Origin of the sequence: Salinisphaera sp. G21_0 (assembly GCF_017744115.1) — a bacterium.
GTDB lineage: Bacteria > Pseudomonadota > Gammaproteobacteria > Pseudomonadales > Endozoicomonadaceae > Endozoicomonas.
Window position 1 is genome coordinate 1 of the sequence record NZ_JAGHQW010000031.1, and the last position, 57,671, is coordinate 57,671.

Genomic DNA, 57,671 nt, shown 5'->3' on the forward strand with positions numbered 1-57,671 from the left:
ACATCACAGAATACACTGGTCATAGACATGGGAGCCTCCGGTTAGCTATCTGTTGATCGGTGATTGCAACCGAAAGATAGTTAAACAACCGGGGTTCCCTTGTCTTTTCTTGCATCGAACTCACGTTAGTTAAACAACCGGGGTTCCCTTGTCTTTTCTTGCATCGAACTCACGTTTTTTAAAAGAAAAACTCCGTGTCTCCGTGTCTCCGTGGCAAAAAAATCACCAGCCAAAGACTCAATCTCCCGCAACCCGGTCTCGCCAGAAATCGGCTTGCTCGACTCCCGAACCAGCTTCATCCCGTTATAGTCTTTCGGATTATGGCTGGCGGTCACCATAATGCCCCATCCGCCTTCAAGTACGAAGTAGCAAAATAAACCTCTTCAGTGCCACAAAGGCCAATATCAATCACCTCCACACCACCGGCCCTCAACCCATCACTCAGAGCGGTTTTCAGTTCAGGAGTAGAAAGACATCATCTTGGGCTTAAGGTATTCAGCAGTCGCCCGGCCAATCCGCCAGGCAATATCTTCATTCAATTCATCGGGCATACGGCCACGGATATCATAGGCCTTAAAACAATTAAGAGTGCTCATCCAAGACACCTGGAGTGAAAAAAGGTATATATTGGCCTATATTTAAGGTGGCCTGTAGATATATATTGGATACCAAAACAATCATGTTTGAGTATGATCCGGCAAAAAGTTTTAGCAATCTGGAAAAACATGGCATCGATTTCGATCAGGCTCAGAGCCTCTGGCTGGATGAAAACCGAGTGGTCATCAAGACCTTGATTTCTGACGAACCTCGTTTCCTGCTGATTGCCAAATACGCCGGAAAACACTGGACTGCCGTATTTACGCCACGTAATGATAAAGCCCGAATTATTTCGGTACGTCGCTCAAGACCCAAAGAGATAGCCGCCTATGAAAGCCAAAGAATTTGACCAGGCCTTTGATGAAGGCCACGACAGCATTGATGAACATATTGACTGGTCCAGCGCTCAACGCCCCGGCCTGGAAACCCGTCGAATCAATATCGACTTTCCTGAGTGGATGATCACCGCCCTTGATCGCGAGGCCGCCAGGCTTGGTATTGCCCGGCAAGCGGTGGTTAAAACCTGGCTGGCCGAAAGGCTGGATCAGGGAAGGCGGAGTTAGCAACACTGTCCTGAAATAACTGACACATTGCTGATGTTATCCAGTAAAGAAAATACTTGCCACGGAGGCACAGGTGTGACACGAGAGCAGAGTCGGTCTGCTCGCAACTGCAATTGAGATGGAGGTAGGCCCTCCGGTGGCGGCTTCTGGATGCAGCCACCAAACCACCGTAAGCTGCGCCGGTAAAGAGCCGACGTGGTGAGCGTTACGGAAAAGGCGCAGCTTGACTGCGTCAGGTGTGAGATCAGGAGATGAACGCAAGTGAACCACTGATGACGTCTAGAAACGTGTTCTGATGACATCAAAAATGGAGAGCTGTGTTGCTCCATCATGAGCTCAGGGGATAGCCAGTTACTGCCTGATCGGTGTCCGGGATATAGGTGGCATGAACTGATTTCAGGCTCTTTTGTGGAACGTGGGAATCTGTCGTTCTGGTGTTAAGGGAGCCAGCCAGGCAGCTGAACTGCACAGGCTGTGAGTACCGATACAGAGCGCAGAGGAGGACCAGTCCGGTTCTGTGAGCGCCTGAGGGGGAGGTTCCCTTGGGCGACTCGACAGGAAAAGCTTTTTTGTCTTTTCTCTGTGTCTCCGTGGCAAAGTGCTGTACTTGACCGGATCTCATCGGAAATGCGGGCCTGATTGCTGACGGTGCGCGATTATTAATCATAGGCACTTTGCAAATATTGATACGTGTCAATACTTATCATCATCCCAAACGCTTAGGCAAGGCCAATGCCAGTTTTCCCGCATTGGAGGATGGGATACGGATTCTTAACTTAGTACTATTGTCTTCTATTCAATCGTCTGCTGCGTTCCGGTTCAGCAGAAGCGATATCAAGGGAGACGTTGCTATGGATCGTATTCATCTGGAACAGGCACCCCGAAACAACCAGGGAAAGATCAGTTATTCCTCTATTCCTTCCATGGTGGTGATGGTGGCGGAGGAAGAGCTGTCGGTTCTGCAGCGGCGGGTGAAACGGAACTATGATGTTCGGGACCGGTTGCATATTTCCGAAGAGGAGCTGGTGGGGCTGGAGGGGCATATTGCGGATTTGGAAGAGAAACTGGCAGAGTGGCGGGCTTTGGTGGAGTAGTCATGAGCCCATATTTGCCTTACCTTTTTAGTTCCCAAAAAACAGGCTGAAATAACAAGAAGAAATCAATGCTTTCTTCCGTTTTACCCAAAAAATAACTTGCTAAACTGTTGGAAAACAAGAGTGCCAAGCGTTTTTGAGGGGGCAGTACCTGTATGGGCGTACGAGTTCGAGTCTCGCCTTCGGCACCAATAATATTTTGGTTCATGACTATTGTTTGGCAATAGTCACATAAAAAAGGCCTGAGATGGCTTTTTTTTTGTATCTTCGTTTTCTTCTTCTCGTTCCTTATGTTTCACTTTTTAAAAAAATCTACTATCTAAAAAAATGTAAGGCAATGAATATCTCAACAGCAACTGTCACCGGCAATCCGCTCGGTAATATCCTGAGATAGGTATTAGAAACAGTGGAAATAAGTAAGTTCTTCCGGGACAAACCCTCTCAGCCTGTTTAAACGCTATCCTTATACAAAAATAGCGACAAGAGACAGGATAAGTGCCCGTGAATATTGACGATGTTATCAACCGGTTATCAAACCATGTGATGGGTGAGCTGCCCAGGGAAACCCTGCTGGCGGCCAGTGAGCAGCGGACGGAATTGATTCCGCGCCTGCTTGACTATCTGGAAGGCGTTGCCGGGCAGGGGGATGAGATACCCGAAAGCCAGCGTGTGGATCTGGTCTTTTTTGCCTTTTATCTGCTGGCTCAGTTTCGGGAATCAAAGGCATTGCCGGTGATGCTTCGGATAGTGTCTGCCAAACCCCGGACGGTCAATCGACTGCTTGGTTATGTGGTCAGTGAGAGCCTGGCGCGAATACTGGCATCGGTGATGGCCGGTGAAGAAAATGGCGAAAGTGACACCGTTAACGGATGTAACGTGGAGCCACTGAAGCAGTTGATTGAAAACACAGCGGTCCATCCTTGCGTTCGATCTTCCTGTTTGACCTGCCTGACGATTCTGGTTTCCCATGGGTTTCTGCCCCGTGAAGTGCTGGTCAGCTACTTCCAACAGCTGTTTAGTGGTGGGCTTGAGCAGGAGCGGAGTCCGGTCTGGGACGGGTTGGTCTCTAACTGCATCATTGCCGGAGCCGCCGAGCTGGAAACTTCTGTTCTGGGCGTGTTTGACCGGGGACTGCTGACCGATTCATTTATGGGCAGGGAGCGGTTAAGTACGATGTTACAGGAGCATTCCGGCGAGGTAAGCTTTCCATCCTATGAAAGCTCTGCCCTGATTGATGATTGTGTGGCTGAGTTGCAAGGTTGGGCCAGCTTTAACAGTACGCGGCCGCAGGAGAAGCCCGCTGAAAGAGCACCTGTCGGAAGCAACGCGGAGCCAGAGGGCGCTCAGCGTGTGATGCGGCCCTGGCCAGCCAGAAAGCCCAAGCCACCAGTTCGCACGCGAGCCGGGGCTCAGCGGTTGCCGGGTCAGCAACGGCCCTTTCCATCTTCCTCTCCCGGGAAGCCTGCACAGCCGCTGGTCAGACAACACCCGAAGGTGGGAAGAAATGACCCCTGTCCCTGTGGTAGCGGGCGCAAGTATAAGAAGTGTTGCGGCTGATGGGTGAGAAAAGGTCGTTTCCCACGGGGTGAGAGGGTGTTGGTATAAAGCCTTTGCGACAGTCACGGTGAGCCGTGGGAATTGCAATAGTTAATGCTTTAGAACGGAGTTCAATATTTAGAGGTTGTTATCATCGACATAATGGGGGTTTGGTTTGCCATACCAGCTGCCAAGTCCCCGAAAGGCAGATGCATCATGTACTGGTTTAATATTTGCGTATGAGGGTTGATTGTTGGGTAGTGGAAAGCCTGAATATTCAATAAAGTCTTCTGGTCCTTTATATTGTCTTTGAAGCAATGAAGTTAGTGCGTAAGTACCACCGGCAAAAATTTTCGTGACAACACAATGCCTGGCAGTTAATAGGCCTTGCGGTTTAAGTTCTGCATAACCTTGTCTTTTTCTGATTTTCAAAGCTGGAATTATATGATCTTTTAAATTATCTATCGTGGAGTTTACAGATTCTTCAGATATAGTAGACCTTGCAGTTTTTACAGCAGCCCTGTCAATTTCATATATGGTTTTCAGATGTTCAAGATGTGCTTTGACAAAATATTCTTCCTTACATTGCCATAATCGCATGGCATCATGTAAGGTTAGGGTCTTTTTAAAATCATTTTCATCTGAGGCTTCTATTAATATTCCTTTCAGCTTATTTTCAGTCTTAAGCATATTTTTAATCATGGAAAGTATAATCTGGTTGTTTTTTAGAGAAGCGATGAGGCTATTAGTTGGAATAGAAACAGTGGGGCCATATCCATCAGAGTAATCAAGCGTTTGCATTAGTAGACCATTTTTTCCCTTAAGCGGTATCAGTGGGGGCTGTATTGCGCTTGCCGAAGAGTCGAGCTCCTTTAAAGGTATATTTATATCGCTATGAATCCCACCGTACGTATAGAGGAGTGCCAACCGATAATAATGGCTTCGTAACGCTTGATTTTCCAGTCCTGCGTTGTGTAGTCGCGTACTATTAACAAAGTCTTTATGGAGTTTATCGCAGTCGGGTATCTTTGAATTTTTCAATGCTTTATAAAAGTCTTCATTCAGTTGGTCGACAGTAATGACGTCCACCGCCCCTGATATTCCATCACAACTTGATTCTGCAGCAATAAATTTCATTGGTTTATCAGTCAGAACGTAAACATGAAAATCATTGAACTTTGCAAGGCTCTTGAAATGGTGAACTATTTGCACTTGTCGCTCAGGGAGCGTTTTATTACCAACCCATTCAAAAAAATGATTTCTTGGAATTAATTCTCCATATATCTGACTTTTAAATTCTTGATATGTACTCTTTATTTCAGAATCTTTTTGTATCAACTCCTGGAAAAGATTGTTTGCAGGGAGGGCTCGAGGGGAGATGTGCATAAATGCTCCAATTAATTATCGATATTCAGTGCTATTGAACTGAATCCACCATTCACATGTTACTATCATCGACATAATCAGGATTTGATTGACCATACCAGCTGCGTAGTCCCCGGTGGTTGCGCCCATCGTGTAATGGCTTAATATTTGCGTAAGATGGCTGGTCATCTGGAAATGGAAATCTTAAAGATTTAGTGAAGTCTTCTATTGCAATATATTGTTCTCTAATTAATTGTTCGCTACTTAATTGTTCCCTGATTATAGGAGTTAGTGCGTCAGTACCACCTCCTAGCATTCTTGTGACAATACAATGCCTGGCAGTTACAAGTCCCTGTTGTTTAGCTACTGCATATTCTGTGGATTTCAAAGCTGGAACTAAATTATCTTTTACTTGAGATGCTATAGAGTTTAAATATTCTTCAGATGAATCAGGATATGCATTTCTCATTGCATTTTTAGTAAATTCAATAAATGCTTTGATATAATATTCTTCCTTGCATTGCCATAATCGCATTGCATCGTGTAGGGTCAGGGTCTTTTTAATCTCACTATTATCTGAGTTTTCTATTAGTGTTTCTTTCAGCTTATTCTCTAGATTAAGCATATGTTTAATCATGGAAAGAACAATCTGATTGTTTTTTTGGGAAGCGATGAGGGAGTTATCCCAATGGGGAACTGTCCCGCCAGATCCAGGAACGGGAATATCAATAGTGCGTATTAGTAGACCATTCTTTCCCCTAAGTGGTATTAATGGGTGTTGTAATGCACTTGCCGATGAATCAAGTTCCTTTAAAGGTATATTTATATCACTATGAATGCCACCGTATGTATAGAGGAGCGCCAGCCGATAATAATCACTTCGTAATGCTTGGTTTTCCAGCCCTACGTTGTGTAGTTGCGTACTGTTAACAAAGTCTTTATAGAGCTTATCGCAGTCAGGCTCATTAGAATCTTTTAATGCTTTATAAAAGTCTTCATTCAGTTTGTCGACAGTAATGATTTCCATCGTCCCGGATATGCCATCACACTTGGATTCTGCGGCAATAACTTTCATTGGTTTATCAGTCAGAACGCAAACATGAAAATCATTGAACTTTCCAAGGTTCTTAAAATGGTGAACTATTTGTACCTGCCTCTCAGGGAGAGTTTTCTTACCAACCCATTCAAAAAATTGGTTTCTCGGCATTAATTCTCCATGTGTTTGACCTGTGAATTCTTGATATGCACTCTTTATTTCAGAATCTTTTCGTATTAACTCTTTAAAAAGATTGTTTGTATGTGAAACTTGAGTAGAAGAGATGTTCATAAAAACTTTGTTTAACTATTGATATCCTTTGATCGCAAAGAATTAAATTTGTTAAATTTGATCTGGTCATAAGCTTAAGAGTGTGTAGTAAAGAAAAAGTTCCATAGATTCGAATGAGAAAAGAGCACCACCCGCAATAACTGTTCAGGTTGCACGGGTAGCGTACAGCAGATCACAGGCGATAAAACATCTATCCGGTGGTAACTTCCTCGCTTTGGATGTCCAGCCGGGACTTCACCCGGCGTTCTTCCAGTTCTTTTTCTGCCTGTTCTTGCAGTTTTCCAATGTACTCACAATAGGCCGTCAGGTTTTTCCTGCGGTTCTGGTCGAATTGTTCAAAACGATCTTTAAAGATCAGCTGATCCTTTTTATCCAGGTTCATCCAGCCTGGTCTGAAACCCAGGTCTTCCGGGTTTAACAGGTCGTGCACAGCGACCCATTCCTCGCCTTGGCGAAGTTTCATGCCGGGGTTGATAATGTAATGGCCTCGACGGATGCGCTTGAATAACTTGCGGTTGTAAGGCGCATCCCGATCGACCTCATTGCCGGAGAGAATACTGCTGATGTAGCTCTGCTTTTTCCGGCGTTCCGGTAAGACCTCGTCTGGCAGGGGTTGCACCCATTCGGTAATGTCTTTGGCCGAGAAACCCTCGCCTCTGCCTGCCAGTTCACCCAGTTTGCGATAAAACATGGCAAACATCAGGTTCAGTACAAACAGTCCCATCAGGCGCTTGTCCAGCTTGATCAACCGGCCCTGGGCCTGGATGGACAGGCTGTCCGGTTCCAGATTGTTGTAGACCGGTGCCAGTTTATGGCGGGCATAGCGCTCATCCATCAGTGCCTGTTCCAGTGCCATCTGCAGGGCGTTGAGACCATGGCTGCCAGACAGATCCGGGTTGGCACCGCGCTCCATCAGTTCCCTGACCAGGCCAGCATTGCCAAGACGGGCAGCGACCATCAACGGGGTCAGGTTGAAGATGGTGCGGTGGTCGATGCCGTATTTCTCCGTGTCGCGCAGTACACTGCCGGGATTATTGAGGTCGTAGGTCATGTAGTGCTTTTGATGCAGTTGTTTGACCGCTTTTTCTTCCGTCTGTGTGGCGGGTTTAAAGCCACTGGTGAGCAACTGGTTGAGCATGGGGCGATGCCAGTGGATCAGGGCGTATTCCAGAGCCAGCAGCTGCTTTTTCTTGTTATTGCCGCTTGTGGCTTCTTTCTGCAGTTCCGTGAAGGCGGTGCGATCGAGTACCGGCCAGGGCACCGGCTTTTGCTGCAGTATCCGGCTGCGGATCTCATCAGCCTGTTCCTGTTTGCCCTGCAGTTCCAGCTTGCGGGCCTCTTTCTGCCACTCATCCAGGCTGGAGTCCTGCTTATCCATCTGCAGGTCACCGGTAAATCGTTCCAGGTCCAGTAGCCGCATTAACGGATGCTTCTGGTTGGCTTCGATAATGTAGAGGTTGCTCACCGCCCGGGTAATGGCAACATAGAGGGCGTTGATATAGAACTTGTAGACCTCCAGGGATTTGTCCTGTTTGTTTTTCGCCCTGGCGTATTCCAGCGTCTCTTTTTCCAGCGCGGCCGGGTCTACACCTGCGGCAATATCCCGGAAGCTCTTTTCTTCATCGCTAATAAAGTTGTAAAGAATGATATTGTCGTATTCCAGCCCCTTGGCCTCCTGGATGGAGAAGACCAGCGGCGTATTAAACCACTGACGGGCGGCGGCTTTCTGGTCCGGGTGCATCACCAGCACGGCAAAGCGGGTGGAGCGGGCGGTTTTGCTGTCCAGGTCCTGTTTGACCTTTTGGCTGTTGGCCAGCAACTGCAACTGCCCCCGGTGTTCGCCAATGCTGTCGACCAGGTAGTTGCTCTCTTTGTCGATGGAGCCAAAGCGTGCGTGCTTCAGTTTCAGAATCCGGTTGGCAATATGGGTGATCACCGGTGCATTGCGGTAATTGGACTGGAGTATCCGGATTATCTCACCCTCGCCGGTCAGGCCCTGCTGCTCGAAAAACAGGGTCTTGACCTTGGACCAGGAGAAAAAGTTCGGGTGAACAATCTGGTTGGAGTCACCACAGAGAATAAAGTGGCCCGGATGTCTGAGGGTCTTCAGTACCAGGTAGAGCTGAATGTTGGTAATGTCCTGCACCTCATCCACCACGATAAAGTCGTACTGGGGTTCGGCACTGGCCAGGTAACTGTGACTAATAATGTTAGTGTCGTATAACTGTTCCTTTTCCAGGAACTGCCGGTATTTATCGAACAGATCGTAAACACCCGAACGCTCTTCTTCACTGAAGATGGATTGTTTCACCCCCAGCTTCAGGTACTCAGCACGGGAAAGCCAGGGTGACTCGGTGGAAGGGCCGGTTAGTACGCCCCGGAACTCCTCAAAGAGTTTATGGGGGTCTTTCTGTTTGCTGTTGCCCTTATGGCGCTGGAACCAGCCTTCAAAGTCTTTCAGCGTTACTTCCCGACCGGCGGGTACCCGAATGCTTTCCAGGAACTCCCGAAAGGAGAGAAATTCCACATTCTGTTCTTCATTATCGTAGTGGTGAGCGTAGTAAAGATTACGGGCGCTTTGTACCAGAAAGGGGGAGTGACTGACATAGAGTACGTCGCCCGTCGTTTTTTTCATTTTCTCCAGGGTCAGAGCGGTTTTGCCGCTACCAGCGCTGCCGATAATCACCAGGGGTGGCGGTAGCTGATAAACGGACTGCTGTTCACCGTCGAAGGAGATTATCTTGTCCAGCAGGTTAAAGCGGTCGTGGTCGGTATTGAGATAAGTCAGTTCTGGTGAGGACTCGGTTTCCGAAGCGTCAAACGCCGGAATTTTTTCCTCATCAATGGTCACCCCTCGTTCCAGGAAACGGGACTTTTCATAGGCATGATTGCGGATATACTCCAGAATCAGGCAATAGGACTCGCCATTGTAGCGGTGCAGGGAGAATAACAGCCGGTCGTTGCGGTTCAGCCGTGCGCGGTAAAGGTTATCCCCGATCTTGCGCACATCCGCCTGCTGGAAATTATTGTTCTCAAGAGCTTTGCGAACTTTGGCAAAGCCGGGTATCTGGTCTGCATTGAGATCGTTGTATAAAAGTATATTCATGGGCTAAAAAGTAGAAAACCTGATGGGTTTTTGCGAGCTCCGAATGCTCTGATGAGTAGATACCAGTATTATGAATGGGTGGCCGTTGGCCAGCAAATGTTCAGAGATGTCTAATTCGATTGGTGTTGGTGGTAAATCGGAAATCCTGTCAGGGCTTTATGCGGTTGACGGAATTGACCGTTCAGGGCAGGGGCATTCTTTCGGGTTTCCCGTTATTGGCAAACGGGGTGGCTTTACCGGGTTTACAATTGCGCGTTATAAAGGGCGTGGCCGGTCTCTGGCGTTTCCTGCCGGGCAGGGTGAGCAGGATCACAATAAAGATCTGCTCAGGCAGAATGAGATTGTTCACCGGTCATTAAGGTCTCGTCGTATATATCCTCTGCTGAGTTTTATTCGCCCTTTTTTATTTCATCCTTTTTTATTCGGTCCTCATAAGCTTCGGAGGCGCTACTGGCCCAACAGTTACCCTGCTCATCGACCACCATTCAGCAGCCACTATCCTCAAACGATGGGTGGTCTGGTTGTTTTTGGGCAGACTGGCGGGATCATGCAACGGTTCCTGCCGGTTGCCAGAAAAAGGCAGCCTTGGAAAGCCACAAAAAAAACAGTCAGGAAAGAGAGTGCCTGGCAAGTTGGTCACGGTAAGATTGTCGGTGGTAAAGCCATTTTTCCGGACAGTGATCTGGTCTTTTTTCAGTTGTGTCTTGACTATTATGCCAACTACACCAAAAACGCCAATCACCCAGCCCGGCATGGGGCACATTCCCAATATGATCCGCGACACCGACCATACTGTGATCTGTCCTGTGATGATCCTGCATATGGTCAGGTAATGGACTGCCCTGAGGAATGCTCTGGCCGATGCTTGCCAGAGGGGCCGGGAAGGCAATGCGAGAGCCCGGGGAAGCATCCCTGCTTTTTCAATGGCACTTGCTTTTGTGGCAAAGGCAGTGATTCCGGTGGTGTTATGTTCAGAAAATTCCGGATCGGACTTTGGAGCATCAAGCTGTTAACCGCTTTATTTTTATTCTTTCTTCTTATTACCGTTCTGGAAGCCTTTACAGGTCTTCGTGGCTCAGCCTCTTTCGCCAGCCCTTCGGCTTCGGAACTTTTGTCCGGATTAATCGTTGCCCTGGGGATGATGGCAATGGCTCTATTGGTTTTGTGTGTACTGATAAAGTAATACCAACTCCGCCTTCTGAAGAGCGTTTTGAGCAAGCTGTTTTGGATTGTCGCTATTGGTTTCTGATCATTTGGTCATTTTATATGTTTACCGTCGGGAACTTTATGTAGCAATTGTTGACTAATGCTTTATTCGCTAATTCGAAGATGGCTCCTGTGGACAGGTTATTCGCAGGAATATCTTTGATCTGTCCAACCTCCTCCTTTTGCTGGCAATCACCCGGTTAAAGAAGTTGTTTATATGTGTAGTAGTTAAAACGATGGATTCAGTAAAAGTGTATGCCGGTTTCAATTTGAACGATTTGAATAACCCGGCAAGACCTCAGCGCCCCAATAGTTCTGATGAAAACAACGCCTCTGGCACATTCTCCCGGATGTGCAGGCATGTGGCTTCTGTCCAGTCAGGAGCGGTTGGCCCTGCTGTGCAACCCCGGAATAATGATAGTGAGTCATTTATTCCCAATGTACCAGGCCCTGCTGCTCATCCTTCAGGCTCCGGCACTTTTGATTTTGTTTCTCAAACCAGTCCTTCTTCGGTGGGTAAAGTCACCTCAGAGCGGGATAAGCCGTCAATTGAGGATTACTGGTATCAAAAAGGTAAAATTGAGTATCTTTTAGATAATCTTATGCCAAAAAAATACTGGAGCTACTTATTTCAGGAGGGTGTTATTAAAGAAGATGAAATGAATGAATTAAGAGCATTACGTACACGCAGACCCAGAGCCGAGGAATTAGTTCAGATGATACAAAAAAAATACCAAAATCCTGGTCTTGTTGGTTTGAGTAAGGAGAAAATTTTGGAAACAATTTTTACAGCCCTCGGTGAACACCAGAAATTCTTGCAGAATTGTCTCAACAAGGAATATCTGGAAACCCATCCCGGCAGTCTTAAATCCATTACTTCATCTGGTAATCAACGATCAGTGCCTGAGGACAGGCGTAATGCACAGTATGCAGCCGCAGGACGAGAGTGTGGTGCGTACAGTGGTGAAACAAGACAAGGCTGTGAGCATGATGATCAAGGGTTAATGAAGAAAAGCGGTAAAGGTCCAAAAGATGATACAAACAACAAATTTTCCAATGTGAAAGACAGGTTTCCTGTTCAGGAAAGTTCAGTACTACAACAACCATCATTGCAGGCACCGCTCCGGTTTTACCCATGATCAGTGTAATCTGATGAATCGGTAAAATTCTCCATCCATGGCAGGGAGTGCTCGGGTGAGTTGACAGTACTGGGAAAAGGTAGATAATAGAGCGGTTTTTTATGGTGTAGAGTTTTACCATTACTGTTTTGTAGCTAGCTTTTGTAACGATTAGTGAGTCAAATCCAGAGCTGATTCTTCGCTTCAGGGTCAGTGCATTTGATATTGGGAAGAGGTTGTCAGCTGGCTCTTGCCGAAGTATACTGATGAACAGTTTGATGCGGGGTGGAGCAGCCTGGTAGCTCGTCGGGCTCATAACCCGAAGGTCGTTGGTTCGAATCCAGCCCCCGCTACCAAATCCTGGAAAACCCCCTTTGTGGGGTTTTTTATTAGGTAGCGAGTAATTGATGTGTGATGGCCGTTCTGGTCATTGTGCGAATATATGGGGCTTTATAGCCCTTTTTTTGTTTTTTTGGCAGGTATTCAGTCGTGGCAGGTAAGCAGTCGCAGCTGGAGACACTTATCGAGCCGATCGTGGAGTCGCTTGATTACCGTCTCTGGGGTATTGAGTTTGTTTCCCGTGGGCGGAATTCAGTGCTTCGGGTCTATATCGACGCAGAAGATGGCATCACCCTGGAAGATTGCGAAAAGGTCAGCCGTCAGGTGAGCGCCGTTATGGATGTAGAAGACCCAATTGCGGACGAATATACCCTGGAAGTATCTTCTCCGGGATTAGACAGGCCGCTGTTCCGGCTTGAGCAGTACGAGATGATGACTGGCCATACGGTCAGTATACGCCTGAGGGTGCCTTTTGAAGGGCGCAGAAAGTATCGGGGCATCATCAAGGGAATTGAAGATCAGGATGTCGTTATAGAGGCCGATGGCCATGAGCTTCTGTTGCCAATCGAAAGCATCGATAAGGCGCAGGTGATACCACAGTTCGACTGAATTATCCTTCAGGCCGGGCGGATATCCCGGTTTAGCAGCCAGGGATGTGTTGGCAGGAGCCTGTCGGACTTGGCCGACCGTAGCGAGAAAAGCCTGATTTGAGACATTTTTCATGCTGATTTGAGAAGAATAGCACGGCTATTTGACGAAAAGCAGCATGGATAGTGACCAGATCAGGCTTTTCGCCGCAGGTCAGAAGTGAGTCCGGCAGGCTCCATAGGCATGGACTGGTTCAGCATAGGCGAGGCAGAGCATGAGTAAAGAGATTCTGTTGGTCGTAGAGTCCGTATCCAATGAGAAGGGAGTACCGCCCGAGGTCATCTTTGAGGCGTTGGAAACCGCTCTGGCGACAGCGACCAAAAAACGGTACGAAACCGAAGTGGATATCCGGGTAGCGATCAACCGGGCTAATGGGGAATACGATACATTCCGTCGCTGGACTGTGGTCACTGACGAGGATTTTGAGTTTCCCGGCATGCATCTGACTCTGGATGAAGGCAAGGAGCACGACGAGTCTCTTGAAATTGGTGGTATCTGGGAAGAACCGGTTGAGTCGGTAGGCTTTGGCCGTATTGCCGCTCAGACAGCCAAGCAGGTGATTGTCCAGAAGGTGCGTGAAGCCGAGCGCCTGCAGATGGTTGAGCAGTACCGTGACAAAATGGGCACCCTGATTTCCGGTACCGTCAAGAAGACAACCCGTGACAGCATTATTGTTGATCTTGGCAATAACGCTGAGGCGGTTTTAAAGAAAGATCAGGTATTGCCCCGCGAGAACTTCAGAATGAGTGCCCATGTTCGGGCCCTGCTCCATGAAGTGTCCACCGAGGGGCGTGGTCCTCAGTTGATGCTGTCAAGAACAGCGCCAGCGATGCTGGTTGAGCTGTTCCGTATTGAAGTTCCTGAAATTTCAGAAGAAGTGATTGAGATTAAAGGTGCTGCCAGAGATCCGGGTTCACGGGCCAAGATTGCCGTGAAAACCAATGATGGCCGGATTGATCCGGTCGGTGCCTGTGTTGGTATGCGTGGTGCCCGTGTTCAGGCGGTCTCCGGTGAACTGGGTAATGAGCGTGTTGATATCGTGCTTTACGATGACAACCCGGTGCAGTACGTGATTAATGCCATGCAGCCGGCAGAAGTGGCTTCAATCGTTGTCGATGAAGACAAAGGCACGATGGATATTGCGGTCAGTGAAGATAATCTGGCTCAGGCTATTGGCCGTGGTGGCCAGAATGTCCGCCTTGCCAGTGAACTGACGGGCTGGATCCTGAATGTCATGACCGAAGAGGATGCCGTCGCCAAACAGCAGCAGGAAGCCGGTCGCGTGGTTCAGGCCTTCAGGGAAAAACTGGATGTTGATGATGATCTGGCGGAACTGCTGGTGGCAGAAGGTTTTACCTCCATGGAAGAGATTGCATACGTCCCCCTTGAGGAGATGTTGGCCATTGAAGGCTTTGATGAAGATATCGTTGAACAGTTGCGCTCAAGGGCCAAGGATCAGTTATTGACTCAGGCCATTGCCCAGGAAGAAAAGCTCGATGGTACCCAGCCTGCTGATGACCTTCTGAATATGGAAGGTATGGAGCAGCCACTGGCCTATGAGCTGGCCAGTCGCGGTGTCGTTACGATGGAAGACCTGGCTGAACAATCGATCGATGACCTTCTGGATATTGACGGAATGGATGAAGATCGGGCTGGTGAGCTGATCATGACGGCGCGGAAACCGTGGTTTGAAGAAGCGGGTAACTGAGCGGGCCACTGAGAGGAGAAGTGTGAATGGCAGATGTAACCGTAGAGCAACTCGCAGCAGTGGTCGGCGCTCCAGTGGAGCGGTTGTTGCAGCAGATGAAAGACGCTGGTCTCACCAAAAGCAGCGCCAAAGAGTCTGTGTCCGATGCAGAAAAACAGCAGCTGCTGGCCCACCTGAAGCGAACTCATGGTGATGCCGGTACCGGTTCTGAACCGACCAGGATTACGCTGAAGCGTAAGACGGTCAGCCGCATGAAAGTGTCTGGTGGCAGTTCAGGCAAAAACAAAGTCGTTAACGTGGAAGTGCGTAAAAAGCGCACTTACGTCAAGCGCGAAGCCGCTGAAGAAACACCAAAAGCTGATGAAGCGGCGGCTCGTCCCGAAAAGCAGGAAGAGCGTGGCCAGCGTCGGGATGACCGTGGTCAGCGTAAAGATGATCGCGGCCCACGCCGGGATGATCGTGGCCAGAAAGATGAGCGCGGCGCGCGCAGCGGTGATGACCGTGGCTCCCGTTCCGGTGAACGCGGTGCTCGTCAGGGCGGTGAGCGTTCTGGTGGTGACCGTGGCCCACGTCCGGGTGGTGATCGTGGTCAGCGCACCGGTGGCGCTCCGGCACCTTCGGCAGCACCTTCTTTCGGTGATGCACCGCCGCCGGCAGATGACCGCAAGTCCCGCAACAAGCGTGGCAGCAAGGGCAAAGATCGTCGTAATGACAATGACGATCTGCCACGCCGTGGTAAAGGTGGTCGCAACGAGCGTGATGATCGCCGTGGCGGCAGTCGCAAATTTGCCCGTACCATGGCACCTGAGTCCATGGCCGCTCACGGCTTTACCAAGCCAACAGCGCCGGTTGTTCGTGAAGTTTCCATCCCGGAAACCATCACGGTTGCAGAGCTGGCCAGCAAGATGGCCATCAAAGCGGCGGACGTTATCAAGGCCATGTTCAAAATGGGCTCCATGGTAACCATCAACCAGGTTATCGATCAGGATACTGCCAGTATCGTGGTTGAAGAAATGGGCCACAAATACAAGCTGACCAAGGCGGACGCCATCGAAGATACCCTGGTGGATGATCAGCTGGAAGATGTTGCTTACGAAGCCAAGCCCCGTGCGCCGGTCGTGACCGTCATGGGTCACGTTGACCACGGTAAGACCTCGCTGCTGGACTACATTCGTAAGAGTCGCGTTCAGGCTGGCGAAGCCGGTGGTATTACCCAGCACATTGGTGCCTACCACGTAGAAACGGATCGTGGCATGGTGTCCTTCCTGGATACGCCTGGACACGCGGCGTTTACCGCCATGCGTGCCCGTGGTGCCAAGGCGACGGATATCGTTATTCTGGTTGTTGCAGCAGACGACGGTGTCATGCCGCAGACCGAAGAAGCGGTGCAACACGCGAAAGCGGCTGGCGTACCTATCGTGGTGGCCGTGAACAAGATGGATAAGCCGGAAGCGGATCCGGATCGGGTGAAAAACGAGCTGTCTGCCCGTGATGTTATTCCTGAGGAGTGGGGTGGCGATACGCAGTTTATGCCAGTATCTGCCCTGACCGGTGAAGGTGTTGAAGATCTGCTGGAAGCGGTTATTCTTCAGGCCGAAGTACTTGAGCTGACCGCTCCGGATGAAGGGCCTGCCCGTGGTGTCGTTGTTGAGTCCCGACTGGATAAAGGTCGTGGTCCTGTGGCCACCGTTCTGGTTCAGGGCGGTAAGCTGAATCAGGGTGATAATATCCTGGTAGGACAGCAGTACGGTCGCGTACGTGCGATGCTGGATGAGAACGGTCAGCCCATCAAAGAAGCGGGTCCTTCTATCCCGGTAGAGATTCTGGGTCTGGATGGTACGCCGGATGCCGGTGACGAAATGCTGGTGGTTCGCGATGAGCGTAAAGCCCGTGAAATCGCCCTGTTCCGTCAGGGTAAGTTCCGTGAAGTCAAGCTGGCTCGTCAGCAGGCTTCCAAGCTGGAGAATATGTTCTCCAGAATGGGTACTGAAGATAAGAAGACGCTCAACATCGTCCTCAAGGCGGATGTACGAGGCTCCCTGGAGGCTCTGACTGCTTCTCTGGAAGAGCAGGGTAACGATGAGGTCGAAGTAAGGGTTATCTCTGGTGGTGTTGGTGGTATTACCGAAACCGACGCCAACCTGGCCCTGGCTTCCAACGCGGTTATCGTCGGCTTTAACGTTCGTGCCGATGCCTCTGCCCGTAAAGTGGTAGAGACCGAAGAGCTGGATCTGCGTTACTACAGCGTTATCTACGACATCATTGATGACGTTAAGAAAGCGCTGACCGGTATGCTGGGCTCCGATACCCGTGAACAGATCGTGGGTACCGCCGAAGTTCGTGAAGTATTCCGTTCACCGAAGTTTGGCGCTGTGGCTGGCTGTATGGTTATTGAAGGTACTGTGTACCGCAACGATCGTATCCGCGTGCTGCGTGATAACGTGGTGATCTACGAAGGTGAGCTGGAGTCTCTGCGTCGTTACAAGGATGATGTCAACGAAGTTCGTAACGGTATGGAGTGTGGTATCGCCGTTAAGAGCTACAACGACGTTAAGCCTGGTGACAAGATCGAGGTTTACAAGACGATTGAAGTACAGCGTACGCTTTAATTCGTTATGTGTGTGACGTTATGTATATGAGATAGACGCCAGAGCCTGCGGATTCTTCCGCAGGCTTTTTTTAACCACAAAGGCACAAAGTCACAAAGGGAAGGATTGCTTTGTGTCTCTGTGCCTTTTGTGCCTTTTGGGTATTGTGGTTTACGGAGTGAGTATTCAATGGCTAAAGAGTACAGTCGTACCCAGCGAGTAGCCGACCAGATTCAGAAAGAACTGGCTCAGCTGATTCAGCTGGAAATGAAAGATCCTCGTCTTGGCATGGTCACGGTCAGTGTGGTCGAAGTGAGCCGGGATCTCGCCTTTGCGGATGTTTATGTCTCTTTTCTTGGGGTGGATGACCAGGAAAAAATTGATCAATCCCTGGAGATATTGAGTCAGGCGGCGGGGTTCCTGCGTTCTCAGCTGGCCAGGGCCATCAAGCTGAGGTTTACCCCGCGACTCCGCTTTTACTATGACAACAGTCTGCGGCGCGGGGCTTACCTGTCCTCGCTGATCGATCAGGCGGTTGCCAAAGACGCTAAAGCGGATAAAGGCTCAGAAGAAGGTACCGAGGAGTAAGTCATGGCCAGAAGAGGTCGACGCGCTAATCGTGGCCGTCCGGTGGACGGCATTATTGTGGTTGATAAAGTGTATGGCGCTTCTTCCAACGAGGTGCTCCAGCGGGTTAAGCGGTTGTTTAATGCCGCCAAGGCGGGCCATACCGGCAGTCTTGATCCGCTGGCGACGGGCGTTTTACCCATCTGTCTGGGGGAGGCCACCAAGTTTTCCCAGTATTTGCTGGATTCTGATAAATCCTACCGCACCACCATGAAAATGGGGGTGAGAACCACCACGGGTGATCGTGAGGGGGAGATTGTCGAAGAGCGCCCGGTGACGGTCGCCCGTTCTGATGTGGAGGCCATTCTGCATCAGTTCCGGGGTGATGTTGAGCAGGTGCCCAGCATGTTCTCTGCGCTTAAGCACAACGGCAGGCCGTTGTACGAATATGCCCGGGAAGGGATTGAAATTGAGCGCCCTTCGCGCACCATTACCGTTCATCGTCTGGAGCTGCTGGACTTTGACGGGGATGAGTGTGTGTTCGAGGTGGATTGTACCAAGGGAACCTATATCCGCACGTTGGTTGAAGATATTGGTGAGGCCCTGGGCTGCCTTGGTCATGTTGCTGAGCTGAAGCGCCTCAAGGCAGGCCCTTACACCGAGCATCAGGCGCACTCCCTGGATGAGCTGGCGGCCATGCGGGATGAAGCCCGTGAGTCGGCCCTGGATGTCGACCAGCGTATTGAGTTTGCCGAGCTGTCCGCTCTGGCGGATGTGCTGGGTCGTGACAAGCTGGAACAAGCGCAGTCAGAGCGCCTGAGGGAGTTGTCGAAAATCCGCAATAAGGCCGGTGATTGTGTTATTGATGATCTGTTGTTGCCTCAGGATAGTGCTGTCAGTGACTGGCCGCAGGTCAAACTGGGCGCAACCAGCAGTTATTATGTTTCCCAGGGGAATCCGGTCCAGGTACCTCAGGCACCGACATCCGGCAATGTCCGCATCTATGGCGTTGCTGAAGGTGTTGAAGGCGTGGTGTTCCTGGGTATCGGCGAAATTACCGATGATGGCCTGGTAGCACCCAAGCGTCTGGTCAAAGGCTGATTCAGCCAGAAATATGCGATTCCATTTATGTAGTTTTTTTGGACGCGTTCACAACATAGTGATAGAATTCGTCGCTTGTTTAAATGGCTGGCTGTAAATATGCACGGTCATGCCGGTTATCTGTATTGCATATTATCTGGAGATTGAACAATGGCTTTGACTGCTGAACAGAAAGCTGAAATCCTGAAGAAATTCGCTCGCACTGAAGGCGACACCGGCTCCCCTGAAGTTCAGGTGGCTCTGCTGACCGCTAACATTGAAGGTCTGCAGGGACACTTCAAGGTGAATCACAAGGATCATCACTCTCGTCGTGGTCTGATTCGCATGGTAAACCAGCGTCGTAACCTGCTGGACTACCTGAAGCGTAAGGATGTTGAACGTTACCGCAGCCTGATCCAGCTTCTGGGTCTGCGTCGCTAATCGTTTGATACAGTTATATGGGATGGTGGTGTCTTGATATCACCTCCCACAGTCAAGGCACCGCGAGCTGCACTACATGTGGCTGGCGGTGTTTTGTTATTTGCGGGTTGAGAATGTTGTCAGCCCGGGCATTAACTCTCTGCTGGTTGCGACTACCGGGCTCTGTTTTCTCTGGTAGTCTTGGACAAGAATTACCCATGCCTGCACTCTGTCTGCATGGGGTGCAATTCAGAGACTTCGATGCAGAGGTCTCTGAATTGCATCCATCTCTATGACAGTGTGGATGCAGGTGGGGTGATATCGTTTGGTAATAAAGGAAAATAACGTGAGTATTGCTCCAAAAGCATTGATAAAGACTTTCCGGTTCGGTGAGCACACCGTGACCCTGGAAACTGGACGGATTGCCCGTCAGGCCACCGGTGCCGTGCTGGCAACCATGGGTGAGCTGCAGGTTCTGGCGACGGTAGTGGGCGCTAAAAGTGCCCGTGATGGTCAGGACTTTTTCCCGTTATCCGTTCACTACCAGGAAAAGGTGTACGCGGCGGGTAAAATTCCCGGTGGCTTCCTGAAACGTGAAGGCAAGGCCAGCGAAAAAGAGACGCTGACTTCCCGTCTGATTGACCGTCCTATCCGTCCGCTGTTCCCGAAAGGGTTCATGAACGAAGTTCAGGTCATCATCACAGTGATGTCGGTGGATAAGAAGAACGATCCTGACATTCTGGGCATGATTGCCACTTCTGCGGCCCTGGCTATTTCCGGTATTCCCTTTGCCGGTCCTGTGGGTGCTGCCCGTGTTGGTTTCACTGAAGACGACGGTTACATTCTCAACCCATCTTTCGAGCAGATGAAAAAGTCTGAGCTGGACATGGTGGTTGCCGGTACCAGTGACGCTGTGCTGATGGTTGAGTCTGAAGCGCAGGAACTGACAGAAGATGAAATGCTGGGTGCAGTTCTGTTTGCTCAGCAGGAGTACCAGGCGGTTATTGCTGCCATTAAAGAGTTTGCGGCAGAAGCCGGCAAGCCAACCTGGGACTGGCAGCCAGAGCCAGAAAAAACGGCAGTGAAAGAAGCCGTTGCTGCTGGCTTTGAGCAGAAAATTCGTGAGGCCTATGGCATCACCATCAAGCAGGAGCGCAGCAACAAGCTGGCGGAACTGCGCGCTGAAGCTGAAGCTGAGCTGGTTGGCGAAGACGAAGGCAAGTTCAGTGCGGATGATGTTCAGACCTACTTCAGCAAGCTGGAGAAGTCCGTCGTCCGTGGCAACATCATTAACGGTCAGCCACGTATCGATGGTCGTGATACCAAAACCGTTCGCCCGATCACGGTAGAAGTGGGCGTTCTGAAAAAGACCCACGGTTCTGCCCTGTTCACCCGTGGTGAAACTCAGGCTATCGTTACCACCACGCTGGGTACAGCCCGTGATGCGCAGTTTGTCGATGCCCTGGAAGGTGAAAGCCGTGACCCGTTCATGCTGCATTACAACTTCCCTCCCTACTCTGTAGGCGAGGCTGGTCGTATGGGGCCTCCGGGACGCCGTGAAATCGGCCATGGTCGTCTTGCCCGTCGTGGTATTCAGGCGGTACTGCCCGGTGAAGAAGAGTTCCCTTATACCATCCGTGTGGTGTCTGAAATTACCGAATCCAATGGTTCCAGCTCCATGGCTTCCGTCTGTGGCTCTTCCCTGGCGCTGATGGATGCCGGTGTACCTCTGAAAGCACCGGTTGCCGGTATCGCCATGGGTCTGGTTAAGGAAGGCGAGCAGTTTGCAGTCCTGACCGATATTCTGGGGGATGAAGATCACCTGGGTGATATGGACTTTAAAGTGGCCGGAACTGCCCACGGTGTTACGGCGCTGCAGATGGACATCAAGATTGCCGGTATCACTGAAGAGATCATGGATATCGCCCTTGACCAGGCTCTGCATGCGCGTCTGCATATCCTGGCCGAGATGAATAAAGTCATCGCCCGTTCCCGCAGTGAACTGTCGCCAAACGCACCAATGACCATGACCCTGAAGATTGATCAGGACAAGATTCGTGATGTTATTGGTAAAGGTGGTGCCACTATCCGTTCTATCTGTGAAGATACCGGTGCATCGGTTGATATTGCTGACGACGGCACCGTTAAAATTTATGGTGAGACCCGGGAAGTCTGTCAGGCCGCTTATGACCGTGTCTACGGCGTCACTGCTGAAGCGGAAATCGGCAAGATTTACAACGGTACGGTCACTCGCATTGTTGAGTTTGGTGCTTTTGTTAATATCCTGCCAGGTCAGGATGGTCTGGTGCATATTTCCCAGATTGCTGATCATCGGGTTGAGAACGTTGCTGACTACGTCAAGATGGGACAGACGCTTGAAGTGGTTGTGATGGATCTGGACAACCGTGGTCGTATTAAGCTGAGCATGAAAGAAGTTGCTCGTATTAAAGAGCAGCAGGCTGCAGCGGCTGAGTAATCAGCGTTTCAAAGAGGCTGGCCTCAGTGCCAGTCTCTCTCAATATCTGGTTGTGCATTGGAATTTTCTGCTACTCCCTGATGGAGTTATTCTGTGACCCGCAAGAAAAATGAGAGTCACTTTTTTCACGAATTAAGGTTAGTCTGACTGTGTTTAACCCACATGGCGGTGGAACCTAATAATCTTCTTGAGGTCAAACTTCGATATTTATAGTCCAGGCGTGCAGGGCTTTATTCTGAAGGCATCATCAACCGACTCCCATCCAAAACCAGCTAGAGTTGACCGGAAAGTCAGCTCAAGCGGTATTCCTGACAGCTCCAGAAACAGATTTAACGGCAAAAGAGTCTATCAGACTCATAAAGATACAGCCTCAGCGCTGAATGATGCCAAGGATATTGAGGATGCCTTTTGGCAAAAAAAACTATTGCAAGGACGTCACATCACCCCGGCTGATGTGCTCACAGCTTATAGAAATGATACAACGTCTCTCAGGGGTGGTTTATTCCTTGAAAGGCTTTGCTTAAAGAACCTTCTTTATAACAATCAAAAAGTATTCCCGGATCAGGTCATTCAGGAATTCAACCGGAAGCCAAATCGAAATAAGTACAAATTAGCGATAGCGCGCTTCAAATCGCAATGTTGTATAAGGGGACGGCTTTTGCATGGCCAGCAGGTCACGCCGGATGTGGTGATAAAAGAATATCAGGCAGCCAAAGCATCAATGGAGCTGGCCCGTTTCAAGCAACTCTGTTGTCTGAGGGGGCTGCTATTGAATGGTAACCCGGTCAGACCGGATGCAGTGGTTAAGGATTTTCCGGATAGTCCCGAAGGCAAGATGGGACTGGCGCGCTTTAAAGCGGAATGTTGCCTGAGGGGCCTGTTATTGAATGGCCAGCGAGTCACTCCCGATGCGGTGATTAAGGCTTATCAGGCAGCCAGTGCAACACTTGAGTTGGCGCGCTTTAAGGCGGAATGTTGCTTTAGGGGGCTACCGTTGAATGGCCAGCAAGTCACACCGGATGCAGTGATTAATGCTTTCCCGTGTAGCCCGCAAGGCAAGCTGGGGATGGGGCGCTTTAAGGTGGAATGTTGCCTGAGGGGGTTGCCATTGAATGACCGACCGGTAACACCGGAGGTGGTGGTTAAGGATTATCAGGCAATCAAGGCGACACTGGAGCTGGCCCGCTTTAAATCGGAGTGTTGCCTGAGAGGCTTTCGATTGAATGGCAAGCGGATCTCACCGGATGTGGTGTTTAAGGGTTATCAGGCTGCCAGTGCAACATTGGAACAGGCGCGCTTCAAAGAGGCATGTTGCCTGAAGGGCCTGCTGTTGGAAGGCCAGCAGGTCAAACCTGAGGCGGTCGTTAAGGGTTATCAGGCAGCCAGGGCAGCATTGGATTTGACGCGCTTCAAAGAGCGATGTTGCTTGAACGGCGTGCCGTTAATGGGGCAGCAGGTCACACCCGATGAGGTGGTTAAGGGTTATGAGGAGGCCAAGGCAACACTGGAGCTGCCGCGCTTCAAACAGGAATGTTGTCTGAGAGGGCTGTCGTTGAATGGCCAGCCGGTTACACCGGATACGGTGATTAAGGATTTCCCGGACAATTCGAAAGGCCGGCTGGGGATAGCGCACTTCAAACAGGAATGTTGCCTCAGGGGAGTGGCGTTGAATGGTCGGCTGGTCGAAGCGGATGCAGTGGTTAAGGATTATGAAGGCGGTGGCTGGTTAATGGAAAGGGCTTATTTTTATGTACAGCTGGCATTAACGGCAAGAGAATTGAACGGTGCCTGTCTGGATAACCGGCAAGTGTTAGAAGTATTTAATGAAGTACCCGGCGATCATGCTGTAAAGCAAGCCGGGTATCTGATTCAAAAGTTGCAACAACCCAGGCATTATGATGAAAACAATGCAGCTCAGGAAATACTTCAAGAGGCCTGGCAAATCTTAAACAACGCATCCCATAAAGACGACGAGCAACAACGACTGCAATGTCAATTGCAATTTATGGCTATGCACTATGGGCTGTCCATTGATCATCAGAGAGTGTCAGCAGAGCAGGTATTGCAATCCATCAAAGGACTGAGAAACTCGTTTCAGAGTTCACGTATCCATTTCTTCTTCCTGGCGCATTGCTGTATCACAAGACAGTCGGTTAATGGACGATACGTTCATAAGAATCAGGTTCTGGAGTGTCTTCAACGTTTTTCTGAAGGAAGCAAGATGCGCCATGCTCTGGGCTTCTGGTTTGAACAATGCAGCTGTGCAGCCAATATAATGGATAATATGCTGTTTAAACGAGAAAACGCCGTTGTCCGTGGTAGTGATAGTCATCAAGAGTGCTCAGCCTGTGACTATCAAGCTGAGGCTTCTGTTGCGGTCAGTAGAGAGCACCCCGGATCACCTGAACAGTTTACTGACAACGCCTGGTTTGACTGTTTTTCCACAGATGGAAACGGGTGTTCAGCCCATCTTGACAAAGGAGGCCCACTTCCTTGTCGGGATACTTATTTCAATTCAATAACGCTGAAAACGCTGGAGATTATTCAGGAAATCAATAATTCTTATACTGATCCTCCCATTCTGGTTACCGGTTCATACGCACGCTTTTTACAGAACCTCCACTCATCATTTGATGAGATTGACATTATCTGCACGCAAGAAGCATCTGTCAGAACCCTTTTTGACAAGCTGCAGGCACTGAATACCGACAGTGAGTCAGACATCCCTCAAAGTGTCATCATCTGGCCTGTCCCGGAATGTCAGGCGATGAAATTGCCAAAGGCCTACAGTATTGATCTTAAAGACGGTGATCTGGGAGTAAAGGCAATGGGTTTTCAGGTTTATGTTGACGCCAGAGTAACCGATGGAAAGGCATCACGATTGCCCGTTCTCGTTCCTGGCGTTGAGAAGCCGGTATGGTGTTTGTTATTTGCTGAAGAAACCAGATTGCTGAACGATACGCTGCAATATCTCACGGATAACCTTGATCAGCTGACAGAGCAATTGCACAAAGGCGCAGCATTCGACCTGCCTCGAACCATTCTGTTTCACAACCCCCAAAACACCGGGGAGCGTATTTATGGTTTGCTGATAGGCTGTCTGTTTATCCTGAATAAAGCCAAACAGTTTATCGCCCTGCACTCTGAAGGAAAACCTGGTTGCCGACCTAACCCGCTTCAGGAAGAATATCAACGTCTTCATGCGCTGACTGAGAATCTTCAAATGAAATTGACTCACCATGTTTGCCGCCACGATTTTGAGCACAGAGTTAACGACTGGTTATCAACAACCCGGCATGTGAATGAGTGTGAGGTCAAGAGGAAGGAGGCTGTCGAGGAACTGCTTACGCTGATGAAGCCTGCATAAGATCGGGTAGATTCAACTCATTGAGTATTTGGTTACACTGGATGCAAGCCATAAAAAAAGCACCGTGTGGTGCTTTTTTTATGGTTGATGATTACTCATCAAGGAAGCTGCGGAGGTGATCCGAGCGCGTTGGATGGCGCAGTTTTCTCAGGGCCTTCGCTTCAATCTGACGAATACGCTCACGGGTAACGTCGAACTGCTTGCCCACTTCTTCCAGCGTGTGGTCGGTGTTCATATCGATACCGAAGCGCATTCTCAGTACCTTGGCTTCACGAGCGGTGAGGCCAGCCAGAACCATGCGGGTAGATTCCTTCAGACCTTCACCGGTTGCCCGGTCGATAGGCGACTGCATGGTAGCATCTTCAATAAAGTCACCCAGGTGCGAATCTTCATCATCACCAATGGGTGTCTCCATGGAGATAGGCTCTTTGGAGATCTTCAGTACCTTACGAATCTTGTCTTCTGGCATATCCATGCGCACAGCCAGTTCGTCCGGTGTGGGTTCCCGGCCCATCTCCTGCAACATCTGTCGTGAGATCCGGTTCAGCTTGTTGATGGTTTCAATCATGTGAACCGGAATACGGATGGTGCGAGCCTGGTCTGCGATCGATCGGGTAATCGCCTGGCGAATCCACCAGGTGGCATAGGTCGAAAATTTATAACCACGGCGATATTCGAACTTGTCCACCGCCTTCATCAGACCGATGTTGCCTTCCTGAATCAGGTCAAGGAACTGCAGGCCGCGGTTGGTGTATTTCTTGGCGATAGAAATAACCAGACGAAGGTTGGCCTCAACCATCTCTTTTTTGGCACGGCGGGCACGGGCTTCGCCAAGGGACATTTTACGGTTGATGTCTTTTATCTGGACCAGGGAAAGATCAAACTCTTTCTCGATATTGGCCAGCTTTTTCTGGGCACGAACAATCTCTTCGCGATAGTTCTGCAAAGCTTCTATGTAACCGCCGCTGCCAGCGGCCAGTTCATCGATCCAGCCAAGGTTGGTTTCGTTGCCCGGAAATACCTTAAGGAAGATCTTGCGGGGCATTTTGGATTTGCGAACACACAGCTGCATGACCGCGCGTTCGTTATCACGGATGCGCTCCACGGCATTGCGGATTCGGAACACCAGCATGTCGAAGATGCGTGGAACCAGCTTCAGCGGCATGAAAGCCTCGGCCAGTTCTTCAAGTGCCGCCTGGCTGTTATCACGGCCATGAGTGGCAATAGCCCTGGTGGCTTTTTCCAGGGCATCTCTCAGAAGGGTGAAGCGCTCTCTGGCCTCTTCCGGGTCAAGTCCGCTATCGCCCTCTTCTTCGCTGTCTTCATCATCACCATCGTCGTCATCGTCATCAAGTGAATCGTCGATTTCGATATCGTTATCATCGGTATTGGTGATCTCAGTATCATCGTCGGGATCTATATAGCCACTGATAACGTCAGTGAGGCGACCTTCTTCTTCGGTAAGGCGGTCATACTCGTCGAGGACAATCTGGGCAGAACCGGGGAATTGAGCCAGTGCCGACATGACTTCACGCCAGCCTTCCTCGATGCGCTTGGCAATCTGGATTTCGCCCTCACGGGTTAACAGCTCTACGGTACCCATTTCCCGCATGTACATGCGGACAGGATCAGTGGTTCTTCCTGCTTCCTGTTCGACGGCGGCAAGCGCTGCGGCTGCTTCTTCGGCGGCAGCTTCATCGGTGTCGGCTTCAGCCATGAGCAGGGTATCGGCGTCGGGAGCGGTCTCGTAGACGCTGATACCCATGTCATTGATCATGCGGATAATATCTTCCACCTGATCAGGATCGGAAATATCTTCCGGAAGATGGTCATTAACCTCCGCGTAAGTCAGGTACCCCTGTTCCTTACCACGGGCGATAAGCTCTTTTAATCTGGATTGTTGTTGCGAATTTGCTGACATATCAACCCTTTAACAGCGGATATTGACGAACCGGACAAAAAAACGTAAGCAGGCAATTATAGCTCATAAACTGGGTATAGTACCACAGGGCAGCGGCCCGACTTGGTTGGACGAGGTACCGGAATGCATTCCATGACGCGGGTTACCTTTCCTTGGTGTTTTCAGACCGGGTTTGAATTAGAAATGTGGCCAATAATGCAGTTCCACGGGACACAGTGACATTCAAGTATACCTAATATTTTTTGTTGTGCAGTTATTTTTTTATGCATCGATTCGAAGAATCGGTTGCGTTTGCCTGACACTACCAAAAAAAAGATTAACTTTCTCCTTTTTTTTCGTGGTTTTTGCCGGGTGTTATGTCGGTTGCCTGCTGTTGCGTCATCTGCTCTCTGAGCGCTTCCTGATGTTGGCGGAACTGCTGGCGAAGTTCTTCGTTAATTTGTCCCGGCTTTTTGTTCTGGAAGCTCTGGATAAGTGATTTGTACAGGTTCTTCTGATGGTTTAATCCTGCTTTCCGGCGAATGCTGGCCAGGGTTTCCAGAAACTCATCCCGGTGAGCGGTGGTGCCGTGGTCCAGGGCTGCCAGGGCGTGCAGGCGTTGTCCTTTTTCTGTGCCGTACCATTGGGCAATAAGCGTGCCTGCTTTCAGGGATGGCTCTTTTTTCAGGATGGTTAACAGGTCGATCAGTAATTGACTGTCACTGTCGTTTTCCAGTTTCAGGTGGTCAAATGGCTCGGAAACTTCCCGGGCAAACTCCGGATTACATAATAACTGTCGTATGGCATAACCACAGGTCACCAGTCTGGCTGAGTTGGCCAGATGGCCGGTGGAAGGCCTGCGTGAAATCTCAGGTGTGCTATAGCTCAGGTGTTCTTCTGGTGCGTACTGTCTTTCTTCGTAGTCTGCATCGTAGAAAGGCGCTGGCTCATAATGACCATGATGAACCTGTGCTTCCTGGCTTATGTTGCGGGTTTCCGGCTCTGGCCGGCTTGTGGATAACTCTCTGGTGCGTGCACTTTCCTGAAAGTGAGCTTCCAGATAGTGTGTGTCGAGTCCTGTCCGGTCTGAGAGCTTTTTCACCAGCAACTGACGAAACAAGCCTTCGGGCAGTTTATCAAGATAAGGTTGAGCCAGTTTGGCCAAACGGGCACGACCATCCATGGTGGTCAGATCCAGCTCTGACTCCAGTTCCCGGAACAGTAAGTTGTCCAGGCTGATGGCCTGGCTTTTGATTCGCTCAATAAAGCTTTCGGAGCCTTCCTTGCGAACCATGCTATCCGGGTCTTCGCCCTGTGGCAGAAACAGGAAGCGGGCCTGACGACCATCCTGCATGTTGGACAGTGTCGACTCCAGTGCACGCCATGCCGCCCGTCGGCCGGCATCATCGCCATCGAAGCAGAAAATGACTTCAGGCACCACTTTGAACAGTCGCTGCATATGGTCAGGGGTGGTGGCTGTGCCAAGGGTTGCCACCGCGTTGGTGATTCCCTGTTGAGCCAGTGCCACCACGTCCATATACCCTTCAACCACCAGGATGCGGCTCAGCTTGCGGTTGGCCTGCCGGGCTTCAAAAAGTCCGTAAAGCTCTTTGCCTTTGTGAAAAACCGGGGATTCGGGAGAGTTCAGATACTTGGGTTTTTCATCACCCAGAACGCGCCCGCCAAACGCAATGTAGCGACCCCGGCTATCCCGGATTGGGAAAATGATGCGTTCCCGGAAGCGATCGTACACCGTATTGCGGTCTTCATTGTTGACCAGCATGCCGGTGGTGATCAGCTGTTGCTCTTTTTCTGGTGAGGTAGCCAGCTCTTTTTTCAGGTTGTCCCAGCCCGGCGGTGCAAAGCCGATGGCAAAGTGCTGGCAGGTCTGCGGATCAAGTCCCCGGTTTTTCAGGTAGTGGGATGCCCTTGGGGATTGCTCATGCTGTTTCAGCTGGCGGCTATAGAAGTCCACTGCGCGATCCAGCAGATTGTAGAGTTCGCTGTGGTCCGGGCCCCGTTGCCGGTGCGGGTTTTCTTCCCTGGGGACTTCCAGGCCCAGCTGTCCTGCCAGTGTGTCAACCGCTTCAGGAAAGTCCAGGTGGTCGTGGTCCATAATAAAGCCAACGGCGTTGCCACTGGCTCCGCAGCCAAAGCAGTAGTAGAACTGCTTGTCAGGGCTCACCGTAAAGGAAGGGGTCTTTTCTTTATGGAAAGGGCAGCAGGCAGAGTAGTTGCGACCGGTTTTTTTCAGCTTAACCCGGTGATCGATAACATCGACGATATCAATGCGGGTTAATAGGTCATCAATAAAATACTGGGGAATCCGTCCGGCCATGGTGGAGTGTTCGTAAACAAGGAAAGAATGTGATTTGAAGACTCATTCTATCATTTACCTGGGCGAATGTCGGTATTTATAAGATATTGTTAAAACTTTTGTCTAAGCTGCCGGTTTTGCAATCAGGAATCAACAGCTATCGTGGGTGTAATCAGGTGCCGCTATCTACCAGCGGTTAATACTAACTCAGGCGCGACTTAACAATTTTGCTGATGGATGACATGTCCGCCCGACCCTGCGCCTGTGGTTTGACAATGCCCATCACCTTGCCCATGTCGGCCATGCCGGAGGCACCGGTGCTGTTAATGGCGAGGTCAACCAGTTCGGTGATTTCAGTTTCCGATAGCGGGGTGGGGAGAAAGTCAGCAAGAACCTCAAGTTCCAGCTTTTCCTGTTCAGCAAGATCCGTGCGCCCGGCAGACTCGAACTGTTCAATGGCATCGCGACGCTGCTTTACCATTTTGTCCAGGACTGCCAGGGCACGTTGATCGTCTAATGATTTTTCATCGACTTCAATTCGCTTCAGTTCGGCCAGGGCCAAACGGATTGTACCCAGTCGTGGCTTGTCGCGATTGCGCATGGCATCCTTCATGGCTTCTGTCAGTTGATCCCTGACAATGCAATCACTCATGACACGTTCCTTTTTACCTGATGTTAAGGTTGGCGGGTTCAAAGCTCAATGGTAGTCAACGCGTAAATCACAGGATTGAAGCAACCGATGTTAAGGTCAGTTGATCAATACAGACGCTCACGACGACGCTGCTCGCGCTGCAGTTTTTTAAGATGACGCTTAACAGCAGCAGCGGCCTTGCGCTTGCGAACGGTAGTTGGCTTCTCGTAGTGCTCACGACGACGAACTTCAGCCAGGATACCAGCTTTTTCACAAGAGCGCTTGAAACGGCGCAGGGCTACGTCAAACGGTTCATTCTCTTTAACTTTAACAGCAGGCATGCAGAGATCACCTTCCTTTTAATAACAAATGTTGACCATGAATCCGCCCCGGTCAGTGCGACTGAAGGCTAAAAAACTCACGGCTGGATTACAGCCAATGCTGCGCGAATGCGATAAATCGCCTCTGTGATTATCAGTATCGTGCATTGAAAAGACGGGTCTTTACCCAAAGCAGGACGTTAATACTCACACTAACAGGACAGATTAGTCGCAGTTTTTCAAGGGCGCGAATTTTAAAGCTTATTCAACAAAAATGCAAAAAACGCCCACTTAAGTAGTTAACCAAATGAAATCATATATTTCTGGTTAAGTGGACAGTCACTCTCGGCAACTGCTCCTGCGTTGCTCTAGCTCCTGCATCCATGCAGTCGTGCGGCGTTACAACTCCGGTCACATAGCTACGGCTATGCTCCCTGCGTTGTGCCTTGCATAGTAACTGCCCACTTAGCCAGAAATATACGATTCCATTTGGCCAACTACTTAACGTATGATTCTTTCCTTTTATGAAATATCCGGATTCGGGGATTTCACTGGCTCTTTTTTGCACACATTGTTTCACAGGTTGGTTGAATGATTGTTCTCGGGATAGAAACTTCCTGCGATGAGACCGGCATTGCCCTCTATGACAGCGGGAAAGGTCTGCTGAGCGATGCCCTGTTCAGTCAGATTGATATGCACATCGATTACGGTGGTGTGGTACCTGAACTGGCTTCCAGAGACCATATCCAGAGAGTATTGCCCCTGATTAACCAGGTACTTGAGCAGGCAGGCATCAGTAAAGATCAGATCGATGCCATAGCCTACACCCGTGGCCCGGGGCTGGTGGGGGCCCTGATGGTGGGAGCCTGTATTGGCAAGGCACTGGCCTGGGCCTGGGGCATTCCATCGGTGGGGGTTCACCATATGGAAGGTCATCTGCTGGCCCCCATGCTGGAAGAAACACCCGTAGCGTTTCCATTTGTGGCGCTGCTGGTATCCGGTGGACACACTCAGCTGGTGCAGGTAGCTGGTATTGGTCGTTACACCCTGCTGGGTGAGTCGGTTGACGATGCCGCCGGAGAAGCTTTTGATAAAGTGGCTGCGATGCTGGGTCTGGATTACCCCGGTGGTCCTGCCATTGCCCGGCTGGCAGAACAGGGGCAGGAAGGGCGTTTTCGTTTCCCACGGCCCATGACCGATCGCCCGGGACTGGATTTCAGCTTCAGTGGCTTGAAAACCTACACCCTTAATACCGTGGCAAAATGCCGTGAAGAAGCGATAGCCAAAGAGCCTACGGATCAGGATCGTGCGGATATTGCCCGTGCCTTTGAACAGGCGGTGGTGGCAACCCTGACCATCAAATGTCGCCGTGCCCTGCAGCAGACCGGTATGAAGCAGCTGATTATTGCCGGAGGCGTCAGTGCCAATCAGTCACTGCGGGCTGCCCTGGAATCCATGGTGGAAAAAGAAGGTGCGGTACTGCGTTATGCCCGCCCTCAGTTCTGCACGGATAATGGTGCCATGATCGCTTATGCTGGCTGTCAGCGGCTGCTTGCTGGTCAGAGCGATGGGCCTGAAGTGGTGCCTGTGCCTCGCTGGCCTATGGAAGAGCTGGAGCCTGTCGGCTAGTCACAGAAGTCTTTTAAAGATGGGAACCACAAAGGCACGGAGACACCAAGTTTTTTGTTCTGATGTTACCTGTCGAGCAGGTCGCGCCCATCTTTACCTTTGTGCCTCTGTGTCTTTGTGGTTTGATGTTTATTTCCTTTTTTTTAGCGACAGCCTCTATAGATTTCGTTTTCTGCGCCACTATTTTCATGATTAAAAGAGCGTGAGTTTAACTCCCATGGATAAAGTACGAATAGAAGCCATTGAAACCCGGGCGGTTATCGGTGTTTATGAGTTCGAGCACGAAGCACCACAGCCATTGGTGCTGGACCTGGAACTGACGACTGATTTTACCCGCGCTTTTACCAGTGACGACTTACAGGATGCGCTGGATTACGACGCCATTACCCGACATGTCAGGTCATTTTGTGAGGCCTCCCGTTATCAGCTGATTGAGGCACTGGCTGGCGGTATCATCACTCAGGTGATGGAGCATTATCCGGTGGATAAAGTGGCTGTCACCATTCGCAAGCCGAAGGCTTTGACCAATGCGCTTGCTACTGTCTGGTGTGAGCGAACCCGTACACAGATGATGGGACAGGAATAGATGACAGTGACTGTCTATGTGCTTGGTATTGGTTCCAATATTAACGCTGAGTATCAGTGTCGTCAGATGATCGCTGCACTGGAGCAGCGATTTGGTAAGGTTAGGGTCAGTGAGCTGGTGACCACGAAAGCGGTTGGTGTTGAGGCTCCCGACTACATTAACGGGGTGGTTTGCCTTGAGTCAGATATGAGTGCTGAGGCATTGCAGCAATGGTGCAAGAGGCTTGAAGAGCAACTGGGAAGGGATCGCGAACAGCGCCTTTGTGCTGCGGATATTGATCTTTTACTGGCGTTGGACTGTTCTGGTGCCCTTGTAGTGGAAAAGTTGATCAATCAGGTTAAAGAACCCTGGTTTCGGCCCCTGGTAACAGAGCTGTTAAACAGGAGTATGAGGGAATTGGTATAATTACCATAAAAAAAGGCCGTCTTGAAAAGACGGCCAGAGTATTCAGGGGTTAGCCTGAAAAAAACATGGCAAAATAGCCTGCGCTTATGTGCTAGTGCTAGCGTTTTTATTCATCTTCTCCAACTCATTGTTCAAACGGTCCAAACGCCGCAATAGAGGTGAGGGATCAGTGAACAGCGAGGGTATTGGGCCTTGAGGTAAAGAGATTTGCTTAATCAAGGGGGCTCCTTCGTCACTGTATTCAGAACTATTGTCACTGTATTCAGAACCATTGTCATTGCATTCAGAACCATCGTCAGGATTTAATTTACTATCAATGACGGGGTGGTGGCTATAGAGCTCATCTTTTGCGTCTGCAACGAACCTACTGCCGGAGAGAAATCTCTCTACCTCTTCTGGCGAGCCATCGCAAATCTCTTCCAGCAAATCAATGCGACCGGAATGATCGTGCCTTACAGGCTTCAATGTTGGCATTTGCTCAATTAATTCACGGATCGCCATGTCTCGCTCCTCACGCTCAAACAAATGCTTGGGCATGGCAGCAACGCTCTCGCCATCGTCATTCATCTCTGAACTGTTCTCAGAGAAGCAGAAATCACCATCGACTGTACGAACTCTTGGTTGGCTGCTTTTTGCGCTCGGTAGCTCATTGTGAGCATGCACATTTTCTTCGGTCAGAGCGAAGAGCTTTTCTCCGATCGCGGCTGCCAGGGCTTTCGGGCTGTCAAGTTGTTCTACAGAAGCTTCGGGTTTAATGACAATAGGAACTTCGGGTTCAACAACAGGAACTTCGGGTTCAACAACAGGAGCTTCCGGTTTGCTGGCCAGCGCACTGTTTTTGACAATGGTTTGGGACTTATCGTAGCCCTCATGCCTGCCATCAACGTCACTGTACTTAACCACCCAGTGGTTGCTGAGTCGGCCAGGTGCCTCTTCCCATTTGACCTTACCATCAAGGTCTTTCAGGACTTTGCCATTTTCATCTCTCTGGGCAACATAGCCTTGATATGGAGCCTGGCGCATCTTGCTCCACTTCATGCCTTCCTGATTCTGGTAATCAGGGGCAGACATTCTTCCGTTGTAAGCCGGGGTTAGCTTCCTGTCAGGCGTGGGGATGATCACATCGTTAACCAGGGCGTACCTGACTCTGTCGACACCAGTGACATTGCCACCGGCATCTCTGGTGAAGATATCCAGGATGTTACCTTCCGCATCTTTGTGAACCCAGTTTTTCAAACGCCCAATGTCCAGCCTGTCGCGTTTGTCTGATACCCTTTTATCGAAATCAGGATCTTGAGGGTCACGAACAAGTGAACCGTTTTTCCAGTCATCAATGTCTTGTGTACGGTGTTCCTGAAGGTTCGGGCACATCTGGTTCAGGTAATCAAGCTCTTGCTGGATCGAGGCCTTCTCGCACTCTTTGGCATAGATTGCCAGGTGGCGCTTGTTGATATCGATATCCCTTTGCTGATCGCTGATGAGCTTATTTAATGACTCAATCGCAGACTTGGTTCCACCTTTTTCTGCCTGCTTCAGCTCTTTCTGCATTTCTCCAAGGGTGGATTCTAACTTTTTAGCCCATGCCTGAACTTCTTCTTTATAGGCTTCAGGATTCGGCGCTCTATTGATGAAGTTTTTGGTATCCTCGTTGTTCGGGTAGGCCGCATCAAAATCAGCCATCATTGTCGCCACGTCTTTGCCAAGGGTTTGTACTGCTGCGTGAAGCTTGGCGTGATATTGTTCTCTGACCAGCTTGAATGCTGCGATCACGTTCTCATCAGTGCATTTAAATACAGGACGTTTGGGAGGCTCGCCGGGGTGAACAGGCGCTTTTTGATCAAGTGCTTTACCTTTCTTCGCCGCTTTCTGTTTGGCTTTCTGGTATTTTGCATTGTCCTTGATGAATGCTGCCAGTAACTGTTCGTAAGCTGCCATTTCTTTGTTGTAATTATACATAGCGGTGGCCAGTGCAGGGTCGTTACCCAGTCTCATGGCTACTGATGCATGGTCAGCATCCAGTAAATGATCTACAACCTTACCGCCCGGGGTCTTCTCTTTAACCGTCACGGTTGCCCGATTATTTTCATTAGCTACCGTCAGGGTACGGGTCGGGGTGTAGTAGTATTTTTCACCGGTTTTTGGATCTTCGTGGAGTACTTTTTCTTTGTGCAGCTTCAGCTTGTTAGCCGCCAGTTGCTGATTGAACAGGTGGTTGGCTTCAGCGCGAGCTTTTTGATTCTTTACCTTGTCTTTAACTTCCATGTCGGTAACACCGAAGTGGTTGGCCAGCCTTGCGCAATTCAAGTCCTCGCGAAGTTTGTTGTGCCGTTGCTTGGCCTCTGTCATGCAGAGCTTGTCAAATGCCTGACTTTTTTCCTGCTTGAGAGCATCCTCAGCCTGCTGTGCAGCGGTTTTCTGCTCCAGCTTTCTGGCATTATACTTGGCCGGATGGAATACATAGAGTAACCCTTCGTAAGCAGGGGTAATCACGTAATCTTGCAGTGGTTTGGTAACAAATTTAACTGCGTTAAAGATGAGCTTTAAGGGGGCAACAAGGAATGAGCCCACGACTTTCAACTTACCAATTACACGCTCGCCCAGGCTGAGCTTGTGAATGACAGTAATTGGCTGTTCTTTTGTCTCAGAAGTTTTCTCAGATTTTTTCTCAGCAGTTTTGCCTTCAGCAGTTTTGCCTTCAGCAGTTTTGCCTTCAGCAGTTTTGCCTTCAGCAGTCTTGCCATCAGCAGTTTTGCCTTCAGCAGTTTTTTCTGGCTTTTCAGCAGTTTTGCCTTCTGCGGTTTTTTCTACCGGAGTCGTCTTGGCAGGTTTCACCGGAGCAGGCTCTGTCTGGACAGATTTTTGCGCAGACCCTGCCGGTGTGCCACCTATAGCAGCGATGCCTCGTTTAATTCTGTCAGACAGGTCTAAACGTTTTGCCTGCCGCTGCGACGTTTGGGTTTGCTTGTCAACCCGGGTTGTTGTGGATGTTGCCACAGGCTGGGCATTAATAACCGGAGACGGTTTGACGCCCGGTGGAGGCGGCGGTACCGGTGGGATGTGAGCCGGAGTTACCTGTGTTACAACTGGACCTGTGTTTGCCATGGTTTATGTCCTTATTCAGTTTGTATGATTAATTACATCAATAAAGTATTGACTGAACATTTGGACACTTTATTTGGAGTTTTGTTCCAGTTTAATACTAATTAATGAAGTGTCAGTAATTAGAATGTGTTTTGGAATGCGTTAAGAGATTGAAATTACTATCAATAGCTCTTAACGCTGTATCATAGATAGTTGTGGCTTTTATCGCTGATTTTATTTGTTAAGATGCATTTTTGATTGAATTTGCTGAAGCCTCTTCTGTCTTAATGCTTCGCCGAGGGCTTTTCCTGTGATGTTTTCAGTCATCAAATCTCTGGCTTTAATGGATAAACAGCCAGCCAATAGTTCAATGATCTGGCTTTTTTTCAATTTAACCGTTGCGAAGCTATAGGAAAGAATCGTAATCAGGCTAATAAAGCGTTCAGGGCGGCGCAGGGCATCGGTGGCTTCAAACAGGGTCATCAGGGACTCTGCATCGTTGCTGTGAATAACCGACGCAACACTTTGGGCGTGCTCTGTGACCAGAAGGGCCATATCGGCATATTCTGAGGGTAATCGCATTCTGGATGAAACACCCTGAACCGTCAGTATGCCATTGGTTTTTTCCGCTTCGGCCTGAGGCAGCAGAGGCGAGAACAGGCAGCCAAACCGGATCAGTGCTGTGTTGTTGTCCCGGGCGGCCATGGTGAGGTGCAATAAGGTCTGGTTATGGATCAGGGATCGTAACTCGGGCAATACGGCCTGAAGAGCACCGCAGCTTTCCAGCGTTTGAAAGTAGACCGAAGGGCTTGGTTCCATCAAGGCCCTGGATGTTTCCTGCCATACTCTTTCGGGTACCAGATGGGCTGCTTCGCCGTTATTCACCATGTTGCCCATTAATTCCAGCGTCTCTTTTGCCACCTGAAAGCCCAGGGGGGCAAGTCTCGCTGCGAACCGGGCAACCCTGAGGATTCTAAGAGGGTCTTCCTGAAAAGTAGGCGATATGTGGCGAAGCCGACGGTTTTTCAGGTCTTCCTGACCTCCGTATGGGTCAATGATGTTACCGTGCTGGTCCTCTGCCATGGCATTAATGGTTAAATCCCGTCTCAGTAAGTCTTCCTCCAGGGATATGTCAACGGATGTGTAAAAGCTGAAACCCGCATAACCATGCCCGGTTTTGCGCTCCGTTCGGGCCAGTGCGTATTCCTCTTTGGTTTGCGGGTGAAGGAAAACCGGGAAATCCCGGCCAACCGGCTGATAGCCCAGATCCTTCATCTGCCCGGGCGTTGCACCAACGACAACCCAGTCATTGTCCTTAACAGGCAAACCCAGTAATTGATCTCTGACCGCACCACCTACCCGATAGACTTGCATAAACGAGGACTATTCCAGATATAAAAGTAAGAATTGTTTATAGCAAAATGGTGTATTTTTTTCCCTGTTTAAAATTTTATTTTAATATTTTTATCTTTGGGAGATGATTATTTTATAAAAAAGGTTCTTTGGGTGTTTTTTGAAATACTTTTCTCTGTTCAAAGCCATAAAATATCTTTAACAATGTGTTGGGTATAGAGGAAGGTACGAAAGCATTCATATCAATAGCGCCTGATGAGACGTTTTTCCCACCCGATAAATTTATATGGACGTACTTGGGGGAAGGTTATGAGTGGTCATCAATGGGTTAATGAAGCCATCAGCAAAATTGAGGCGGACTTTCAACGCAGTGCAGATACACATCTGATACGGCTTGAATTACCGGGAATCAACGGTGTCGAGGTATATCTAAAAGATGAAAGCACGCATCCGACGGGCAGCCTTAAGCACCGTCTGGCCAGGTCTTTATTTCTTTATGCCATCTGTAATGGTTGGGTTGATGAGAATACCACCATTATTGAGTCCTCTTCAGGAAGTACAGCCGTTTCTGAAGCCTACTTCGCCCGACTGCTGGGCTTGCCATTTATCGCCGTAATGCCCAGATCGACCTCCATGCAGAAGATACAAAAGATCAGGTTTTACGGTGGTCAGTGTCACCTGGTCAATTGCTCCAGTGAGATTTATGCCGAATCCCAGCGGTTGGCCAGGGAGCTGAATGGACACTATATGGACCAGTTTACTTATGCAGAGAGGGCTACAGACTGGCGGGGTAACAACAATATTGCCGATTCCATTTTTCGACAGATGCGGGCTGAGAAATACCCGGTGCCCAGCTGGATTGTCATGAGCCCGGGAACCGGAGGAACATCGGCCACCATTGGACGCTACATTCGATACCAAAAGCTGAATACCCGGTTATGTGTTGTGGACCCCGATCACTCTGTTTTCATGGACTACTACACCAGTGGTGACTCAAGCCTGACGATTGACCAGGGCTCTCGTATCGAGGGTATTGGGCGGCCGAGAGTCGAACCATCATTTATTCCCGGTGTGATTGATGACATGCGTAGAGTGCCTGATGTAGCCGCTATTGCAACCATTCACTGGCTGGAAAGGATACTGGGTCGCAAGGCTGGCCCGAGTACCGGGACTAATTTATATGGAGCCTTGCAAATTGCTGCACAGATGAAATCCGATGGTCAGGAAGGATCTATCGTTACCCTGTTGTGTGATCCGGGTGATCGTTATCTGGATACCTGTTATAACCCTGACTGGGTTGTTGCCCAGGTTGGGGATATACAGCCATGGATAGACGATTTATGTCGCTTGTACGGCAAATAATACCAACCTTCACAGACTGCCTTCAAAAGAGAACGGCCGCAGATGCGACCGTTGAGGGTTAAACGTCAGAAGATTAAACGTCGGTACCTCGCTGCCCGAGTGGCCCGTATTTATTCTCCAATCCCCTGGCTTGAGCCTTTAAGGCTTCATGAGCACCTTCAATAGCACCTTGTTTGGCCATTTTAAATACCTCCTGGCCCAGGGCATCCTGAAGTGAGGGAGACAGTCCGGATTGTTGGCCCATTTGTTGAGTTCTGGATTGCTCATCAGTCCTGACCTCATTCGTTTGTTGGCTGGCCAGTTCTTCAGTTAACTGCTTTTGTATTTCCGGTTTTGAAGAAGATTCAAGGAACGATTCACATTTAGTTGCTTGCTCATTATGCATAGCTGCTTGCTCGCGATGGAAACTAAGATCCCGGAGGGCATCGGCGTTCAGCCACTCCCTTGTAGGTCCCTGCTGGCCATAATGAGAAACACCTTCACCCACTAAGCTACGCATTTGTTGAATGTCGCTGTCGACTCTCTGCTCAAGAACTGTACGTTGCGGTGTTGGAGCAGTCTCTTTGCTGTCAGGAGGAACGGAGCGGCTATCAAATTGAGCATGTTGGGTTGACCCGGTTACCGAGGCCTGAGGATGTGCCCCATAAGCTGGAGTCTGCGCATGCCCGGGCGTTGCAGGGGTATGTGTGGGAGCCGGGGTATATGGCGGCATTGCTGAACGGTGTGGGTCTTGTTGATGGCCTGTATGGGGTGATTGACTGCTTACTGGCTGATGGGCAGCGGGTGCAGGCGCGGGCGCAGGCGCGGGCGGTGCTGCGGATTGTTTCGCTCCCTGGTCAGGGGCCTTTTCCGGCACTTTCTGCTCAGCACTCTTTTCCGAGTCAGCCGTTTTTTCCTTTTCAGCAGTTTTTCCTTTTTCAGCAGCTTGCTCTGATGATTTTGATTCAGGTGCCCCCCCTGCATGCCTCGTATTGCTAAAGAATTTCCCCAAATTCAAGCGTTCAAGTAAGGTTTTACCGCCAGCTGATTTCTGTTCACCTTCAGCGGCTTTCTTTTCACCTTCAGCGGCTTTCTTTTCGCCTTCAGCAGCTTTCTGCTCGCCGTTAGTCTTAGCCTCTTCCGGAGTTGCAGGGGCAGTTTCTGCGGCAGTTGGCGCTCCCGCTGGAGATTGAGGCGTCATGTAACTGGTAGCGGGGTGCTTTGCAACGGAGCCGAAAGGGGGCTGACCGCCCTGTTGCTGATAGGGCAAGGCTGCAGCCCCTGTTCCGGAACCACGCAATTGAAGTGCCGGATCACGTGTGCTGACATTATGCCCACCATAGTAGCCAGTCGGCCCAGATGACTGTCCGGTCTGAAGCCCACCCGCTGCCGGTGGAGTGTAGATTTGTTGTGTGCCCGATGCTGGTAATGGGTTCGCCATTATTTAATCCTTGTTAAATTGATGGAGAAATTGGGGGTTAAAAATTATGCAGATCTCATTTTGCCAAGATGGCAACAACATTCGACAGGTGGGAGTGTCATTGGTTCTATATCAATTAGTAATTATTGTTTTATAAAGATATATTGTTTTAATTGTTTTTGCCTGCCGGTGTTTTTAAGTGATCTGGTTATTTACAGGACAATTGACTTATGGGGGGCTGTATTTGTCAAAGGTAATAAAAAGAGAATCTGAACAATATTTTGATGATCTTGCCTTGTGGTTATTGCTTGTTTTCTCTTTATTCAGGAAAAATATAAACTTTTTGATGAACTATCGTTGGGTTTTATCAGTCTACAAAATGAGAATACATTCATGATTGGTTCAGGGTGATCAGTTAAGGAGTGCGATTTCTGATGCCGGTGTAGTTAACCTGGCATTGATGTGCAGAACCGGGGAGTAATATTAAATACTCAGGAAGAGCGATAGATATTCTAAATACAACGGTCAGGATCATTGGCAGCAGTCTGGTTATTCATCCTGCACGCCACAAATTGGAGAAAGGAAATGGAGAAGGGTATGTTCCAGGCAAAAGATGCATTCAACGCAGGTATTGTCCGGCAAAAGCCAGCCGAACTCTGGTCGATGATCTCTCCTCATTACTCCGTGGATGAGGCTTCATGGTTACAGGAACTGGTGCAGATCCTGGATGAACAGTCCGGAGATTACCCTGAGACAGCCAGTCAAGCCACCAGAATGATTGAGCAGGTCAGGAGCAGTGATAATGGCATTCATATGATTGATGCATTGTTATTGCAGTACAGCCTGGACACTCGGGAAGGTATTTTGCTGATGTGCCTGGCTGAAGCCCTGATGCGCATTCCCGATGATCGGACTGCCGACGCCCTGATCCGCGACAAGCTCAGTGTGGCTGACTGGAAAAAACACCTGAGCCAAAGTGACTCTCTGCTGGTCAATGCCTCCACCTGGGGGTTGCTGCTTACCGGCAAGGTGGTCAACCTTGACGCCGGGGAGGATGGTTCTGCCGGAGGGGTTATTGGCAAACTGGTGAACCGGATGGGGGAACCGGTCATTCGCCAGGCGGTTAACCAGGCCATGAAGATTATGGGGCGTCATTTTGTCCTGGGGCGTAATATTTCAGAAGCGTTAAAGAATGGCCTGAAACAACGGGAAAAGGGGTATACCTACTCTTTTGATATGTTGGGAGAGTCTGCCCTGACCATGGAGGATGCCCGGCGTTATCACGATGAATACCTGGCGGCGATCAGAGCAGTGGCCGCTGAGCCCGACCACGGAAACTCCCCCCGTGCCGGAATTTCCATCAAGCTCTCTGCACTTCATCCACGCTATGAAGTGGCACAGAAAGCGCGTGTGTTCCGTGAACTGGTGCCTGCGCTGGTGGATCTGGTTCGTGAAGCCAGGGCGGGCAATGTAGCTATCAATATGGACGCTGAGGAACAGGATCGTCATGAGCTGTTTCTGGAAGTGTTTGAGCGGGTTTACCGGCACCCGGATTGCCGTGGCTGGGGTGGGCTCGGCTTGGTGATCCAGGCTTACGGCAAACGGGCACTGCCGTCGTTGTGCTGGCTTTCTGCCCTGGCCCATGAGCAGGGAGACCACATTCCGGTTCGTCTGGTAAAGGGAGCTTACTGGGACAGTGAAGTAAAGCTTTGCCAGCAACAGGGGCTGACCGGGTATCCGGTTTATACCCGCAAGGAAGCGACAGATGTTGCATACCTGGTGTGTGCCAGATTTCTGTTATCCGAGCCTGTCAGGTCGGCGCTCTATCCACAGTTTGCCAGCCATAATGCCCACACTGTCGCCAGCATTCTTACCATGGCAGAGCGTGAAGGTGCCGCTGATTTTGAGTTCCAGCGCCTCCACGGTATGGGGGATGCGCTCTATAATTTCATCCTGACTGATCATCGTCGTCCGGTGCGTATCTATGCGCCTGTTGGTAGTCATAAGGATCTGCTGCCTTACCTGGTTCGTCGTTTACTTGAGAATGGTGCCAATTCCTCCTTTGTCCATCGCCTGGTGGATGCGAAAACCCCGGTTGCTGCTCTGGTTCAGCATCCGGTGGAGACGTTAACAGGCCGGGTTTGTTTGCAGAACGACCAAATCCCGTTGCCACCGGCTATTTACGGCCAGTCACGGAAAAACTCACTGGGTGTGAATGTGGATATTGACAGTCAGTGGCAGCCATTTCAGCAAAAAGTACAGAGCTTTATGGGGCATAAATGGACTCAGGGGCCGTGGATTGATGGTCAGCTTGTACCGTCAACAGAGACCTCTGAAATAACGTGCCCCTATGACCGCTCTCAGATTGCAGGCCATTTGGGATGGAGTGATAAAACTCAGGCCGATGAAGCCATTGGCATTGCTGAAGCGGCCTTTGAGCGCTGGAATTCCACACCCGCAGAACAGCGGGCAGACTGTCTGGAGAAACTGGCAGACTTACTGGAGGAAAACCGTGAGGAGCTGGTGGCCCTGTGCCATCAGGAAGCTGGCAAAACCGTGCACGATGCCATTGATGAAGTGCGGGAGGCGGTGGATTTTTGCCGCTATTACGGGAGTCAGGCACGGGAGCGGTTTTCATCAACCATCATGATGCCGGGGCCGACGGGTGAATCTAACGAGCTGCGGCTTTGTGGGCGAGGGGTTTTTCTCTGTATCAGCCCCTGGAACTTCCCTCTGGCTATTTTCCTCGGGCAGATCACCGCAGCACTTGCCGCCGGGAATACGGTGATTGCCAAACCTGCTGAGCAGACCGGCCTGATTGCGGGCAGGGCAGTTGAGCTGATGCTGGCAGCGGGAATTCCCGGTGATGTGATTCAATTATTGCCCGGCGATGGTGCAACGGTGGGTCGTCAGCTGGTGGCCGATGCCCGGATTGCCGGTGTCGCTTTCACCGGCTCCACGGAAACCGCCCGGTTGATTAATCAGTCGCTGGCGAATCGTCCGGGCCCGATGATACCGTTGATTGCTGAAACAGGTGGCCAGAATGCCATGATCGTCGATTCCACCGCACTGCCTGAGCAGGTGGTTAATGATGTTCTTTTGTCCGCCTTTGGCAGTGCCGGACAGCGCTGCTCAGCGCTCAGGGTACTTTATGTGCAGAAAGATATTGCTGACCGGGTGATCGCTCTGTTGCAGGGGGCAATGGAGGAGCTGTCTATCGGCAATCCGAGTCTTCATTCTACCGATATTGGCCCGGTTATTGATGAGAAAGCCCGCCAGTTACTACAGGCACATATCAAACGAATGAAACAAGAAGCCAGGCTGCTGTTTGAATGCCAACTGCCAGCGGATTGCGCTAACGGCAGCTTTGTTGCGCCGGTTGCCGTTGAAATTGACCATATTGGCCAACTGGAGAAGGAGCACTTCGGCCCTGTTCTCCATGTGATTCGTTACGACGCAAAAGCGTTACCCGAGGTGATTAAGCAGATCAACAGTACCGGGTATGGCCTTACCCTGGGAATTCACACTAGAAACGAAGTGACGGCGACGTTTATTGAGCAGCGGGTCAAGGTGGGTAATATCTATATCAACAGGAACCAGACTGGCGCTGTCGTCGGTGTTCAGCCATTTGGTGGCCAGGGACTGTCAGGCACCGGACCAAAAGCGGGTGGGCCAAACTACCTGCAGAGGTTTGCCACCGAACAGACGTTGTCGATCAATACCACGGCTGTTGGCGGAAACGCCACGTTGCTGTCTTTGGGGAGTGAGTCTGTGTAAGCGGCAAAACCCTCGTTCACATGCGATGAGGGTGTTGCGAAAAGCCTCAAAAAGCCTTGAACCACAAAGGCACAAAGACACAAAGTTATTTTGGGTTTGCCTGAGCTACGCTCAAGAAACAAAAAAGGCTTCCTTTGTGTCTTAGTGTCTTTGTGGTTTAAGGCTTTTATACCTACCGCTTCACCTCATGGAGCAGCGGGAAACCAGCAGTGTCTGGTTAATCCTGTGTTACCCGGTTAACCTCTTCAAGGCTGGTAACCCCCTGCAGCGCTTTCAATAGCCCCGATTGGCGAAGGTTGTTAAAGCCTTCTTTCTGGGCCTGTTCCGAGATTTCCAGAGAGTTACCTTCGGCCATAATGATCTGCTGCATACCGGGAGTGATCGACACCACCTCATAAATACCCACACGACCTTTGTAGCCGCCCTTGCAGCTGTCACAGCCTTTAGGGCCAAAAATCTCGGCGGAATCCGCCTGCTCTTCGGTAAAGCCCTCTTCCAGCAGTGTTTCCTTTGGGATTTCAACCTTTACTTTGCACTGGCTGCACAGTCTTCGTGCCAGACGCTGGGCAATAATCAGACTGACCGAGGTTGCAATGTTAAATGATGGAACCCCCATGTTCTGCAAACGGGTCAGGGTCTCTGCCGCACTGTTGGTGTGCAGGGTGGACATAACCATGTGGCCGGTCTGGGCCGCCTTGATGGCAATATTGGCTGTTTCCAGGTCCCGTATCTCACCCACCATGATGATATCCGGATCCTGACGCAGGAAAGCCCGCAACGCCTGGCTGAAGTCCATACCCTGCTTGGGGTTAACGTTCACCTGGTTAATACCTTCCAGGTTAATTTCCACCGGGTCCTCTGCGGTGGAAATGTTTCGCTCATTGGTATTGAGAATGTTCAAACCGGTATAGAGCGATACCGTTTTTCCCGAACCGGTGGGGCCGGTAACCAGAATCATGCCCTGTGGCTGGTGCAGGGCGGTCATATACATCTCTTTCTGACCTTCTTCGTAGCCCAGGGCATCAATCCCCATTTTGGCACTGGAAGGATCGAGGATACGAAGTACGATTTTCTCGCCCCAGAGCGTCGGCAGCGTGTTGACCCGAAAGTCGATGGCCTTGCTTTTCGACAGCTTCATTTTTATCCGGCCATCCTGCGGCTTTCTGCGCTCGGAAATATCCATGGCCGACATGATCTTCAGTCGTGAAGCAATCCTGGACCCGAGGGAGACCGGGGGGCGATTGACTTCATGGAGCACACCGTCGGTTCTAAAACGAACCCGATAGGTTCTTTCATAGGGCTCAAAGTGCAGATCCGATGCACCGCCTTTGATGGCAGACAGCAGCATCTTATTGACGAACTTCACCACCGGCGTATCATCCTCTCCGTCGCCGCCGGAGGTTCCCAGGCCATCATCTCCTGAATCATCAACCGCACTGACGTCAAGATCTTCAAGACCGACCATCCCATCGTCGTCGGCAAACATGCCACCGGTATCATCCAGGGCAGTATCAATCATTTTCTCCAGAATTTCGGGCTCCGACAGGACCGTATGAATGGTCAGGCCGGTATTAAAGCGGATTTCATCCAGACCCTGAAGGTTGGACGGATCAGAAACGGCGGCAAACAGGTGTGAGCCCCGCTTGATCAGCGGCAGCACATTGTGCTTTCGCATCAGTTTTTCTTCGACGACGTCTTTGACGAAATGCTCTTTGTCAAAGGCTCTGAGATCGATCACTGGCAGGCCAAACTCTTCGGCAGTGGCGAGAGTCAGGGCATTACCGTTGACCAGTTTTTTTTCCAGCAGATATCGGGCGAGCGGCTTGTTGGCCTTGGCAGCAGCGGCTTCAGCGTCGTGAATGTCGGCCTCTTCCATCAATTGATCGGCCAGCAGGCGGGCAGCCAGCCCGGTCAGAGGTTTGTTTGCCATAACCTGTTTCTGTCCCTGGAGATTGAATTCATTGTCAGGGCCTGATGATGTTTCGCTGAACTGGCAACGGGGCATCAACAGGCTCTTTGTAATATATCAGCATAAATGGCGGATGGTTAAGGGTGGTTTTGTGCGGGGGGATTTTATCGGCCTGGGTTTTTGTCGGGAATCGTCCGGCTTTAATGGGGGATTTTGCATGGGCTGCGAGTTTGGATAGGCCCTCCCGGGGTACCGAGGGTTTCGCAACACCCTCAGTACCCTGGGAACCAGGTTAGAAGGTATAACCAACCGTTCCGGTAATGGTGCCTTTACGCAGAACGTTGTCGGCATCGCCACCCCAGGTCACTTTGGCCATCATATCGTCGTATTTGGCGGTCAGGCCCATGTTGATCCTTTTCTCGCCTTCTTCAAAGCGACCAGAAAAATGGGAGTTGCCATTAACGTCATGAGTAAAGCGGAAAGTGGACTCAAGGTTCAGTCCTTGCATTGCGACATCATTCCAGTTGGCACCAACCATCATGTTGTAGCCCCAGCTGTTTCGGTCGAGGCGTTCTTCCTCATTGATTCCTGATCCAGCGCCCTTTCCTAAGATTTTGCCATAGTATTTATCATTCAGACCCGCTACTTGCTCAAACGCAGCTTCAGCAACAACGTACATCAGATCAGTGCCAAGAACAGCTCCAAATGGTTGGATGACAGATAAAGAGGCATCCCACATTGGAACTCTTTCAATGTTTTGATACCACTGATCTGTACTTGCTATAGCACCGGTTGCCTTGGAAGCCTTAAAGTCCTGACCTTGAGAAATCTTTCCAAGAGCAGCCGAAGTACTTTCAAGGATATCGTCTGGATGGTCAAGCCAGATTGGTGCATTTTCTCTATAGGTGATTTCACCGGCAATTTGTGTGTAGCCCCAGACTTTGGTATTGAAGCTGGCACCCCAGAGTTTAATGTCTTCTGGGTAAATTACTCGGGCATCAACACCTTTTGAAAGCATATAAAGAGTGGCAAGTTGGCCTCCTGCCAGAGTTGGATTACTTGCGCCAGCCAGATACGCAGCTATAGCTCCTGTAGGGCTACCGACTAGATTCAAGCCTTCCTGAGCAGCACTTTGTGAAACTCTTGCTTCAATAAATGGATTACTTGAATGATAGTTAGAATAATAAAGGGCAAATTCGGTATCAGGTAATGCCTCTGGCGAGAATGTAAACTTCACTCCCCACTGGCCAGAATCCTTGGCCGCTTCGACACCACCTACATTGGCAACCTTTCCGTAGTCGGCAGCTTGCAGAATACCAGCTTGCTCCAGTACAGCATCCTGGCCTTTCAGTCCGAAATCCGATAGTTCATAGTAGGCAAAGTCAGAGCCCGGAACAAACAGATCTGAGCCAGAACCGTAAGTACCACGCCCCAGCATAATTGATCGTTCCCAGTCGTATTGGGCAAAGGCTGACAGTTTCATTTCATCATTGAACTGGAGGTCTGCCATCAGCATGCCCTGGGCAATGTTCAGATCACCATCAGAGCCAGGGAGGGAAGAGAGTGCAACATCATAGGCGTTCAGATCTCTCAAACCACCGGCGTAGAAAATGGATTCGCCCCAGTTATGGGTCTGATCACCCAGTTTAAGGCTGAGTTTCTGGCCGCCTTCAAATGTCCAGTCACCGTATAAATAAGCGCTTTGTAACTTGACCCCCCGGCCTTGATTATCTTTTACTTCATCAGACCAGCCGTTAAATGTTCCAGTCTCATCGTCAAAGCCTTTTGCAAAATCCTTAGCGTTATTGGACTCCCACTTGTTGCTGCCATTCATTAGTACATGGTCGTAATAAGCCGTAGCACGACCATAGAAACCGTAGTTATCTTTTTTCAGGTCCAGCTCAGAAGTCAGTTTGAGAGCCTTGCTAACAAAGCCTTTATCAAAAGAACGATCACCGTCGTTCTCATTTTTCTCAGAGCCATCCGGTGTTTCATAACCTTCCAGATCATACTTGGCCCCCAAAGTAATGGTAGTATTGAGAGTCCCCTGCACTTCACCATCCATTGCCTCAAACTCATAAGCTTGGGTAGAAGCAGCGAAAAGCAGTGAACCGGATAAGACAAAACCAGCGGTTGCAGGTGCGAGCTGCAGTCGTTTTTGTGGTGTCAACATGAGATGGTGTGTCCTTGCCGTTTATTATTAGAGTTATTTTTTCCACCAATGGAGCATTCTAACGACGCTGTAGCGCGGGTAAGCCGGATTCCTTTACAGCCCCGGAATTCCTGAAAGATAGTCCCCACTATCACCGGTTACCTGACTACTTGAACCACAGTTGGCTATATATACGACGATGTTTAGAAAGTGCTCTTGGTATTATTTTTATTGTTCTGTGTTTCGGCCTGTCTATTTGTACTAAAGAGCATAGTGGTATGCAAGAAATTTATACCCTGTCTGGTCATTTCCTTCTTGATCTTTTTCCCCTTGTTTTACAGGGCTTTTCTTCCTGTCAGAGCGAGCTGTCTGGTGGTTACCTGTGATGGGACAACCAGTTTAACCTGTGTCTTTAATGTGAGCTGGTGCTCTTTGTGGGATAGCAAATCAACAGCTATAGCCCTCGTAGACACAATGGTTTTCATTAGAATTCATCATCTGTCAGAGATGAATTTTTCGAATTTTCCGGGAAGATTGAGGTCCTTGATGCTTCTGCGGATTGGGAAATTCAGTTCGGGACGAATGACGGCACGGCATACGTTCTGAAGTGTTGGCACTGTTTCTGCCTTGCTGACCAGCTTATCCAGTAAACCCAATAGATTCTCCAACGATGCCCGCTCCTTACGCGTGCAACCGGAGGCCAGTTTTTTTTGAATATTTGAACGATCGATTGCTAATTTTTCCAGATATTGTTGGTATTTTTGCCGGAGTCTGGTGTGTTTTATTGAGTTTGTTGGGGCAACCAGGAAGGTCTCTAACATTAATTCTAATGGTTCAATGAATTCAGCTAACTCTGTAGTGTCGATGGTCATTGGGTCGGCACCGCTTTCCAGCAGTGTTTGAATCATTGATTTTCTGACGTTTGCGCTTTCTTCTGCATCTTTGCCTTTATACAGCAGGGTAAACCTTAATGCCGTCATCCTCTTGCACTCGCCCTTGTAGGACCAGGGCCCGGTAGTCATGTTGGGGTTGGCTTTATGAAGCAACAGGGCTTCCAGCAGATCGGATTGTCCCGCTTTTGCCGCCATATGAAGCGGCGTCATGCTATCACCGTGATGACCGGCATCGGGAGTGGCCCCCAATTCAAGTAGCTTGAAGCAAGCATCCCACTGCTGGCGGTTTGAGACGATGGTCAGTAATGTTTGCTGCCCGGAATCGCTGTCAAATAATTTATCCTTACAGCGGTAGGCTTTATCAAAAAAATAAATCATCTCCCTGGTACTGATGGCCAGCATGGTAGGGATGAATGCAGTATCTTTGGGCTTTAAAACATGTTTTTCAACCAGAGACTTAAGGTATTCAATTTCGGTCGTGTTAGCCGGTTCTTCTGAACCAAGAAGGGCTATCCCTGTTACTTCTTTCTTTGGCGAATGATGGGCTTCAGCAATCTGATATTTGTACTTCATTGTTTTGGTGCTGATGACCAGTCTGTCCCCATCTTTCATTTCACTTCTGAACATGGGAAAAACGCTTGAGGGGATGATTATCTTGGCATCTTTAGCTATATGGTATTCATAGGGGTTATTGCTCCTGGCCCCGTCATAAATGGCTGAATCAAAAGTACCCGTTTTAGTCATATACAGGTGAGGGGGGTGATAGATCGCCCGAACGGATACACCGTTGAGAGTGGTTTTAAGGCCTGTTTTATCCGGGATGAATTCACTGTCGTCGGATGCAAATCGTTTAGGGTCATAATGTTTTTGATGAGCGCCATAAACCCTGTCAACAGAGTCAGAGAGGAATATGGTTTTGGTTATATACATACTGATAACGAGGGCTTTTTAGGTCATTCAGTGATTGATCAGATAATGCCATATATATCCCATCACCCAATATCTCAGGCCATAAAACTGTTTTAAAGTTCCGTCATTTTTTCCTATTGTGTTGTTGATAGCTGATTGCCATCAACCCGTCATTATCGTTATGGTATACGCGCAATAAATTTAATAAAAACGTTACTTTACCGAGCCTGCCTATGCGTACCTTATGTTTTCTGCTGTCTTTGCTGATCTCTGCCCAGGCGTTTTCCTGGTCCAACCACACTCTGGTCACTCACCAGATGCTGGCGACACTGCCGCCGGTTCGGGATGCTGCGCCGGTGACAGTGGAAAGTCTGGAAAGCTTTCTGCTGGCTAATGAAGAGGCGCTGGAAGCGTTTCTGGATCAGCAGGAGCAGTGGATGCAGGAAAATTTATGGCACTATGCGCCCCGTCCGCAAGATCTGGCCTTCACGGCGACGGGCAGCAAAGAGGATATTCGTACCCGCTTTGCCCATGCCATTCGTGTTAACCCGAATACCAAATGGCCTCTGTATTTACAGCTTCTTCCCGGGGAAAAACGATTGTCGCCACCCATTAAGCCCCAGTCAGTGAGCACACTGAACAGTTTTGATCATCTGGGGTCTGTGCAGTTGGTTCAGCTACAACCGGGGGATAAGGCCTCAGCCATCGATATCGTCACAACGGCCACGGACGAACCGGATCACGGGCTGGATATAGGCCTGTTTACCGACAGCAATACCGACTACGGCAAGATCTATGGGTTTGGTAAGCAGCCGTTTGGTAATCCAAACCTGGAATATGGTACACAGGCACCTTTCCACATGGGCTTTTACCATGAGTCCTCGGTGCTTTATGCTCTGGGTGGTTTTTTAAAGCAGACGTATCCGGAGTATCGCATCCAGTCCTTTAAGCAGCTTTCCGAGTTTGCCTTCAGTAAGGGGCATGATTACTGGGGATGGCGTTTTATGGGATGGGGACTCCACTATCTCAGTGATTTTTCCAACCCGTATCATGTGATGCCGGTACCGGGCAATAATACCATGGCAACCCTGTGGGTTGGCCTAATGAACCTTGTGGGTTTTCCAAAAGGGCAGAAAGAGGCGATCCAACTGGCATCGAACCGGCACACAGTCCTTGAAGATTTTCAAAGCCAGGTGATGAGTCAGGCTTATGCAGAGAAAAACCTGCAACACCCGACCATTCAGGCATTAACGAGACAAACAACCGCCAGGGTTTATGAGGATGATCATATTGTTACGGTCATTTCCAGGCAGGCTTATGATAAAGCGCACGATATTCACGAGGTGCTGGAACAGACCATGCCGGAACACTACGTTGATGATCCCATGGTGGAATATTCTGAACTGAATACCAGGTCTTCGTTGCAGGCAACGGTGTTAAAGACTTCCGGGGAGGATGGCTATAACCGGTTGATAGCGGTTATCACCGATTTGCTGGGTGGGTTTTCTGAGAATGGTGCTTCCTATGTGGAGGCTATTCTGTCTGCCAATACACGCTCTTAGGGTAGACATTAAGCTTACCCTCCATTTTCAATGGCTTTTGAATGGAACCACGAAGGACACAAAGAGCACGAAGGAAAAGAAAATCTCTTCTTTGTGCTCTTCGTGTCCTTCGTGGTTTTCCATCTTTAACTTCCCGAAGAGGGGAGTAGACGCTTAATGTCTACCCTAAGAATACACGCTAGGAGGCCAGGTTGGATTGAGTCGGCAGATATTTATCCCTATCACATCGGTGAGTTTTATACCGTTGCCACCTACGGGGCCCCTGTCCTTCCATTGATCCATTCAATTGGAAGGACAGCTTTCATCAGAGATGCTGCAAAGATTTCAAATAATGTGAAAATCACGGAACGTTCTTGCAAAGTCACAGTCCAACCTGACTAATCGATCAGAAATGTATGAAAACATCTGCTCTACTACTTAACAACAATTGAGTAAAGCAGCTTGACTCAGTGTGCAAGCCTGGCTGACCTCTCAAGTTGGATACTATTATGATACCCGCCTCATTTGAAAATACCCTTTCGACACGCTATCCAGAACAGCAAGAAGAACAAACGACCAGCCCTACGCTCCCACTTGTGAACATTGATTCATCGGAATTAACACCAGCACCACAAGGTATCGAGCTGCATAGACGCTCAAAAATAACAGTGATTAACAAATTTATCTTGCGATGCCTGCTTCGCAAATCTTATCGATTGAGCTTAGGTCTTACAAAAAAATAATGACAAGATTGATACCTATCGCCGTGAATTTACAAATTCTGCTGCTCAGAATAATCCGTTAGATACTTATAGAATCAACAAATCCAGGTTCAGAGATCTGAAGTCCAAAACCAATGAAAACCTTCGGTTACCCATACTCAGGCATAATAACACAAGATACGAAGCGCTAAAGACCAGAGTTGGAGAGCAAACACAGAGAATAAATGCACTTCTGGAAGATAATTTAAAATATGCTATCCAATCATTTTCCAATATTGGTCCCTTGCTTGACTTCGTCGCATCAGAGTTGTCTGAGTTTATGGTATTGTTCAATACGTTCAGTTCGTTACAGGAGTCATTAATAACGTTATTTGACAAGGACCAGCACCCCGGTAATGCCGAGACTCTTCAGTTGATATACATGCTTTACTGGCGGATCAATCAGGAATCAGGGGGGGGAACATAACCACTCAGGTGCTCATCAGGAGTTGAAGGAAATACTGAGTGACATGGCCGTCAAGACTATGGGCTGTGATCTTGATTCACTCGATACTATGGAGTTATTAAAAAAATTCATTGAAAATAATCACTGTTATATCAGCATTCTGTCAACTTCAGGTCATAAAGCACTTATTCAACATTTGATAAACAGAATAGAGCGTTTACCAAAAGAGATGGTGTGTGCTGATTCACTATTTTTAATTAATGAAAAAATGGAAAGCCTTTTTAAAGATGATGAAAACACAATGCTCAAAAAGGCATTTTCTGTATTGTGCAATGAGGCCAAATCATTAGTTGATAGTAAGGCGGCTTTTTACAGAGTATATTTTGCTGGACTGGGCCAGGATGAGGTAGCCAAAAGAATATTCAGCAAAATGCATGCATCTATTAACAACTTTGATGATGCTCTGGAGGCATTTAATCAATTCAGTCAATTAAGCCCCAGTATTCGTAAGGAGTTCTTTGATGGCTTATATGAAAAAGTGATGTCCTGTGCTGTCAGCGCTGAACATTTTCACCAGCTCGCCTTAAACCCTGATTTTGATAAAGATCATAGCAAATTATGTCTGGAAGGTTTAGCAAAGGATCCATGTCATATTGAGCTCAAAGAACTTCATAAGAATCTTATTGAAAAGAAAATCTTCCAGCAGTTTGATAAAGCTGCTGAGAAATCAGCAAATGATTTTATTGAAAAGTGTCAGTCACAGATTCAGGGGATTGTTGAATTACGCAAAACTGAGTATCAGAATCAATACTCCGCCACAACCCCAGAGCTAACCAGGCGATTTGATGAAAAACTTATAATGGCCCGCAAGGAATTTAAAGAAGCTAACTATCTTTTCAGACATATTGGCAGTCGTAATGATATCAACATAACAAACTTTCAAGAAACTTTAAATAAAGCTGTTCGGCTTGCCATGGAGGCTATGATAGTGGCACCCACAGACGAAATGAGAAAAACGGGCGAAGAAGTGATCGAATCATATTTTAAGGAAATACACAGGTCGTGGCATGGTCATAAAAAAATGTTTAAGAAGCCAGATGCTATAGTTGAAATCATTAGTAAAATCAAAGCTAATCAAACGATAGAAAACAAATATAAGAATATAAAAACCACGGCTATTTGTAATCTCAAGGCCCAGTTAAACTCTGAGGTGTCAAGTAAATTATGCGAAATCAATGAAAATGCGAAACGGAAAAAGGAAGAATTAAGTTTCTCATTGCAGTTGCTCCACCAGCAACTTGGCAGTTATTACTCTGACTTGACTCAAATGAAACCCACCGAAAGATATTTTCTGGTAGACGGCTTTTGGATGCCGTATCTGTATGTTGCTTTATTCCTCACTCCGGAACGTACATTCAATACGGCTTATGGATCTGATTCTGGTGAATTGTGTGTAGATCGTCCTCCGTCTACGTGTGCAGAAAATTTATCCATACCCGCTTCCGGCTTTTCAGGTGATATTGATGTTGGGGGTATTGCCAGTCTGTCTCTTGATATAAGTGCATACTTATCATTAGGCAACGTTGATCTTGCCTCTGAATTAGTCGTTTCTTCCGCAGACATTGGAGACGTTGCAAATGATGTTGCCGGTTTCTATTCAGGTGTTCTCAGTTTAGGTAGCCTCGGTGTGAGTAGTCTCAGCTTAAATAGTTCCGGTGGAGGTGGGCACAGTGGAGGTGGGTACAGTGGAGGTGGGTACAGTGGAGGTGGTTACAGTGGAGGTGGTTACAGTGAAGATGAGTACAGTGGAGGTGGGTACAGTGGTGGTGGGCACAGTCGAAGTGATTATGATGGAGGTGATTACGGTGGCGGCGGTTTTGGTGGAGGCGGTTTCGGCGGGGATGATTGATTACTGAGGTGATTATAATGTAACCCTATAAAATTCCTTACTTAGAGATCAATAGCTATTTTAAGCGAACGGGTTACGGAGTTTTTCAGGGAAATCGCTGATCAATTTGTCTGCGTTGTACAAAAAATAACCATGGTTTTGTGAGGCTTGAAAATAGTGCGGTGCAGTCAGTTATCCACAGGTCATTCAATGGTTTGATCAATGAATCTGTTGATGACTAAAGATTGAGCTATATAACCAGAAATAGTTATTCACTTTTATCCATCAAAAAATAAGCCCGGAACTTGCCGGGCTTATTCTTTCAAGTGTTGAGAGGGCAGGGTGAGACCACTTCCTTATCAGTGACGGGTTTCACTGGCGGGGAGAATGTTGGGGTGATCCAGCCAGTCTTCAGGGTTGTCATCAATGGTATCTATGGCTTCTGCTTCTTCAAGCTCTCCTCGTGTCGCCAGCACAGCCAGCTCTTTGGCAAATTTTTGCAACAGGTTAATAACATCATCACGATTACTGTTCAGGCTTTCATCGATTTCAATACTGAACAGAGGCGAGGCGTCATCCGCAAGCTCATCCTCTTCCTTGCGAACAAGGACCATGTGCAGGCCGGAAAACTCGTCATCACTGACTTCAGCCAGTTTAAAGGTAATAGACTGTGCTTCCCGAAGAATAGACAACAGTTTCAGGGCTTCGGCAGCACTAAGATCTCCGGCATCTACACGGGCTTCAACATATTCTCTGGCCGAAAGACCAGAGGCAATATAGTTATCTACCAGATCTTGAATACTCTTGTACTTGTTTTGGCTCATAGACCCTCCTGAAAGCTGTTTCAGCGGATGCCTGACCCGTAGTTTGTCAGGCGCCAAGGCCAGATTCACCAGAGCCAGAGAGCGTTCTCAATTAGCCATGAGACCAGTACTTCAAACGTGTATTCAGACATGGCCATTTGCCTGATTGAGAATGTCCTCTGACACTGATTCCTGTTTCCAGTGTACCTGATTAGCGATGAATGTATAGGGAATAATACTGATGAAGTTAAAGTGGTATAACTATAGTCTCGTGGTCAAATTGGCCTGGGCTTTTACAGGTCAGCTGTTTTTTTTCTCTGAGCTGATTGATCAGGCTCTTTTGTTTTAGATGGTGCTTTCAATCTTTGGGGTGCCTGTTACCAAAGTATGAACTTGTACAGACTTAACCTGAACCTTTTGCCGGGCCTCAAGGCGTTACTCGATACTCAAAGTGTTTCCCTGGCTGCGAAGCAGATGCATGTTACCCAGTCCGCCATGAGCCGGACCCTGGCTCAATTGCGTGAAGCCCTGAATGATCCGATTCTGGTCAGGCAGGGCAACCGTATCTTTCTCTCTGAGAAAGCGCTGGCGTTGAAAGACGACGTGAACCGTGTGGTGACGGAAGCCAGCACCATATTTGAGAACCAGCAGTTTGACCCCTGGATTACCGAAAAAAACTTTACCATCGCCGGGACTTATATTGTTCTTGAGCAAATCCTGCCGCAAATTCTGCACCAGTTCTGGAAACAGGCACCGCATTTTAATTTTGAACTGTTACAGTTCAGCCCGCAGCTGGATAAAAAGCTGGAGGCCGGTCAGGTCGATCTGGTGCTTGGGTATGTTGGCAAGCCACCTGCCGGTTTCAGTTATGAGCTATTAATGGAGGATAGTATCTGTGCCCTGGTGCATGAGGATCATCCTCTCGTTGATCAGGAGATGACCATCGAAGACTTTGAGCAGTACCCGGTGATTCGCCACTCTTCGTGGATGGGAAGTTCTCATTTCATCAGGGACTACCTGGAAGGCCTCAGTGAGAAGATCCGTGTGGTTGCGAAAACACCCAATCTGCCCATCGGTTTGCAGCTGGTAAAGGACACCCACCATATTCTGATCACAATGGAGAGAGCGGCTCGTTACAACACTTATGTCCAGGATATGACAATGAAAACCCTGCCCGGTAAACCTCCCAGAGTCAGCTACTATGTAGTGTGGCCGGAGTATTGGGAGCATAACCGGGCGCATCGCTGGTTCAGGGAGTTCATCATTAATCGCTTTCGTCTCAAGTTGAAAGAGATGGAACGACAGGAGGCTATTATCAATGGTGAAGTGGATGTGCTGACTCACTGAACTCGCCGGTAAGGGCATGATTCATCCGGCCAGGCTGTAGCCAGCCTGGCCGGATGAATCAATAGCTGCCGACATCAGTATTGGACGTTGTATCAATGCATCTCAGTGCCAGCACATCATGGAGTTTTTCAACCTGGGTAATCAGAAGATGCGCAGGTCGTGAGCTGGAAACAGTCATGGATAACTCAATTCTGCCACCGCAACGGGAAGGCATCATGCTCATGGTGCTCAGAGTAAAGCCCCGGTGTCTGATAACTCTGAGTATCCGCTCCACTACATCAGGCTGTTGATGGCATTGCAGGTATAACTGGAAACTCATGGGTGTTGCTCCAACATTTCATGGTTAGCGGCTCCCGGTGGTACCAGGGGCCATACGTTTTCCATGGCATCAATGCGCACATGAAGCAACCATGGGCCACTCACACTCAACATCTCATCCAGGGCTGACGTTACCTCATCGCGATGAGTGATGGTTCTGCCGCCAATACCAAAGGCATTGGCCAGGGTAATAAAGTCGGGGTTATCGGAAAGATCGGTTTCGCTGTAACGCCCTTCATAAAAAAGTGCCTGCCACTGGCGAACCATGCCCAGCTTCTGGTTATCCAGCAGGACTATTTTAATCGGCAGCTGTCTTCTTCTTATGGTGTTCAGCTCTTGAATATTCATCATAAATGAACCATCACCGGATACCAGAATGACAGTGTCATCCGGCCGTGCCATGGTAGCGCCGATGGCGGCAGGCAGACCAAAGCCCATGGTACCCAGACCGCCACTGGTCAGGTGATTACGGGTGTGGTGAAAAGCCATATGCTGGGCAACCCACATTTGATGCTGCCCGACATCACAGCTGATAATGGCATTATCAGGCAGCTGTCGGGATAGCTGGTTGAGCAGAAGGGGTGCATAAATTGCCTCACCGGGTTTGTCGTATCGCCATTGATGTTCTTCTTTGAGTTGCTGACAGTGGCCGGGCCAATCGTTGACGGGTAAAGCGATGGACAGTTCTTTCAGTACCCACGGCATGGGCTGATGAAAGACGACATGTGCCGCTCTGCGTTTGTGCACTTCTGCCGGGTCAATATCGATGTGGATAACTTCTGCATCAGGGGCAAACGTGTCCAGTTTGCCAGTCACCCGGTCATCGAAACGGGCACCCACAACAACCAATAAGTCACACAGTTGTACTGCCGTGTTTGC

At 49.3% G+C, this 57,671-nt stretch carries 39 protein-coding genes, 1 tRNA gene and 3 pseudogenes (1 of these 43 running past the window's edge); 25 read left to right on the forward strand and 18 right to left on the reverse strand.

Annotation, left to right across the window (positions count from 1 at the left end; translation table 11 throughout):
* Window positions 1-221 precede the first annotated feature (221 nt).
* Window positions 222-596, reverse strand: a pseudogene (locus tag J7439_RS27190) (phosphomannomutase); the annotation flags it as partial.
* A gap of 83 nt (window positions 597-679) precedes the next feature.
* On the opposite strand from J7439_RS27190, the gene J7439_RS15070 reads away from it, so the two are divergent.
* The 3 genes from J7439_RS15070 (at window position 680) to J7439_RS15080 (ending at window position 2,254) form a co-directional block, all read left to right on the forward strand.
* Window positions 680-946: a BrnT family toxin gene (locus J7439_RS15070; RefSeq protein WP_209277555.1), complete on the forward strand. Its 267-nt coding sequence runs from the start codon at window positions 680-682 to the stop codon at window positions 944-946.
* Window positions 927-1,160, forward strand: coding sequence for a type II toxin-antitoxin system BrnA family antitoxin (gene brnA / locus J7439_RS15075; RefSeq protein WP_209202811.1), 234 nt, complete (start codon window positions 927-929; stop codon window positions 1,158-1,160). The genes J7439_RS15070 and brnA overlap by 20 nt, the downstream gene beginning before the upstream one ends.
* Window positions 1,161-2,011: 851 nt before the next feature.
* The gene (locus J7439_RS15080) at window positions 2,012-2,254 is read left to right on the forward strand and encodes a hypothetical protein (protein WP_209202812.1); all 243 of its coding nucleotides are present in this window, start codon (window positions 2,012-2,014) and stop codon (window positions 2,252-2,254) included.
* A gap of 19 nt (window positions 2,255-2,273) precedes the next feature.
* Here the strand turns inward: J7439_RS15080 and J7439_RS15085 are convergent, their stop codons facing one another.
* Complete coding sequence (locus tag J7439_RS15085; protein WP_209202813.1) at window positions 2,274-2,462, reverse strand: hypothetical protein; 189 nt, start codon at window positions 2,460-2,462, stop codon at window positions 2,274-2,276.
* Between the two features lie 293 nt (window positions 2,463-2,755).
* On the opposite strand from J7439_RS15085, the pseudogene J7439_RS15090 reads away from it, so the two are divergent.
* A pseudogene (locus J7439_RS15090) lies at window positions 2,756-3,514 on the forward strand (DUF1186 domain-containing protein); the annotation flags it as partial.
* Window positions 3,515-3,724: 210 nt separating this feature from the next.
* Window positions 3,725-3,811, forward strand: a pseudogene (locus J7439_RS27505) (SEC-C metal-binding domain-containing protein); the annotation flags it as partial.
* 117 nt (window positions 3,812-3,928) lie between these two features.
* On the opposite strand, the gene J7439_RS15095 reads toward J7439_RS27505, so the two are convergent.
* The 3 genes from J7439_RS15095 to J7439_RS15105 form a co-directional block, all read right to left on the reverse strand.
* A complete protein-coding gene (locus J7439_RS15095) occupies window positions 3,929-5,176 on the reverse strand; it encodes a glycosyltransferase (RefSeq protein WP_209202815.1) in 1,248 nt (415 codons plus the stop codon).
* 52 nt (window positions 5,177-5,228) lie between these two features.
* On the reverse strand, window positions 5,229-6,482 hold the full coding sequence (locus tag J7439_RS15100; protein WP_209202816.1) for a glycosyltransferase: 1,254 nt from the start codon (window positions 6,480-6,482) through the stop codon (window positions 5,229-5,231).
* A gap of 190 nt (window positions 6,483-6,672) precedes the next feature.
* Window positions 6,673-9,588: a UvrD-helicase domain-containing protein gene (locus tag J7439_RS15105; RefSeq protein WP_209202817.1), complete on the reverse strand. Its 2,916-nt coding sequence runs from the start codon at window positions 9,586-9,588 to the stop codon at window positions 6,673-6,675.
* Between the two features lie 106 nt (window positions 9,589-9,694).
* On the opposite strand from J7439_RS15105, the gene J7439_RS15110 reads away from it, so the two are divergent.
* From J7439_RS15110 to J7439_RS15160, 11 genes are all read left to right on the forward strand, one after another.
* Window positions 9,695-10,771: a hypothetical protein gene (locus J7439_RS15110; protein WP_209202818.1), complete on the forward strand. Its 1,077-nt coding sequence runs from the start codon at window positions 9,695-9,697 to the stop codon at window positions 10,769-10,771.
* A 205-nt stretch (window positions 10,772-10,976) separates the two neighbouring features.
* Complete coding sequence (locus tag J7439_RS15115; RefSeq protein WP_209202819.1) at window positions 10,977-11,933, forward strand: CARD domain-containing protein; 957 nt, start codon at window positions 10,977-10,979, stop codon at window positions 11,931-11,933.
* 258 nt (window positions 11,934-12,191) lie between these two features.
* Window positions 12,192-12,268: transfer RNA gene (locus J7439_RS15120), tRNA-Met, on the forward strand.
* Between the two features lie 133 nt (window positions 12,269-12,401).
* Window positions 12,402-12,860: a ribosome maturation factor RimP gene (gene rimP, locus J7439_RS15125; RefSeq protein WP_209202820.1), complete on the forward strand. Its 459-nt coding sequence runs from the start codon at window positions 12,402-12,404 to the stop codon at window positions 12,858-12,860.
* Window positions 12,861-13,113: 253 nt separating this feature from the next.
* Window positions 13,114-14,607 (forward strand): transcription termination factor NusA, encoded by a 1,494-nt coding sequence (gene nusA / locus J7439_RS15130; RefSeq protein ID WP_209202821.1) that lies wholly within the window; start codon window positions 13,114-13,116, stop codon window positions 14,605-14,607.
* A 26-nt stretch (window positions 14,608-14,633) separates the two neighbouring features.
* Window positions 14,634-17,216, forward strand: a complete 2,583-nt coding sequence (gene infB, locus J7439_RS15135; RefSeq protein ID WP_209202822.1) for a translation initiation factor IF-2 — start codon at window positions 14,634-14,636, stop codon at window positions 17,214-17,216.
* Window positions 17,217-17,384: 168 nt separating this feature from the next.
* Window positions 17,385-17,783, forward strand: coding sequence for a 30S ribosome-binding factor RbfA (gene rbfA, locus J7439_RS15140; RefSeq protein WP_101746600.1), 399 nt, complete (start codon window positions 17,385-17,387; stop codon window positions 17,781-17,783).
* A gap of 3 nt (window positions 17,784-17,786) precedes the next feature.
* Entirely contained in the window at window positions 17,787-18,863 is a 1,077-nt protein-coding gene (truB, locus tag J7439_RS15145; protein WP_209202823.1) for a tRNA pseudouridine(55) synthase TruB, read from the forward strand.
* 150 nt (window positions 18,864-19,013) lie between these two features.
* The gene (gene rpsO, locus J7439_RS15150) at window positions 19,014-19,283 is read left to right on the forward strand and encodes a 30S ribosomal protein S15 (RefSeq protein ID WP_209202824.1); all 270 of its coding nucleotides are present in this window, start codon (window positions 19,014-19,016) and stop codon (window positions 19,281-19,283) included.
* Window positions 19,284-19,608: 325 nt separating this feature from the next.
* Window positions 19,609-21,738 (forward strand): polyribonucleotide nucleotidyltransferase, encoded by a 2,130-nt coding sequence (gene pnp / locus J7439_RS15155; protein ID WP_353623068.1) that lies wholly within the window; start codon window positions 19,609-19,611, stop codon window positions 21,736-21,738.
* Between the two features lie 658 nt (window positions 21,739-22,396).
* On the forward strand, window positions 22,397-25,105 hold the full coding sequence (locus J7439_RS15160) for a hypothetical protein (RefSeq protein ID WP_209202825.1): 2,709 nt from the start codon (window positions 22,397-22,399) through the stop codon (window positions 25,103-25,105).
* Between the two features lie 91 nt (window positions 25,106-25,196).
* On the opposite strand, the gene rpoD is transcribed toward J7439_RS15160, so the two are convergent.
* The 4 genes from rpoD to rpsU form a co-directional block, all read right to left on the reverse strand.
* Entirely contained in the window at window positions 25,197-27,026 is a 1,830-nt protein-coding gene (rpoD, locus tag J7439_RS15165; RefSeq protein WP_209202826.1) for an RNA polymerase sigma factor RpoD, read from the reverse strand.
* Window positions 27,027-27,342: 316 nt separating this feature from the next.
* On the reverse strand, window positions 27,343-29,343 hold the full coding sequence (dnaG, locus tag J7439_RS15170) for a DNA primase (protein ID WP_209202827.1): 2,001 nt from the start codon (window positions 29,341-29,343) through the stop codon (window positions 27,343-27,345).
* Between the two features lie 181 nt (window positions 29,344-29,524).
* Window positions 29,525-29,974, reverse strand: a complete 450-nt coding sequence (locus J7439_RS15175; RefSeq protein WP_163370461.1) for a GatB/YqeY domain-containing protein — start codon at window positions 29,972-29,974, stop codon at window positions 29,525-29,527.
* A 104-nt stretch (window positions 29,975-30,078) separates the two neighbouring features.
* Window positions 30,079-30,294, reverse strand: coding sequence for a 30S ribosomal protein S21 (gene rpsU / locus J7439_RS15180; protein WP_020582360.1), 216 nt, complete (start codon window positions 30,292-30,294; stop codon window positions 30,079-30,081).
* A 570-nt stretch (window positions 30,295-30,864) separates the two neighbouring features.
* Between rpsU and tsaD the strand changes: the two genes are divergently transcribed.
* The 3 genes from tsaD to J7439_RS15195 all read left to right on the forward strand — a co-directional run bounded on the left by tsaD (window position 30,865) and on the right by J7439_RS15195 (window position 32,893).
* A complete protein-coding gene (gene tsaD / locus J7439_RS15185; RefSeq protein ID WP_209202828.1) occupies window positions 30,865-31,902 on the forward strand; it encodes a tRNA (adenosine(37)-N6)-threonylcarbamoyltransferase complex transferase subunit TsaD in 1,038 nt (345 codons plus the stop codon).
* Between the two features lie 217 nt (window positions 31,903-32,119).
* A complete protein-coding gene (folB, locus tag J7439_RS15190; protein ID WP_209202829.1) occupies window positions 32,120-32,488 on the forward strand; it encodes a dihydroneopterin aldolase in 369 nt (122 codons plus the stop codon).
* Window positions 32,489-32,893, forward strand: coding sequence for a 2-amino-4-hydroxy-6-hydroxymethyldihydropteridine diphosphokinase (locus J7439_RS15195; protein WP_209202830.1), 405 nt, complete (start codon window positions 32,489-32,491; stop codon window positions 32,891-32,893). It abuts the gene before it with no gap.
* A gap of 84 nt (window positions 32,894-32,977) precedes the next feature.
* On the opposite strand, the gene J7439_RS15200 is transcribed toward J7439_RS15195, so the two are convergent.
* Together J7439_RS15200 and J7439_RS15205 are read right to left on the reverse strand one after the other, a co-directional pair.
* On the reverse strand, window positions 32,978-35,995 hold the full coding sequence (locus J7439_RS15200; RefSeq protein ID WP_209202831.1) for a hypothetical protein: 3,018 nt from the start codon (window positions 35,993-35,995) through the stop codon (window positions 32,978-32,980).
* A gap of 213 nt (window positions 35,996-36,208) precedes the next feature.
* Window positions 36,209-37,348, reverse strand: a complete 1,140-nt coding sequence (locus tag J7439_RS15205) for a tRNA nucleotidyltransferase/poly(A) polymerase-related protein (protein WP_209202832.1) — start codon at window positions 37,346-37,348, stop codon at window positions 36,209-36,211.
* 288 nt (window positions 37,349-37,636) lie between these two features.
* On the opposite strand from J7439_RS15205, the gene J7439_RS15210 reads away from it, so the two are divergent.
* Window positions 37,637-38,689, forward strand: a complete 1,053-nt coding sequence (locus tag J7439_RS15210) for a PLP-dependent cysteine synthase family protein (protein ID WP_209202833.1) — start codon at window positions 37,637-37,639, stop codon at window positions 38,687-38,689.
* Between the two features lie 73 nt (window positions 38,690-38,762).
* On the opposite strand, the gene J7439_RS15215 is transcribed toward J7439_RS15210, so the two are convergent.
* A complete protein-coding gene (locus J7439_RS15215) occupies window positions 38,763-40,109 on the reverse strand; it encodes a hypothetical protein (RefSeq protein ID WP_209202834.1) in 1,347 nt (448 codons plus the stop codon).
* 576 nt (window positions 40,110-40,685) lie between these two features.
* Here J7439_RS15215 and putA point away from each other — a divergent pair.
* Window positions 40,686-43,865 (forward strand): bifunctional proline dehydrogenase/L-glutamate gamma-semialdehyde dehydrogenase PutA, encoded by a 3,180-nt coding sequence (gene putA / locus J7439_RS15220; protein ID WP_209202835.1) that lies wholly within the window; start codon window positions 40,686-40,688, stop codon window positions 43,863-43,865.
* A gap of 217 nt (window positions 43,866-44,082) precedes the next feature.
* On the opposite strand, the gene pilB is transcribed toward putA, so the two are convergent.
* The 3 genes from pilB to J7439_RS15235 form a co-directional block, all read right to left on the reverse strand.
* Window positions 44,083-45,795 (reverse strand): type IV-A pilus assembly ATPase PilB, encoded by a 1,713-nt coding sequence (gene pilB / locus J7439_RS15225; protein WP_209202836.1) that lies wholly within the window; start codon window positions 45,793-45,795, stop codon window positions 44,083-44,085.
* Between the two features lie 271 nt (window positions 45,796-46,066).
* Complete coding sequence (locus tag J7439_RS15230) at window positions 46,067-47,947, reverse strand: DUF1302 domain-containing protein (protein WP_209202837.1); 1,881 nt, start codon at window positions 47,945-47,947, stop codon at window positions 46,067-46,069.
* A gap of 473 nt (window positions 47,948-48,420) precedes the next feature.
* A complete protein-coding gene (locus tag J7439_RS15235) occupies window positions 48,421-49,749 on the reverse strand; it encodes an ankyrin repeat domain-containing protein (RefSeq protein ID WP_209202838.1) in 1,329 nt (442 codons plus the stop codon).
* 212 nt (window positions 49,750-49,961) lie between these two features.
* Between J7439_RS15235 and J7439_RS15240 the strand changes: the two genes are divergently transcribed.
* From J7439_RS15240 to J7439_RS15250, 3 genes are all read left to right on the forward strand, one after another.
* On the forward strand, window positions 49,962-51,290 hold the full coding sequence (locus J7439_RS15240; RefSeq protein ID WP_209202839.1) for a hypothetical protein: 1,329 nt from the start codon (window positions 49,962-49,964) through the stop codon (window positions 51,288-51,290).
* Between the two features lie 476 nt (window positions 51,291-51,766).
* Window positions 51,767-52,012 carry a hypothetical protein gene (locus J7439_RS15245; protein WP_209202840.1) on the forward strand — a complete coding sequence of 82 codons (246 nt, stop codon included), beginning with the start codon at window positions 51,767-51,769 and terminating at the stop codon, window positions 52,010-52,012.
* A 488-nt stretch (window positions 52,013-52,500) separates the two neighbouring features.
* Window positions 52,501-54,345, forward strand: a complete 1,845-nt coding sequence (locus J7439_RS15250) for a hypothetical protein (protein WP_209202841.1) — start codon at window positions 52,501-52,503, stop codon at window positions 54,343-54,345.
* A 338-nt stretch (window positions 54,346-54,683) separates the two neighbouring features.
* Here the strand turns inward: J7439_RS15250 and J7439_RS15255 are convergent, their stop codons facing one another.
* The gene (locus J7439_RS15255) at window positions 54,684-55,148 is read right to left on the reverse strand and encodes a hypothetical protein (RefSeq protein WP_101746581.1); all 465 of its coding nucleotides are present in this window, start codon (window positions 55,146-55,148) and stop codon (window positions 54,684-54,686) included.
* A gap of 366 nt (window positions 55,149-55,514) precedes the next feature.
* Between J7439_RS15255 and J7439_RS15260 the strand changes: the two genes are divergently transcribed.
* Complete coding sequence (locus tag J7439_RS15260; protein WP_209202842.1) at window positions 55,515-56,474, forward strand: LysR family transcriptional regulator; 960 nt, start codon at window positions 55,515-55,517, stop codon at window positions 56,472-56,474.
* 58 nt (window positions 56,475-56,532) lie between these two features.
* Here J7439_RS15260 and ilvM read toward each other — a convergent pair whose 3' ends face one another.
* On the reverse strand, window positions 56,533-56,793 hold the full coding sequence (gene ilvM, locus J7439_RS15265; RefSeq protein ID WP_209202843.1) for an acetolactate synthase 2 small subunit: 261 nt from the start codon (window positions 56,791-56,793) through the stop codon (window positions 56,533-56,535).
* A protein-coding gene (ilvG, locus tag J7439_RS15270; protein WP_209202844.1) for an acetolactate synthase 2 catalytic subunit crosses the window boundary here: on the reverse strand, window positions 56,790-57,671 show its 3' portion. 774 nt of this gene lie beyond the right edge of the window; the window shows 882 of its 1,656 coding nt (coding positions 775-1,656); its start codon lies beyond the right edge, outside the window; it ends in the stop codon at window positions 56,790-56,792. The genes ilvM and ilvG overlap by 4 nt, the downstream gene beginning before the upstream one ends.

What these genes read in the sequence shown, in the direction of transcription:
- rpsU (WP_020582360.1), bottom strand. Translation starts at nt 30,294, where the DNA reads ATGCCTGCTGTTAAAGTTAAAGAGAATGAACCGTTTGACGTAGCCCTG.
- J7439_RS15210 (WP_209202833.1), top strand. Translation starts at nt 37,637, where the DNA reads ATGAGTGGTCATCAATGGGTTAATGAAGCCATCAGCAAAATTGAGGCG.
- brnA (WP_209202811.1), top strand. Translation starts at nt 927, where the DNA reads ATGAAAGCCAAAGAATTTGACCAGGCCTTTGATGAAGGCCACGACAGC.
- tsaD (WP_209202828.1), top strand. Translation starts at nt 30,865, where the DNA reads ATGATTGTTCTCGGGATAGAAACTTCCTGCGATGAGACCGGCATTGCC.
- J7439_RS15260 (WP_209202842.1), top strand. Translation starts at nt 55,515, where the DNA reads ATGAACTTGTACAGACTTAACCTGAACCTTTTGCCGGGCCTCAAGGCG.
- rpsO (WP_209202824.1), top strand. Translation starts at nt 19,014, where the DNA reads ATGGCTTTGACTGCTGAACAGAAAGCTGAAATCCTGAAGAAATTCGCT.
- dnaG (WP_209202827.1), bottom strand. Translation starts at nt 29,343, where the DNA reads ATGGCCGGACGGATTCCCCAGTATTTTATTGATGACCTATTAACCCGC.
- J7439_RS15200 (WP_209202831.1), bottom strand. Translation starts at nt 35,995, where the DNA reads ATGGCAAACACAGGTCCAGTTGTAACACAGGTAACTCCGGCTCACATC.
- J7439_RS15205 (WP_209202832.1), bottom strand. Translation starts at nt 37,348, where the DNA reads ATGCAAGTCTATCGGGTAGGTGGTGCGGTCAGAGATCAATTACTGGGT.
- J7439_RS15100 (WP_209202816.1), bottom strand. Translation starts at nt 6,482, where the DNA reads ATGAACATCTCTTCTACTCAAGTTTCACATACAAACAATCTTTTTAAA.
- J7439_RS15255 (WP_101746581.1), bottom strand. Translation starts at nt 55,148, where the DNA reads ATGAGCCAAAACAAGTACAAGAGTATTCAAGATCTGGTAGATAACTAT.
- J7439_RS15195 (WP_209202830.1), top strand. Translation starts at nt 32,489, where the DNA reads ATGACAGTGACTGTCTATGTGCTTGGTATTGGTTCCAATATTAACGCT.
- J7439_RS15085 (WP_209202813.1), bottom strand. Translation starts at nt 2,462, where the DNA reads ATGAACCAAAATATTATTGGTGCCGAAGGCGAGACTCGAACTCGTACG.
- rpoD (WP_209202826.1), bottom strand. Translation starts at nt 27,026, where the DNA reads ATGTCAGCAAATTCGCAACAACAATCCAGATTAAAAGAGCTTATCGCC.
- J7439_RS15105 (WP_209202817.1), bottom strand. Translation starts at nt 9,588, where the DNA reads ATGAATATACTTTTATACAACGATCTCAATGCAGACCAGATACCCGGC.
- infB (WP_209202822.1), top strand. Translation starts at nt 14,634, where the DNA reads ATGGCAGATGTAACCGTAGAGCAACTCGCAGCAGTGGTCGGCGCTCCA.
- J7439_RS15230 (WP_209202837.1), bottom strand. Translation starts at nt 47,947, where the DNA reads ATGTTGACACCACAAAAACGACTGCAGCTCGCACCTGCAACCGCTGGT.
- J7439_RS15250 (WP_209202841.1), top strand. Translation starts at nt 52,501, where the DNA reads ATGGCCGTCAAGACTATGGGCTGTGATCTTGATTCACTCGATACTATG.
- nusA (WP_209202821.1), top strand. Translation starts at nt 13,114, where the DNA reads ATGAGTAAAGAGATTCTGTTGGTCGTAGAGTCCGTATCCAATGAGAAG.
- putA (WP_209202835.1), top strand. Translation starts at nt 40,686, where the DNA reads ATGTTCCAGGCAAAAGATGCATTCAACGCAGGTATTGTCCGGCAAAAG.
- J7439_RS15175 (WP_163370461.1), bottom strand. Translation starts at nt 29,974, where the DNA reads ATGAGTGATTGCATTGTCAGGGATCAACTGACAGAAGCCATGAAGGAT.
- ilvM (WP_209202843.1), bottom strand. Translation starts at nt 56,793, where the DNA reads ATGAGTTTCCAGTTATACCTGCAATGCCATCAACAGCCTGATGTAGTG.
- J7439_RS15215 (WP_209202834.1), bottom strand. Translation starts at nt 40,109, where the DNA reads ATGGCGAACCCATTACCAGCATCGGGCACACAACAAATCTACACTCCA.
- J7439_RS15110 (WP_209202818.1), top strand. Translation starts at nt 9,695, where the DNA reads ATGTCTAATTCGATTGGTGTTGGTGGTAAATCGGAAATCCTGTCAGGG.
- J7439_RS15080 (WP_209202812.1), top strand. Translation starts at nt 2,012, where the DNA reads ATGGATCGTATTCATCTGGAACAGGCACCCCGAAACAACCAGGGAAAG.
- J7439_RS15240 (WP_209202839.1), top strand. Translation starts at nt 49,962, where the DNA reads ATGCGTACCTTATGTTTTCTGCTGTCTTTGCTGATCTCTGCCCAGGCG.
- rbfA (WP_101746600.1), top strand. Translation starts at nt 17,385, where the DNA reads ATGGCTAAAGAGTACAGTCGTACCCAGCGAGTAGCCGACCAGATTCAG.
- truB (WP_209202823.1), top strand. Translation starts at nt 17,787, where the DNA reads ATGGCCAGAAGAGGTCGACGCGCTAATCGTGGCCGTCCGGTGGACGGC.
- J7439_RS15070 (WP_209277555.1), top strand. Translation starts at nt 680, where the DNA reads ATGTTTGAGTATGATCCGGCAAAAAGTTTTAGCAATCTGGAAAAACAT.
- J7439_RS15235 (WP_209202838.1), bottom strand. Translation starts at nt 49,749, where the DNA reads ATGTATATAACCAAAACCATATTCCTCTCTGACTCTGTTGACAGGGTT.
- folB (WP_209202829.1), top strand. Translation starts at nt 32,120, where the DNA reads ATGGATAAAGTACGAATAGAAGCCATTGAAACCCGGGCGGTTATCGGT.
- pilB (WP_209202836.1), bottom strand. Translation starts at nt 45,795, where the DNA reads ATGGCAAACAAACCTCTGACCGGGCTGGCTGCCCGCCTGCTGGCCGAT.
- J7439_RS15095 (WP_209202815.1), bottom strand. Translation starts at nt 5,176, where the DNA reads ATGCACATCTCCCCTCGAGCCCTCCCTGCAAACAATCTTTTCCAGGAG.